We start from the raw sequence: 49,080 nt of genomic DNA on the forward strand, positions 1-49,080 counted from the left end.
CCGGCCGCGCGCCTCGGCCGGGCACCGGGAGGTCGCCCCGCCGCGCACCAGCGCCCGCCCGGCCCGCCGTCCGGCCCCGCCGCGCCGCCCGGCCCCGTCCGGGCCGCGCACCATCAAGCTGGCCGACCCGCGGCGCCGGCTGCGGCTGGTGACGATCTGCCTGCTGCTGGTCTTCGCGATCTTCGCGGGCCGGCTGGTGCAGCTCCAACTGCTGGACTCCGACGCGCTGGCCGCCGCCGCGGGCGCCAACAAGTACGTGCGGGTGACGCTGCCCGCCGAGCGCGGCTCGATCACCGCCGCGGACGGCACCGTGCTGGCCACCTCGGTCGACGCGTACGACATCACCGCCGACCCGACCATGTTCACCCCGGAGGCCACCCACCTGCCGGACGCCCCGGAGCAGGCCGCGGCGCTGCTGGCGCCGATCCTCGGGCAGCCGAAGGAGAAGCTGGCCGAGAAGCTGCACCCGAACAGCAAGAACCCGAAGAGCCAGTACGCGCTGCTGACGGCCCGGCAGTCCCCGGAGACCAAGAACCAGCTCGCCGACCTGAAGTCCTCGCTGGCCAAGCAGGTCGACACCGCGGCCTGCCGGGCCCAGGCCCAACTGCTGAAGAAGCCCGCCGACAAGGGCGGCCGGCAGTTCCTCGACGCGGCCTGCGTGAACCCGCTGGCCGGGCTGTTCTGGGACCAGTCGACCCGGCGCAGCTACCCGGCGAACGGCCTGGCCTCCAACCTGGTCGGCTTCGTCAACGCGGAGGGCGCCGGCAGCGGCGGCCTGGAGCTCCAGTACCAGCAGCAGCTCGCCGGGCAGGACGGGCACTCCACGTACGCCTCGGCGGGCGGCAACCGGGTCGCCACCGCGGGCGGCGCCCGGCAGGACCCGGTCTCCGGCACCGACCTGCGGCTGACCGTGGACCCGGACGTCCAGTGGGCCGCCCAGCGCGCCATCACCGACCAGGTGGCCAACGCCGGGGCGGAGAAGGGCTACGTGATCGTCCAGGACGTGCGGACCGGCCAGGTGCTCGCGATGGCCACCTCGCCCGGCTTCGACCCCAACGACCTGGCCGCGGCCCGCGCCGACCAGCTCGGCAACGCCGCCCTGCAGGACGCGTACGAGCCCGGCTCGACCGCGAAGCTGATGACCATGGCGGCGGTGCTGGACACCGGCAAGGCCGACTGGGACACCCACGTGGAGGTGCCCAACACGCTCCAGCGGGCCGACCGGGTCTTCCACGACGACGTGGACCACGAGACCTGGTACCTGACCCTGGCGGGCGTGCTCGCCAAGTCCTCCAACATCGGCACCATCGAGGCGGCCGAGCACCTGGGCGCCACCCAGGCCGAGTCCAACAAGGTGCTGGCCGACTACCTGGACCGGTTCGGCATCGGCAAGCCCAGCGGCCTGGGCTTCCCCGGCGAGACCCGCGGCATCCTGGCCGAGCCCGAGGACTGGAGCGGCTCGCAGCAGTACACCATCCCGTTCGGCCAGGGCCTCTCGGTGAACGCCCTGCAGGCCACCTCGGTGTTCTCCACCATCGCCAACGGCGGCGTGCGGGTCGCCCCCAGCCTGCTGGCCGGGACGACCGGCCCGGACGGGAAGTTCACCCCGGCACCGGCCGGGGCGCAGAACCGGGTGGTGTCCGAGCAGACCGCGAAGACGCTGACCGAGATGCTGGAGTCCGTCGTCACCGACGAGCAGGGCACCGGCAACACCGCGAAGATCCCGGGGTACCGGGTGGCCGGCAAGACCGGCACCGCGAACCGGGTGGACCCGAAGACCGGCAAGTACTCCGGGTACACCGCCTCCTTCATCGGCTTCGCACCGGCCGACCGGCCCCGGGTGACGGTCTCCTGCGTCATCCAGGACCCGGTCAACGGGCACTTCGGCGGGCAGCTGTGCGGGCCCGTCTTCAAGCAGGTGATGGAGTTCACCCTCAAGACCCTCCAGGTCCCGCCGAGCGGCAGCGAGGCGCCGAACCTGCCCGTCGACTGGAAACCCTGAGATGAGCGACACCCCCCGGCGCGCCCAGCGCCCTGTGAGCAGCGTCACGGAGCAGGCCCGGTTTGGCCCCGGGGGGCGCGGGGCCGATAGCCTTCCGGCCGTGCCGAAACCCGATCAAACCCCCGCGAGCCCACCCCGTCCCAGCCGCACCGCGGCGCTGCCCCTGGCCGGGGCGGCCCGGCTGCTCGGCCTGGCCCCCGTCGAGGGGCCCGAGGTCACCGGCGTCACCCACGACTCCCGGGCGGTGCGGCCCGGCGACGTGTACGTGGCCTTCCCCGGCGCCAACCACCACGGTGCCGCGTTCGCCCCGGCGGCCGCCGCCGCCGGCGCGGTCGCGGTGCTCACCGACGCCGCCGGGGCCGAGCCGGCCGCCGGCACCGGCCTGCCGCTGCTGGTGGTGGACAGTCCGCGCGAGGTGATGGGCGCGCTGGCCGCCGCGGTCTACGGGGCGCCCAGCGAGAGCATGCTGATGATCGGTCTGACCGGCACCAACGGCAAGACCACCACCTCCTACCTGGTCGAGGGCGGCCTGCGCGGGGCCGGCCGGACGGCCGGGGTGATCGGCACCGTCGAGATGCGGGTCGGCGAGGAGCGGGTCAAGTCCGAGCGCACCACCCCCGAGGCCACCGAACTGCACGCCGTGCTCGGCGTGATGCGCGAGGCCGGGGCGGACGCGGTGGTGATGGAGGTCTCCAGCCACGCGCTGGTGTACGGCCGCACCGACGGCGTGGTCTACGACGTCGCGCTGTTCAACAACCTGACGCCGGAGCACCTCGACTTCCACCCCGACATGGAGGACTACTACCGGGCCAAGGCCCGGTTGTTCGAGCCCGGCAAGTCCCGGCACGGCGTGGCCAACCGGGACGACTCCTACGGCCGCCGGCTGGCCGGCGAGGCCCGGATCCCGATGACCACCTTCTCGGCGTCCGGTGACCCGGACGCCGACTGGCGCGCCGTCGACGTCCAGCCCGGCCCGGCCGGCTCCACGTTCCGGGTGGTCGGCCCGAACGGCGAGCGGGCCGACGCCTCGGTGCCGCTGCCCGGCCCGTTCAACGTCTCCAACGCGCTCGGCGCGATCGCCGTGCTGGTCACCGCGGGCGTCGACCTGGACGCGGCGGTGGCCGGGGTGGCCGCCGTTCCCGGGGTGCCCGGCCGGATGGAGAAGGTCGAGGCCGGCCAGGACTACGTCGCCGTGGTCGACTACGCGCACAAGCCGGACGCGCTCAACTCCGTGCTCGCCTCGCTCCGCGAGGTCACCAAGGGCCGGCTGCACGTGGTCGTCGGCTGCGGCGGCGACCGCGACCCGTACAAGCGCGGCCCGATGGGCGCGATCGCCGCCCGGCTCGCCGACACCGCCGTCCTCACCAGCGACAACCCGCGCTCCGAGGACGCGCTGGCGATCCTCGCCACCATGCTGTCCGGCGCCGCCGAGGTGCCCGAGGAGGAGCGCGGCGAGGTGCTCGCCGTCCCGGACCGCGGCGAGGCGATCGCCCTGGCGGTGGCCCGCGCGCACAGCGGCGACACCGTCCTGGTGGCGGGCAAGGGCCACGAGCTGGGCCAGTACGTGAAGGGCGAGGTCCGCCCGTTCGACGACCGCGAGGTCCTGCGGACCGCGATCGAGCAGTTGATGATGGAGGCGCAGCGATGATCAGCCTGACCCTCGCGGAGGCCGCGCAGGCCGTTGGCGGGACGCTCGACGGGGCGGACCCGCAGGCGGTGATCACCGGCGCGGTGGCCACCGACAACCGGCGGATCGAGCCCGGCGGGCTGTTCGTGTGCGTGCTCGGCGAGCGCGTGGACGGCCACGACTTCGCGGCGCGGGCCGTCGCGGACGGCGCCGTCGCAGTGCTCGCCACCCGGCCGGTCGGCGTGCCCGCGATCCTGGTGGACGACGTGGTGGTCGCCCTCGGCCGGCTCGCCCGCGCCGTGGTGGCCCGCTCCGCCGGGGTGCGGATCGTCGGCCTGACCGGCTCGGCCGGCAAGACCTCCACCAAGGACCTGATCGGCCAACTGCTGTCCAAGCACGGTGAGACGGTCTTCCCGGCCGGTTCGCACAACAACGAGATCGGCCACCCGCTGACCGCGCTGCGGATCGCCCCGACCACCCGTCACCTGGTGATGGAGATGGGCGCCCGGCACAAGGGCGACATCGAGTACCTGACCGGCATCACCCCGCCCACCGTCGGACTCGTCCTCAACATCGGCACCGCCCACCTCGGCGAGTTCGGCTCCCGCGAGGCCATCGCCGAGGCCAAGGGCGAGATGGTGGAGGCCCTTTCGGCCGACGGCGTCGCCGTCCTCAACGCCGACGACCCGCTGGTGCGCGCGATGAGCAGCCGCACCAGGGCGAGGGTCGTGCTGTTCGGCGAATCCCCGGACGCGCACATCCGCGCCACGGACGTTCGCCTGGACGCCACCGGGCGGCCACAGTTCACGCTCAGCACCCCGGCCGGTTCCGCACCCGTGCAGCTGCGCCTGTACGGTGAGCACCACGTCTCGAACGCCCTCGCCGCCGCTGCGGTGGCGGTGGAGCTCGGGATGCCCGTCGACCGCGTCGCCGAAGCACTCAGCGAGGCGGGTGCGCTGTCCCGCTGGCGCATGGAGGTGGTCGACCGGGCCGATGGCCTCACCGTCGTCAACGACGCCTACAACGCGAACCCGGAGTCCATGCGGGCCGCGCTGCGGGCCCTCGCGACGATGGCGGGCACCGGCCCGGAGCGCCGCCGCACCTGGGCGGTGCTCGGTGAGATGCGGGAGCTCGGCGAGGACAGCCTCGACGAGCACGACACCATCGGAAGGCTCGCGGTGCGGCTGGACATCACCAAGCTGGTGGCGGTCGGCGGACGCGAGGCGGCCCGGATGGAACTGGGCGCGAGGAACGAAGGTTCGTGGGGTGAGGAGTCGGTGCTGGTGTCCGACGCGGACGCGGCGATCGAGCTGCTGCGCAGTCAGGTGCGGCCGGGGGACGTGGTCCTGGTGAAGGCTTCCCGTTCGGTGGGCCTGGAGAAGGTCGCCGAGGCGCTGCTCGCGGACGGTGCCGCGAAGTGAAGCAGATCCTCTTCTCCGGCATGATCGGCCTGGTGCTGACCCTGCTCGGCACCCCCGCCCTGATCAAGCTGCTCGCCAAGAAGGGCTACGGCCAGTACATCCGGGACGACGGCCCCAAGGCGCACCACAGCAAGAAGGGCACGCCCACGATGGGCGGCATCGCCTTCATCCTGGCCACCCTGATCGCCTACTTCGCGACCAAGGCGATAACGGGCGAAATGCCCACCGCCTCCGGCCTGTTGGTGCTGTTCCTGACCACCGGCCTGGGCCTGGTCGGCTTCCTGGACGACTACATCAAGGTGGTCAAGCGCCGCTCGCTGGGCCTGCGGGCCAAGGCGAAGCTGCTCGGCCAGTCCTTCGTCGCCCTCGCCTTCGCCATCCTGGCCATGCAGTTCAGCGACAGCCGCGGGCTGACCCCGGCCTCCGACCACCTGTCCTTCGTGCAGGACTTCAAGTGGGCGATCGGCCCGGTGCTGTTCGTCATCTGGGCGTACTTCATGATCGCCGCGATGTCGAACGGCGTGAACCTGACCGACGGTCTGGACGGCCTGGCCACCGGCGCCTCGGTGATGGTCTTCGGCGCCTACACCTTCATCGGCCTCTGGGAGCACGGCCAGAACTGCGCCTACGCGATCAAGGCCACCGCCTCCTGCTACGACGTCCGCGACCCGCTGGACCTCGCCGTGGTCGCCGCCGCGCTGATGGGCTCCTGCTTCGGCTTCCTGTGGTGGAACACCTCGCCCGCGAAGATCTTCATGGGCGACACCGGCTCGCTGGCCCTCGGCGGCGCGCTGGCCGGCCTGGCCATCGTCTCCCGCACCGAGCTGCTGCTCGCCATCCTCGGCGGCCTGTTCGTGATCATCACCCTTTCGGTGATCATCCAGGTCGGCTCGTTCCGGATGACCGGCAAGCGCGTTTTCAAGATGGCGCCGCTGCAGCACCACTTCGAGCTCAAGGGCTGGAGCGAAGTCCTGATCGTGGTCCGGTTCTGGATCATCCAGGGCCTGTGCGTCGCCGTCGGACTCGGACTCTTCTACGCGGGATGGGTGACCGGATGAACAACCCGGAGTGGGCCGGACTGCCGGTCGTCGTCGCAGGACTGGGCCTCTCCGGGATCAGCGCCGCCCGGGTCCTGCACGGACTCGGCGCGCGCGTCACCGTCGTCGACGGCGGGGACGGCCCGGGCCTCGCGGCCAAGGCCGCCCCGCTGGTCGAGCAGGGCGTCACCGTCCGCCTCGGCGACGGCGCCACCCTGCCCGCGGGCACCGCGCTGGTCGTCACCTCGCCCGGCTGGGCCCCCGACAGCCCGCTGTTCGCCGCCGCCGACGCGGCCGGCGTCCCGGTCTGGGGCGACGTCGAACTCGCCTGGCGGCTGCGCACCCCGCACCCCGCCACCGGCGAACCGGCCCCCTGGCTGGCCGTCACCGGCACCAACGGCAAGACCACCACCGTCCAGATGCTCGCCTCGATCCTCACCGCGGCCGGCAAGCGCACCGCGGCCGTCGGCAACGTCGGCGTCCCGGTGCTGGACGCCGTGCTGGCCGAGGAGCCGTACGACGTGCTGGCCGTCGAACTCTCCAGCTACCAGCTGCACTGGGCGCCCTCGCTGCGGGTGCACTCCGGCGCGGTGCTCAACCTCGCCCCCGACCACCTCGACTGGCACGGCTCGATGGAGGCGTACGCCGCCGACAAGGGCCGGATCTACCAGGGCAACCGGGTCGCCTGCGTCTACAACCTGGCCGACCCCGCCACCGAGGCGCTGGTCCGCGAGGCCGACGTCGAGGAGGGCTGCCGGGCGGTCGGCTTCGGCCCGGACGCGCCCGCCGTCTCCAACCTCGGCGTGGTCGACGGCCTGCTGGTCGACCGGGCCTTCGTCACCGACCGGGCCAACTCGGCCGCCGAGCTCGGCGCCGTCGCCGACGTGAACCCGCCGGCCCCGCACAACATCACCAACGCGCTGGCCGCCGCCGCGCTGGCCCGCGCCTACGGCGTGGACGCCAAGGCCGTCCGGGACGGGCTGCGCGCCTTCACCCCCGACAAGCACCGGATCGCGCACGTCGCCGAGATCGACGGCGTGACCTACGTGGACGACTCCAAGGCCACCAACACGCACGCCGCCGCCGCCTCGTTGGCCGCGTACCGACCGGTGGTGTGGATCGCCGGCGGCCTCGCCAAGGGCGCCACCTTCGACGAGCTGGTCGCCGCCGCCGCGCCCCGGCTGCGGGCCGCCGTGCTGATCGGCCAGGACCGGCAGCTGATCCGCGAGGCGCTGGAGCGACACGCCCCGCAGGTCCCGGTCGTCGAGCCCGCACCGGGCCAGACTGGCGCCGGGGCGATGGCCGAGGTCGTCGCGGCCGCGGCCGCCGCCGCCGAGAAGGGCGACACCGTCCTGCTGGCGCCCGCCTGCGCCTCGATGGACATGTTCACCAACTACGGTGAGCGCGGCGACCTGTTCGCCGCCGCCGTCCGGGCCCTGCAGCCCTGAGCCGCGCACCACGAGGCCGCGCCCGGGCGGCTCACCGCCCGGGCGCGGCCTCGCCGTCGGAGGACCCGGCGCCTTCCCGTCCGTGACCCGAACCGTGAGGAGCCCGTGGTGCCGACCAGGGAGAAGGAGCCGCCGCAGGGCCTCCAGCTGATCTCGGCGACCACCACCACCTTCAAGTCGGCCGGGCCGGTGGCCCGCTTCCGGGCCGCCCGGGAGCGCTTCGGCTACCTGATGGCCCGCCCGCTGACCCCGTACTACCTGATCCTGGGCGCCTCGCTGCTGCTGGTGGTGCTGGGCCTGGTGATGGTGTTCTCCGCCTCGCAGAGCGTGGTGGTGGAGTACGGCCTGCCGATGACGTTCTTCTTCCGCAAGCAGCTGGTCGCGCTGCTGCTCGGCGGCGCGGTCGCGGTGGTGCTGACCCGGGCCCCGGTGCGGGTGCTGCGCACCGCCGTCTACCCGCTGCTGTTCGGCGTGGTGGGCGCGCTGGTGCTGGTGGCGATCCCCGGCGTGGGCGTGCGGATCAACGGCAACCGGAACTGGATCAGCCTGGGCTTCTTCCAGATCCAGCCGTCCGAGTTCGCCAAGCTCGCGCTGCTGCTGTGGGCGGCCGACCTGCTGGCCCGCAAGCAGCGCACCCACATGCTCGACCAGTGGAAGCACCTGCTGATCCCGCTGGTGCCCGGCACCGTCGTGCTGATGATGCTGATCATGATCGGCGGCGACATGGGCACCACCATGGTGCTGATCGCCATGCTGTTCGGCCTGCTCTGGATGGTCGGCGCCCCGCTGCGGCTGTTCGCCGCCACCCTCGGCATCGCGGTGGTCGCCTGCACCGCGCTGATCATCACGGTGCCGCACCGGCTCGGCCGGCTCGCCTGCGTCGGCGTCACCAAGCCGGACCCGAGCCTGGACTGCTTCCAGGCCCTGCACGGCCTGTACGCCCTGGCCGCGGGCGGACCGTTCGGGTCCGGACTGGGCGCCGGGGTGGAGAAGTGGGGACAGCTGCCGGAGGCCCACACCGACTTCATCTTCGCCGCCACCGGCGAGGAACTCGGACTGGTGGGGACGCTGTCCGTGCTCGCCCTCTTCGCGGCACTAGGCTACGCGGGTATCCGAGTGGCCCTCGGCACCACGGACCCGTTCGTGCGGTACGCGGCGGGCGCCGCCACCACGTGGATCATGGCTCAGGCCGTGGTCAACCTGGGGTCGGCGCTGGGACTCCTGCCCATCGCGGGCGTCCCGCTGCCGCTGTTCTCGTACGGCGGTTCCGCGATGCTGTCGGCCATGTGCGCCATCGGGCTGCTGCTGTGCTTCGCACGCAGCTCCCCGGCGGCGAAGGCAGCGCTGGCTGCCCGGCCCCGCAGATGGCGAAAAGGGGCCAACTCCCGGTTCGGGCCAGTCCTGGACCGGGTGCTGCCAGGTAGGAAAACCACAGCGCGCAAGGCCGCCCGGCCGCCGCGCAGGGAGCGGTGAATTTCGGTGCATGTCGTACTCGCCGGCGGCGGGACCGCCGGTCACATCGAGCCGGCCATGGCGCTCGCGGACGCGCTGCGCAGGCACGACCCGTCCATCGGGATCACCGCCCTCGGCACCGAGCGCGGCCTGGAGACCCGGCTGGTCCCGGAGCGCGGCTACGAGCTGGCGCTGATCCCGGCCGTGCCGCTGCCCCGCAAGCCCACCCCGGAGCTGATCACCGTCCCGGGCCGGCTGCGCGGCACCGTGCGCGCCGCCCAGGAGGTCATCGAGCGGGTCAAGGCGGACGCGGTGGTCGGCTTCGGCGGCTACGTGGCGATGCCCGCCTACCTGGCGGCCAAGCGGGCCGGCGTCCCGATCGTGGTGCACGAGGCCAACGCCCGCCCCGGCCTGGCCAACAAGATCGGCGCCCGCTACAGCGACTTCGTCGCGGTCTCCACCCCGGACTCCAAGCTGCGCGACTCCCGGTACATCGGCATCCCGCTGCGCCGCACCATCGCCACCCTGGACCGCGGCACCGTCCGTCCCGAGGCCCGGCACTACTTCGGCCTCGACCAGCGGCTGCCCACCCTGCTGGTCTCCGGCGGCTCGCAGGGCGCCCGGCGCCTCAACGAGACGGTGCAGGCGATCGCGCCCCGGCTCCAGCAGTACGGCGTGCAGATCCTGCACGCGGTCGGCCCGAAGAACGAGCTGCCGACCATCGACGACATCCCGGGCATGCCGCCGTACCGGGCGCTGCCCTACCTGGACCGGATGGACCTGGCCTACGCGGCGGCCGACATGATGCTCTGCCGGGCCGGCGCGATGACGGTGGCCGAGCTGGCCGCGGTCGGCCTGCCGGCCGCGTTCGTGCCGCTGCCGATCGGCAACGGCGAGCAGCGGCTGAACGCCCAGCCGATGGTGAAGGCGGGCGGCGGCCTGCTGGTCGACGACGCCGAGCTGACCACCGACTGGGTGCTGAAGAACGTGCTGCCGGTGCTCACCGATCCGGCCAAGCTGTGGGAGATGTCGCGCGCGGCCGCCGAGTTCGGCCGCCGGGACGCCGACGACCTGCTGGTGCAGATGGTGTACGAGGCGATCGAGGCCGCCCGCGGCGGCCGGCGCCGTGGCTGACGAGTACGACGAGGAGCTCGGGGAGGACGGCGAACCGGTCCGTCCGCCCCGGCTCCGGCTGTCCCGCCGGGGCGTCGGGGTGCTGGTCGCGCTGGGCGCGCTGGTGCTCGGGGGCCTCGGCTGGACGGTGTTCCTCTCCTCCGCGCTGGACGTCCGCGGGGTGGCCGTCCAGGGCCTGGACTCCGGCAAGCTGACCCGGCAGGACATCGAGGGGGCGCTCGGCGACAGCGCCCGCGGCCCGCTGGCCCGGGTCGACCTGGACGCGGTCCGGGCCGAGGTGGCGAAGGTCCCGCGGGTCGCCTCGGTCGAGGTCTGGCGCGGCTGGCCGCACACCCTGCGGGTGAAGGTGACCGAGCGCCGCCCGGTGGCGGCGATCCAGCGCGACGGCGGCGGCTTCGTCCAGGTCGACGCCGGCGGTGTGGAATTCGCCACGGAACCCGGGCCCCCGCCCGGCGTCCCGGTGGTGGCCCTCGAACTGAGCGGGCCGGCCCAGGACGCGGCGGCCGTCATCGACCGGCCGACCCTGGTCCGCTCGGCGATCACGGTGGCCGCCGGACTGCCGCCGGACGTGGCGAAACAGGCCGGTTCGCTCACGGTCTACTCCTACGACGACATCCGGCTGAAGCTGGCCTCCGGCGCGACCGTCCGCTGGGGGAGCGCCGAGGACACCCCGCGCAAGGCGCAGGTGCTGACCGCACTGCTCGGTCAGAAGGCGTCGAATTACGACGTGAGTGCGCCGGACGCCCCGGCGGTGTCGGGTTGATCCGGTAAGTTCTGTGCCCGGGGGCGGTATTGACGGAGCCACGGCTCCGGTCCGACCCTTGGTGGTCACCCCGGTTTCACCGAGGGGTCGATGATCACATAGGCTCAAAAGAAAAAGGGAAGCTCGGCGTGTTCGTTGAAACACGCGCCGGTTGCGACCTACTGTCCTGTGTCAACGAGCTGTGCTCGACACCGAGGTGACACCGGCACAGCCATAACCCTCAACCTCAAGTTTAGGGTTCGGGTTGGAACCACGTGCTTCCCACCCATCGACATCCGTCGGCCTTCACAATCCAGGGGAGCCGACCCGGAAATTCGAGGCGAGAGGCCCCGACGTGGCAGCACCCCAGAATTACCTCGCGGTCATCAAGGTCGTCGGCATCGGCGGCGGCGGAGTCAACGCCATCAACCGGATGATCGAGGTCGGGCTCAAGGGCGTCGAGTTCATCGCGATCAACACCGACGCCCAGGCGCTGCTGATGAGCGACGCCGACGTGAAGCTCGACGTCGGCCGCGAGCTCACCCGGGGCCTCGGCGCCGGCGCCAACCCCGAGGTCGGCCGGAAGGCCGCCGAGGACCACCGCGAGGAGATCGAGGAGGTCCTCAAGGGGGCCGACATGGTCTTCGTGACGGCCGGCGAGGGCGGCGGCACCGGCACCGGCGGCGCGCCGGTGGTGGCCAACATCGCCCGCTCGCTCGGCGCCCTGACCATCGGCGTGGTCACCCGCCCGTTCACCTTCGAGGGCCGCCGCCGGGCCAACCAGGCCGAGGACGGCATCGCCAGCCTGCGCGAGCAGGTCGACACCCTGATCGTCATCCCGAACGACCGGCTGCTGTCGATCTCCGACCGCCAGGTCTCGGTGCTGGACGCGTTCCGCTCCGCCGACCAGGTGCTGCTCTCCGGTGTGCAGGGCATCACCGACCTGATCACCACCCCCGGCCTGATCAACCTGGACTTCGCCGACGTCAAGTCGGTCATGTCGGACGCCGGTTCGGCGCTGATGGGCATCGGTTCGGCCCGCGGCGAGGACCGGGCCAAGGCCGCCGCGGTGATGGCGATCTCCTCGCCGCTGCTGGAAGCCTCGATCGACGGCGCCCGCGGCGTGCTGCTCTCCATCTCCGGCGGCTCCGACCTCGGCCTGTTCGAGATCAACGAGGCCGCCCAGCTGGTCAGCGAGGCGGCCCACCCGGAGGCGAACATCATCTTCGGCGCGGTCATCGACGACGCGCTCGGCGACGAGGTCCGGGTCACCGTGATCGCCGCCGGGTTCGACGGCGGCCAGCCGCCGGCCATCGTCCGCGAGCCGGTGGTGAAGTCCACCTCCACCGCCTCCGCGGCCCCGGCCGCGGGCTCCGACCGCCCGGCCGGCCGGCCGTCCTACGGCTCGATCGGCTCGGTCACCCGCCCCGAGGAGCCGGCCCGTCCGGCCGAGACCCCGGCTCCGGCCCCGGTCGCGGCCACCGCCCCGCCGGTGCCGCCGCAGGTCCAGCCGGTGCACCGGCCGTACGTCGAGAGCCCCGCCGAGGAGCTCGACGTGCCGGACTTCCTCAAGTGATCCACGCGTTCTCCCGACACGGTGCTCACTTCGCCTCCACCACCCGGTGGGGCGGGGTGAGCACCGCGCCGTACGGGGAGCTCAACCTCGGCGGCGCGGTGGGCGATTCGCCCGAGTTCGTCAAGCAGAACCGTTTCTTCGCGGCCCGGGAACTGGGGCTGGATCCGGCCGATGTGGTCTGGATGAACCAGGTGCACGGCGCCGAGGTCGCGGTGGTCACCGAGCGCCAGCCCGAGGGCACCGCCCCGACCGTCGACGCGGTGGTCACCGACCGTCCGCTCGCCCTCGCCGTGCTGACCGCCGACTGCACCCCCGTGCTGCTGGCCGACCCGGCCGCCGGAGTGGTCGGCGCGGCGCACGCCGGGCGCCCGGGCCTGGCCGCCGGGGTCGTCCCCGCGGTGCTCGACGCGATGCGCGAGCTGGGCGCCCGCCCCGAGCGGACCGTCGCCGCCGTCGGCCCCGCGGTCTGCGGCCGCTGCTACGAGGTGCCGGAGGCGATGCGCGCCGAGGTCGCCGCGCTCGTCCCGGCCGCGCGGGCCGAGACCTCCTGGGGCACCCCCGCGCTGGACGTCCCCGCCGGGGTCGCCGCGCAGCTCGCCGAGGCGGGCGTGCAGGATGTGATCCGATCATCCGTCTGCACCCTCGAATCACCGGACCACTACTCCTACCGCAGGGAGCAGCGGACCGGCCGACTCGCGAGCTACGTCTGGCTGGGGCCCTCACACTCATGACGAACGACATCTACGGTCCGTTCCCGGGCGGGGCGGACTTCTCCGCCGCGCTGACCGAGGGGCGGCGCGCCCGCTACGAGCAGCTCGGCGCCAACCTCGACGTGGTCGAGCGCCGGATCGCCGACGCCTGCGCCGCGGCCGGCCGCCCGCGCGCGGAGGTCACCCTGATCGTGGTGACCAAGACCTACCCGGCCGAGGACACCGCGCTGCTCGCCGGGCTCGGCGTCACCGACGTCGCCGAGAACCGCGACCAGGACGCCGCCCCCAAGGCCGAGCGCTGCGTCGAACTCCCGCTGACCTGGCACTTCGTGGGCCAGTTGCAGACCAACAAGGCCCGCTCGGTGGTCCGTTACTCCGACGTCGTGCACTCGGTGGACCGGGTCCGGCTGGTCGACTCGCTGGCCGCGGCCGTCCGCGCGGCGGAGCGCCCGCCGCTGGGCTGCCTGGTGCAGGTCGCCCTGGACCGGGAGGCCGGGGACGAGGGCGCGCACCGGGCCGGGGTGGCCCCGGCCGAGGTGCTCGCGCTGGCCGAGAAGATCGCCGACACGCCCGGGCTGCGACTGGACGGTGTGATGACCGTCGCACCGCTCGCCGGTCCGTTGGCGGGCGACCCGGCGCGCGCCTTCGCGCGGCTGGCGGAAATCGCAAGCGACGTACGCGCGACCCATCCGGCTGCAACCATGGTCTCGGCAGGGATGAGCGGGGACTTGGAGCAGGCGATCGCCGCCGGAGCGACACATGTACGCGTCGGTACGGCGGTGCTCGGAGTGCGGTCACCGCTCGGGTAACGTCACCGGGTAAGTAGATCAGACTGCAGGACAAAATAGGACAGAACCTAGCAGATGATCAGTCTGCTGGTAAACCGTGGATCGCATCCGAGCGCACACTCCGCGGTCTGACGGACCGTCGGCCTGACAGGTCGTAAGAGGACCACGGCATCCGCAGGGCGACACGGTGGGCGCATGAGCGGAGGAGACAGCAGCATGGCCGGCGCGATGCGCAAGATGGCGGTCTATCTCGGTCTGGTCGAGGACGAGACCTACGACAGCCAGGGGTACGACCCCGACGACGACTACGACGCGGATCCCGAGCCGATCCGCACCGGCCGGACCGAGGACCTCCGTTCCGCGGCCCCCGCTCCCGCCGCACCCGCCCCGCAGCCGGCGCCCGTGGCCCACATCGCGCCCCAGCCGGTGCCCGCCGCGGTCCCGATCCGGCAGGAGCAGCCGCGGATGGCTCCCGTGTCGTCCATCACATCCGAGCGTCACCGCAACCTGGAGAAGAGCGCCCCGGTGATCATGCCCAAGGTCGTCAACGAACGAGAGCCGTACCGCATCACGACGCTGCACCCCAGGACCTACAACGAGGCCCGCACCATCGGGGAACAGTTCCGCGGCGGCACCCCCGTGATCATGAATTTGACCGAGATGGACGACACGGACGCCAAGCGGCTCGTAGACTTCGCCGCTGGACTGGTCTTCGGTCTGCACGGCAGTATCGAGCGCGTGACACAGAAGGTGTTCCTGCTGTCGCCTGCTAACGTCGATGTAACGGCGGAGGACAAGGCTCGGATCGCCGAGGGTGGGTTCTTCAACCAGAGCTGACCCGAACCCACGACCACACGTGTGGGTCTGTTGACAGAGCGTCACTGACGGAACGTCGGCCAGGGAGAGGGAGACGCGATGGGGATCTTCGGTTCGGTGCTCTACTGGGTGCTGACCGTGTTCCTGCTGATCCTGCTCTTCCGACTCGTCATGGACTGGGTGTTCCAGTTCGCCCGTTCATGGCGTCCAGGGAAGACCATGGTCGTGGTGCTGGAGGCCACGTACACTGTCACAGATCCGCCACTCAAGCTTCTTCGGCGTTTCATCCCGCCGTTGCGTCTCGGGGGCGTGGCGCTCGACCTGTCCTTCTTCGTACTGATGATCATTGTGTATGTCCTGATCTCGCTCGTGCAGCGCCTGTCGTTCTGAACGATGCGACAGGATGCCGGTCCGACGATCACGTTGAGGTGAAGAGATGCCATTGACCCCCGAGGACGTTCGGAACAAGCAGTTCACGACCGTCCGGCTGCGCGAAGGCTATGACGAGGACGAGGTCGATGCCTTCCTCGACGAGGTCGAAGCCGAGCTGACCCGCCTGCTGCGCGAGAACGAGGACCTGCGGGCCAAGCTGGCCGCCGCCACGCGTGCCGCCGCGCAGAACCAGGCCAACATGCGCAAGGAGCAGCAGGCCCCGCAGGACGGCGGCCGCTCCGGCGCCCCCGTGCCCGCCGCCATATCCGGCCCGCCGGTGCCCGGCCAGCAGGGCCCCGGTCCGCAGCAGCTCGGCGGCCCGCAGCAGCTCACCGGCCCCCAGCAGGGCATGGGCCAGGGCATGGGCAACCAGCAGGGCATGGGTAACCAGCAGGGCATGGGCAACCAGCCGCTGGGCCTGCCCTCCGGCGCCCCGCAGCTGCCCGCCGGCCCGCAGCAGGGCATGGGCGGCCCGATGGGCAACCCGATGCAGCAGCAGCAGATGGGCCAGACCATGGGCGGCCAGCAGCAGCTGGTCCAGCCGATGGGCGGCCAGATGCTGCAGCCGATGGGCAACCCGATGCAGCAGCAGCAGATGGGCCAGACCATGGGCGGGCAGCCCATGGGCGGCCAGCAGCTGCAGCCGATGGGCAACCAGCTGCAGCCGATGGGCGGCCCGATGGGCAACCCGATGCAGCAGCAGAACCCCGGTGGCGACAGCGCCGCCCGCGTCCTGGCGCTCGCCCAGCAGACCGCGGACCAGGCCATCTCCGAGGCCCGCTCCGAGGCCAACAAGATCGTCGGCGAGGCCCGCAGCCGCGCCGAGGGCCTGGAGCGGGACGCCCGCGCCAAGGCCGACGCCCTGGAGCGGGACGCCCAGGAGAAGCACCGCGTCGCGATGGGCTCGCTGGAGTCCGCCCGCGCCACCCTGGAGCGCAAGGTCGAGGACCTGCGCGCCTTCGAGCGCGAGTACCGGACGCGGCTGAAGTCCTACCTGGAGACCCAGCTGCGCCAGCTGGAGTCGCAGGCGGACGACTCGCTCGCCCCGCCGCGGATCCCGGCCACCGCGTCGCTGCCGCCGGCCGCGTCGTCGATGGCGCCCGCCGGTGCCAGCGCGATGTCCTCCCCGGCGCCGTCCTTCGGCTCCAACCCGTCCTTCGGCGGGAACCAGTCCTTCGGCGGCTCCTCCTTCGGCAGCTCGGCCGGTGCCCCGTCCTTCGGCGGCGCCTCGGCGAGCAGCAACGGGGCGATGGCCCCGGCGGGCATGACCCAGCCGATGGCGGCCGTGCGGCCGCAGCCCCCGCAGCCGATGCAGCAGGCTCCCGCGCCGATGCGGGGCTTCCTGATCGACGAGGACGGCGACAACTAGTCCGCACATGACGAGGGCGCCCCCACGTGACTCCGGTCACGGCGGGGGCGCCCTCGTCATGTGCGGGGGGCGCCGGGTTCGGCGGGCTCAGTCCGGGTAGCAGGTCACGGCCGTCTGCGGGCGGCCCTGTCGGACCAGGGCCAGCTTCCGGTTGTACGTGCGCCGCGGGATGCCGATGAGGGAGCAGAACCTTGAGACGGGCATCTCCGCATCGGTGCGAATCATCTCAAGGTCCGTGAAGGGACCGGGCGCTCGGTGCTGTTCATCCAGGCCCGCAGCTGTACGCGGGCCTCCTGCAACTGGGTCTTCAGGGCGTCGACCTCGGCCTTGAGTTCGGCCTCGCGGGTCCGGGTGCGCTCGGGGCCGTAGGCGCCGGCCAGCCGGTCGCGGCCGCCCTGGATGAACTGCTTCTTCCAGTTGCTGATGCTCTGCTCGGAGAGCCCGTTCTCGCGAGCGGCGGAGGCCATGCTGACATGGCCGGCCAGGATGCTCAGCACGATGCGGAGCTTGTCCTCCACAGGCAGTGCGGGTGGGCGTGCCAATGCTCCCCCTTTCTGAGATTGTCGCTCTGATTCGGGAGTGGTGCACGGGAGTTCCCGGCCCCCGGGGGAGTCCTCCCTCGGGGAAGGCCCCGGCCCACCGTGCTACCGGCGGGCCGGGGCCTGACCTTCCGGGGGCGGGGTCACGCCCCGGCGGCGCCGGCGGTGCTGTGGGATCCGTCCGCGCTCTTGGCGGCCTCCTGGGCCTGGGGCGGGACGGGCGCCGGAGCGGGGTCGGGCAGGGTGAACGCGGCGATGGCGGCGACCACGGTGGCCACGGTGCAGGCGATGTAGACGGCGTGGAAGGCGTCGACGCCCGGGCGGTCGTACGAGGCGAAGATCGCTGCGAGGCCCGCGGTGCCGAGCGCGCCACCGACCTGACGGGAGGTCAGGTTCATGCCGATGCCGGCCGCGAAGCGGTTCGGCGGCAGCGAGGTAGCGGCGATCGAGGAGATCGCGGTGGCCGCGAAGCCGAGGCCGCCGCCGCCCAGGAGACCGGACGGCACCCAGGCCGACCAGAACTTGGGCTCGGTGTCGAAGAAGAAGCTGCTGGCCTGCATCGCGGTGCAGCCGGCGAACATCAGCAGACCGAGGATCACCAGCCAGCGGTGCTTGGTGCCGTCACTGATCCGGCCGGCCACGGTGGAGGTGACCATCGAGGCGAAGGCGCCGACGCTCAGCGCGCCCGCGGCCTGCATGATGCTCCAGTGCCAGACCTGGGTGGCCCAGAGCGGTCCGGCCAGCAGCCAGGCGAACATCGAGACGCCGAAGATCGAGGCGACCACGTTGGTCCGGGCGAAGCGGGTGCTCTTCCACAGGCCGGTGTCGATGGCCGGGGCCTCGTGCTTCTGCGAGCGCAGCAGCGCGACCAGGCAGAGCGCGAGGCCGCAGATCAGCAGGCCGAGGGTGCGGGCGTCGGTCCAGCCCCAGTTCTCGCCCTCGGTCAGGGCGGCGACCACGAAGCCGATGCCGACCGCGAGGGAGACCGTGCCGATCAGGTCGGGGAGCTTGCTGCCGGCCGGCGGCAGGTGCTTGGGCAGGCCGCGCAGGCCGCCGAGCAGGAGCAGCAGGCCGATGGGGCCGTTGATGTAGAACACCGAGCGCCAGCTCAGGTGGTCGACCAGCAGACCGCCGATGACCGGGCCGATCACCGCGGAGAAGCCGGACGCCGCCGACCAGGCGCCGATCGCCTTCATCAGCTGGGGCAGCGGGGTGGCCGCCATGATCAGGCCGAGCGCGGCGGGGATCATGCCGGCGGCCATCGCGCCCTGCACGAAGCGGCCGATGATCAGGGTGGCGGCGTTGGGCGCGGCACCGCAGACCAGCGAGGCGATGGTGAAGCCGACGAGGGAGCCGAGGAAGACCTTGGCGCGGCCGACGGTGTCGGCGAGTCGGCCGACCGGAGTGAGCAGGGCCGCGAACATGACGGCGTATCCGCTGACGACCCAGGTCAGGTTGGCCATCGTGGTGCTCGGGTAGGCCTTGATGATCTCCGGGAACGCGATGTTCACCACCGAGAGATCCAGGAAGGCCATGAACGAGGCGCCTGAGCAGAGGAGCAGGACCAGGCCGGGGTTGACCGCGGCCTGACCCCCCGTCCGCTGAGAAGAGTCCGACATTGCGGATCTACCTTCCTAAGGGCAGGGCGGAGCCCTTGCCGGGGATGGAATGACGCGTGCTGAATCCGGGCCCGCCAGGTAGGATAGGCAGGGTCCTGACGTTTCAAAGACTGCAGGAACGTAAGGTTCCTGTCAATCCGGTTCTCGGTGAGGTGGCCATGGGGAACGCTGTATCCGGGGCGGAAGAGGCTCACCTTTGCCTGAGCTTCCTGGTCCGGCAGGCGTGGTTGAGCATGCGCTCGACGGTCGAGGAGGTGCTCGTCGAGCACCGGCTCTCGGTGCCGCAGTACGCGGCACTGCTGGTACTGGAGGAACAGCCGGGCGTGTCGCTGTCCGATCTGGCGCGCACGGTCGCCTCCACTCGCCAGTCGGCCACCGAGCTGATCGCCGGCATGGAGCGGGACGGACTGGTCGAGCGCCGCAAGCACCCGACCAACGGCCGGACCCACCAGGTGTTCCTGACCGAGCAGGGGCGCACCCTGCTGGAGGTCGCGCGGCCCGCCGTCTGGGCGTGCGAGCGCGGGCTGGAGCAGGGGATGACGGAGGGTCAGCAGGAGGCCGCCCGCACCTGGTTGGCGCACATGGTGGAGGCCGGCAACAGCTGACCCGACCCGCCGGGCGTGATCGCGCCCGGTACGAAGAGCCCGTCCGAGGCCCGGCGGCCGGCCCCCCATCGGGGCCCCGCGGTGGCGGAGGGCGGGCTCGAAGTGTTCCGGGGCCGCGCCGCTGACCTCGGCCGTCCCCGCGGACCCCGGGCCCCGGGTCCGCCCGCCGCCTCCGCCCGCCGCCTCCGCGCGGCCGGCCCGCGCGCCGCCGGCCGCGGATCGCGGGGGCCGCTCCCCACCGGCGTCCGGGGCCCCAACTTTGCCGCTCGGGTGGTTGGGCCATCTTGCCTCGCCCGGGGGTGGGAACTGCGCAGGTGAAAGCATGTTCGATGATCCCCAAGCTTGGGTGGGGCAATAGTTTGCTATTGACTGCTAGTTGTCACCCCAGTAGGTTTCTGCTGCGGCACTTGAACAGTTCATGGAGAAATTCGGGGGAGTTTTCCAAATGCGCGTTCTGGATTGGGCCGATAATCCCTCGGCCGACCGTGGTATCCACTTCTTTCAGAATGACCAGGGCTGGATTTTCCGGCCGTACTCCGAGCTGGCCGGACAGGCCGCCGCAGTGGCGGCCCTCCTCATCGAAGAGGGCGCCGCGCCGGGTGACGTGGTGTCGCTGCTGATCAGCGAGGTGGAGGATTTCGTCCCCGCCTTCCTCGGTGTGATGATGGCGGGGCTGACGCCCTCGCCGATCGCCTCACCGGTCACCTTCCAGGGTGTCGGGCAGTACGCCGTGCACGTCGCCGAGTTGGTCAAGACGGCCGGATCGGCGCTGCTGCTGGCCGATGCGGACCTCGTCGAGGTCGCCGCGCAGGCGGCGCTCGCCGCCGGCCGCGGCCGGGCGGTGGCACTGCCGCCGCTCGCCTCGCTGCCCGCGGCCGAGGTGCTGCGCCGGGCCGAGCCGGAGCTCGCGCTCCTGCAGTTCACCTCCGGTTCCAGCGGCGTTCCGAAGGGCGTGAAAGTCTCGCCGGAGAACCTCGCGGAAAACGTCGCGGCGATTCACGGCTGGCTCGGGATCACTCCGGAGGACTCTGTTTCCTCCTGGTTGCCGATGTATCACGACATGGGTCTCGTCGGAACATTCCTCGGCTCCGTGGTGGCCCAGATCGACCTCTGGCTGCTGACTCCGCTGGAATTCATCCGCTCGCCGCTGCGCTGGCTCGAAACGCACGGTTCATACGGCGCAACAGTCACCACGGCGCCCAACTTTGGCTACGCCTACACGGCCCGGCGGGTCCGTCCGGAGCAGCTGTCCGGAATGGACTTCTCCCGGTGGCGGGTCGCCATGAACGGAGCGGAACGAATTGTTCCGCGGGCGGCCGCCGACTTCGCCGCACTGCTCGGTCCGCAGGGGTTCCGCCCCGAGGTCTTCGCGCCCTGCTACGGCCTGGCCGAGTCCACGCTCGCCGTCACCGGGGTCCGTCCCGGTAGCGGCGCCCGCGCCGTCCGCCTCACCGGCGGCCTGCGCATCGGCGCCCCGGTCACCGTCACCGAGCAGGGCGTCCTCGGCACCGCACTGGAGGAGGACGGGCCCGCCTGGCTCACCAGTTGCGGCGCCCCGGTGCCCGGTGCCACCGTCGAGATCGTCGACGAGGACGGCGGCGCGCTACCCGACGGCGCGTTCGGCGAGATCCGGGTCCGCGGTGCCTCGGTGGCCCTCGGCTACCAGTCGCTGCAGACCGGGGCCTCCGCCAACTTCACGGCGGACGGCCTGCGCACCGGTGACTCCGGCTTCCTGCTCGACGGCGAGCTGTACGTGGTCGGCCGGGTCGGCGACAGCCTCAAGGTCCGCGGCCGCAAGGTGCACGCCGAGGACGTCGAGGCCGCCCTCACCGCCGTGCCCGGCATCCCGGTCGGCCGCTGCGCGGTCGCCCTCGGCGCCGGCGAGGACTCGCTCCACGCCGTCGTCCTGATCGAAGCGGCCGGCGACCAGTGGCTGGAGCCCGCCACCGCCGTCCTGCGCTCGGCCACCGACGAGACCGTCAAGGCCACCGTCCTCCGGGTGCAGCGCGGTGGCATCCCGCGCACCTCCAGCGGCAAGCCGCGTCGGCGGCTGATCTGGCGCCAGTACCAGGACGGCGAGCTCGTCGGCGACCTGCTGCACGGCGAACTCCCCACGGCCGTCGCCTGATTCCCCGCGCCGTCGAGGCGCGTTCCACACGCCACGCGTGCTTTCACCGCCCCTTTGCCCGTCACACCACTCCGTGAGTAATGACCCAGAGAGGCCATCATGTCCGTTCTGACCCTGGGCGATGCCGGTTTCGTCCCGGACATCACCGACGAGGCTCCCGAAGAGACCCCTGCCGAGCGCAGCGGCCGCCTCGCCACCTCCGCCGACCTGTACCGCCGCTGGGAGCGCCAGCAGTGGAGCGTCGCCGAGGTCGCCCCGCGCCGCGACGCCGAGACCTGGCGCGCCCTGCGGCCCTTCTCGAAGGAGCAGCTCCTCGGCTCGCTCGCCGAACTGGAGGTCGGCGAGGTCTGCGTCACCCAGACCCTCGGCTCGCTCACCGACCACCCGCAGACCGAGGACGACCGCATCTACCTGTGCACCCAGATGGCCGACGAGGCCCGGCACGTGCGGTTCTTCCAGACCTACATCCAGGACGCCTGCGGCGTGCCGCTGCACGAGCAGGAAGGCCGCGAGCTGGAGGCCGCCGCCGACTACGCCAACGTCTTCGCCCCCGAACTCACCAAGGTCACCGGCGAGGTGCGGACCGACGGCTCGCCCGAAGCCTGGTACCGCGCGCTGGTCTACTACCACCTGATCACCGAGGGCGTGCTCGCCGCCACGGCGCTGCGCACCACCCGCTTCCTCGCCAAGCGGCTGAACCTCACCGCGCTGGACGAGGGCCTGACCAACGTCACCCGGGACGAGTCCCGGCACGTCTCCTTCGGGCTGCGGGCCGCCACCGACGGCGTCACGGCCGGCTACCGCCAGGTCATCACCGACGCCCACTTCGAGGCCGTCGACATGGCCGCCTGGGTGCTGATCGGCCCGGCCCGGCACAATCCGGCGCCGGCCATCCCGGTCGCGCTGCAGGGCCGCGCCGCCCAGCTCCAGGGCAGCGTCGACATCGGCCGCGAGCGGCTGCTCAAGCAGCTGCGGATCATCGGCCTGCCCGAGCTGACCGAGCGGGCCGACCAGGCCTGGACCGCCGGCATCGACAAGGCGCTCGACGCCTACCAGGAGCGCTGGGACGCGCCGCACCCGATCCGGGCCGCCGCCAGCGCCTGACCACCCGTCAACCCTTCGCAACCCGGAAGAGAGTGCCAAACATCATGAGCGAGACCATCGGCGCACAGGTCCGCAAGCTCGTCGGAGAGATGAGCCCGCTCGGCGCCCGGACCGCGCAGTCCGACGACCGGCTGGTCGAGGACCTCGGCTACGACTCCCTCGCCGTCATCGAGCTGTCCCTGCAGCTGGAGGCCACCTTCGCCCTGCAGCCCATGGCCCAGGGCACGGCCGTCGACATCACCACCGTCGGCGGCATCGAGCGCCTGGTCGAGGAGGCCCTCGGCGCCCCCGCCGACGCCGCCTGACCCACTGCCGCGCGTCCCCGGTGCCCGCAGAGCCGAAGGAACTCCAAGGAAGGGGAGTCGACATGACGAATGACCGTTCGATCGAGGAAGCGGACCCGTACTGCCTGAGCGACGAGGCCGCCGGCAGACTGCTCTCGGGCACCGGATGGCGACGCTTCGCCGTGATGGGCGACAGCTTCGCGGCGGGCGTCGGCGGCCCCTGCGCCGGCTACGCGGACGTCTCCTGGCCCGAGCGGGTCGCCACCGCGCTGCGCGGCGGCGCGCCCGACCTCGCCTACCTCAACACCGGCGTGGTCGGGCTGCGCACCCGCGAGGTCCGCGAGACCCAGCTGGAACGGGTCCTGGAGTTCCGCCCCGACCTGGTCAACGTCGCCGCCGGCGGCAACGACCTGTTCTCCCCGTCCCCCGACCTGGACGCGGCCGAGGAGAACCTGGAGGCCGTCTACGCCGCCCTCACCGGGCAGGGCGCGCACGTCTTCGCCTTCACGGTGTGCGACGTCTTCGAGGCGTTCCCCGAGTTCGCCGAGCTCCGGCTCCTGGTGTCCCGGCTCAACGACCGGATCCGCGCCGTGGCCGCCCGGCACGGCGCCACCCTGGTCGAGATGTGGGACCACCCGGTGCGCACCTCGCCCACCCTGATGAGCGCCGACGGCATGCACTTCTCCATGGAGGGCCACGCCGTGCTGGCCGGCGAGATCATCCGCGCCCTGGCCGAGTCCCGGCAGCCCGTCACCGCGGGGAGGCCGGCATGACCACCGCCGACTACGTGGTCGTCGGCGCCGGTTCGGCCGGCTGCGTGCTGGCCGACCGGCTCAGCGCCGACGGGTCCACCGTGGTGCTGATCGAGGCCGGCGGGCCCGACCGGGCCGCCGAGATCAGCATCCCGGCCGCGTTCCCCAAGCTGTTCGGCAGCGCCTTCGACTGGGCGTACAGCACCACCGAACAGCCCGGCCTCGACGGCCGCCGGATCTTCTTCCCGCGCGGCCGCACCCTCGGCGGGTCCTCCTCGCTGAACGCCCAGATCTGGACCCGCGGCCACCGCGCCGACTTCGACGGCTGGGCCGCCGCGGGGGCCACCGGCTGGGGCTGGGACCGCGTCCTGCCCTACTACCAGCGGGCCGAGGGCCGGGTCGGCGAGAGCGGCCGGGACGGCTACGGCACCGAGGGGCCGATCCCCGTCGACGACCTGCGCGACCCCAGCCCGGCCACCGCCGCCTTCCTCGCCGCCTGCGCCGGGGCCGGGTACCCGGCGGTCGGCGACGGCGAGACCAGCGCCCGCCCGGGCGTCGGACCGGTCCGGGTCACCCAGCGCAACGGCCGCCGCTGGAGCGCCGCCGACGCCTACCTGCGCCCCGCGCAGCAGCGCCCGCAGCTCACCGTGGTCACCGGCGCCCTGGTGCGCCGGGTGCTGCTGGAGGGCCGCCGGGCGGTCGGCGTCGAGGTCAGCGGCCCCGACGGCGTCCAGCAGATCACCGCCCGCCGCGAGGTGGTGCTCAGCGCCGGCGCCGTCGGCAGCCCCCAGCTGCTGCAGCTGTCCGGCATCGGCGACCCGGCCGAGCTCGACCGGCTCGGCATCCCGGTCGAGGTCGCGCTGCCCGCCGTCGGGAAGAACCTCAGCGACCACCTGTACGTGCCGCTCGCCATGAGCGCCCGCCAGGAGATCTCGCCGGGGCTGGACCAGCACGCCGAACAGGCCCTGGAGTACTTCCGGCACCGCCGCGGCCCGCTGAGCTCCAACCTCGCCGAGGCCCTGGTCTTCCTCGCCACCGAGGAAGGGCTGCCCGGACCGGACGTCGAACTCGTCTGGATGCTGGTGCCGTTCCTCGACAGCGGCCGCGGCGAGGCGCAGAACGGCGTCACCCTCGGCGTCGTGCTGCTGCAGCCGGAGGGCCGCGGCAGCGTCCGGCTGCAGTCCGCGGACCCGGCCGTCGCGCCGCTGATCGACCCGGGCTTCCTCGCCGACGCCGACGGCCGCGACCTCGCCACCACCATCGCCGGCGTCAAGGCCGCCCGGCAGCTGCTCGCCCGGCCCGAACTCGACCACGTGGTCGGCCAGCCGCTGCTGGCGGGCCTGCACGAGGCCGATGACCGGGGCCTGGCCGAGCTGGTCCGCCGGCACGCCGAAACCCTCTACCACCCGGTGGGCAGCTGCCGGATGGGTGCGGACGAAACGTCCGTGGTCGACCCGGAACTCCGGGTGCGTGGTACCACCGGCCTCCGGGTCGTCGATGCCTCCGTCATGCCGGTGGTACCACGCGGCCACACCCACGCGCCCACCGTGATGCTCGCCGAGCGGGCCGCCGACCTGATCCGCGGCCTGCCCGAGCCGCCGGCCGTTCGGGGCCGCGCCCTGGCCGGTCGCGCCTGACCACCCACTCCCAGACCGAAGGAAGGCCATGACCGCCAACGCCACCCTGCTCCAGCAGACCCTCACCGCGCTGCTGGACGACGCCGAGCTGACCGCCATCCTCAAGGAGCGCGGCCTGTCCCTGCTGTTCGTCCAGCGCGACCCGGAGACCGTCGCGCTGCTCTCCGGCGACGGTGTCACCTTCGACGAGTTCCCGCAGGACGGCGCCACCCTGCGCTTCGAGCTCAGCGGCGACACCCTCCACAAGCTGCTCACCGGGCAGCTGAGCCTGCCGCGCGCCGCCGCCGCCCGACTGCTGACCGTCAAGGGCCCGGTCACCCGACTCCGCCAGCTCGGCGACGTGCTGCCCCGGGTCGGCGCCGCGTACGCCGCAGTCGCCCGCCAGGCGGCCTGACCGACCCCCTTCTTCGAACACTGACGATTGCGAGTGCTTTCCGTGACCACCGCCTTCGAGCTCAAGAACCCGGCAACCCTTTCCGATCTCGGCGCCCTCAGCGCCGCCGCGATGCCCTCGTTCTTCCAGCTCCCGCCCGACGTCGAGCAACTGCGCGACGAGGCACGCGAGTTCGCCGAGACCGTGGTCAAGCCGCGGCGCCTGGCCAATGACCTCGCCCCGCACGACGAATTCGACTGGGAGATCGTCCGCAAGGGCCACGAGCTGGGCCTGCTGCGGCTCACCATCCCGAAGGAGCTCGGCGGCCGCGGCGTCGGCACGCTCGGCGTCGCCGTCGTGCTGGAGGAGCTGGCCGCGGTCTGCGCCTCCACCGCGCTGATCTTCGGCGCCTCGCTGCTCGGCCAGACCAGCGTGCTGACCTCCGGCGACCCGCACCTGCAGGCCCGCTTCCTGCCCCAGTTCCTCGGTGACGAGCCGGTGCTGGCCTGCAACGCGATCACCGAGGAGGTGGCCGGCTGCGACCTGCTCATCCCGGACAACTCCCCGGTCGCCCAGGAGGTGATGACCGCCCGCCGGGACGGCGACGAGTACGTCCTCAACGGCATCAAGCGGTTCATCACCAACGGCAAGGTCGCCGAGTGGGCCACCGTCTTCGCCAACCTGGAGGGCCACCCGGGCGCCGACGGCCTGACCGCCTTCATCGTGCCGCTGGACACCCCCGGCGTCACCCGCGGCCCGGTCGCCGACAAGATGGGCTACCGCGCCTGCCTCGGCACCACGCTGCTCTTCGAGGACGTCCGGGTGCCGGTCGAGAACATCGCCTTCGGCGAGGGCGGCGGCTGGGGCTTCCTCACCATGCAGTCCAACCAGGCCCGCTCCACCGTCGCCGCCATCTCGGTCGGCGTCGCCCGCGGCGCCTTCGAGATCGCCCACCGCTACGCCGGCGAGCGCGTCCAGGGCGGGCTGCCGCTCTACCAGCACCAGTTCACGGCCCGGAAGCTGGCCGAGATGACCGCCAAGATCGACGCGGCCCGGCTGCTCTACCTGCAGGCCGCCTACCAGGCCGACAACATGCTCCCCGCCCCGACCTACGGCCCCGCCGTCGCGAAGCTGTTCGCCGACCGGATCGCCATCGAGGTCGCCGAGGAGTCGATGTCCATCCTCGGCGCCCGCGGCTACTGCCGGGACTACGACGTCGAGAAGTTCGTCCGCGAGTCCTTCGGCGCGCGGATCTACGAGGGCACCCCCGAGGTGCTCGCCCTGGCCGTCACCAACGCGCTCTACGGCCACCGGGCCTGACCTCCGAGGAGTGACGATGAACGGGACGCAGACCGCGGTTCAAGACCGGTTCGTCGCCGACGTGCGGGCTGTCCACGACCGGATGAACCTGCGCGGCCTCGCCGCCGCAGTCCGTCCCGACGACCTGCTCTACCTGGCCCGCCGCCAGGACGGCCTGGTCGTCCTGGCGGCCCGCCACCAGGGCATCCCGCACCGCTACCTGCTGGGCATCTACGGGTTCCGGCTCGCCCAGTACCTGCGGCTGGGCTTCGCCAGCGAGGAACTCGCCTACCGGCGGGCGCTGTTCACGGAGCCGCACGGCGGGACGGCCGCCAACGAGGTGCACGTCCTCGCCATGGACGAGCGCAGCGGTGCGATCCTGCGCTACGTCTCGCTCGTCGGCGCCCCCGACGGCGCCCCGCAGGACCCGCGGGACGCGGCCCGTCCGCCGTTCCCGTGCGAGCAGGCCCACCGGGTCAACCTGTTCGACCACGTCGAGTTCGACGAGCCGGTCGCCACCAGGGAGATCTGGGAGGTCAAGCGGCTGGTCCACCGCACCCCGCAGGCCGGCGACGACGGCGCCACCAGGCTGCGGGTCACCCTGGAACTGATGCTCGGCTTCTACACCGCACTCGGCCGCATCCGTCCGGCCGTCAAGGTCCTGGTCGGGGACGGCGAGGAGGGCGTGGCCATCCAGCGCACCCTGCGCAGCCTGCGCGAGATCACCGTGCTGGAGGGCACCACCCCCTCGCTGCCCGACGACGACCTGATGTTCCCGCTCTACACCGCGCGCGAGGTGGTCAAGGCGTTCGCCGCCCGCGCCCCACAGGGAGCCGAACTCGACCGGCTCACCGACCGGTTGACCGAGGCACTGGCCCACGAGGACCTGCTGCACGGCTTCCGGTCGATGGTCGGCTCGGTCGGCGGACAACTCAGAAGGGTCGCGATATGACCGAGACGGCAGCTGGCGCCCGCGCCCTCACCGCCGACGACTACTACGCCGAACTCACGGTCCGCAACCGGGGGTTGATCCCCGAGTCGGCGCAACTCGCGCTCGGCAAGGCCCGGGTGCTGATCGCCGGCTGCGGCTCCACCGGCGGCGCCGCGGTCGAACCGCTGGTCCGGCTCGGGGTGCAGGACTTCGTGCTCGCCGAGCCCGGCGAGTACGAGCTCAACAACCTCAACCGCCAGCACGCCCGGCTGGACGACCTCGGCCGGAACAAGGCCGACCGGGCCGCCGGGACGATCCGCGAGGTCAACCCGCACGCCCGGGCCCGGGTGTACGGCACCGGCGTCCAGGACGACAACGTGCGGGAGCTGCTGGACGGCGTGGACGTGGTCATCGACGGCGTCGACGTCACCACGCTGGCCGGCTGGCGCGCCAAGTTCCTGCTGCACCGGGAGGCCGCCCGCCGGGGCGTCCCGGTGGTCTCCGGCTACGACATGTCGGGCACCCAGTTCGTCCGGTACTACGACTACCGGGTCGACCCCGCGCCGCTGGCCGGCCGGGTCACCGAGGAGCACCTCGGCGCCGAGCGGGTCTGGGACCTGCTGCTGCGGATCATCCCCCGCGAGCTGGTCCCCGAGGACCTGGTCCAGGACATCCGGGCCAACGGCGCCGACACCGAGTACAGCATCCCGCAACTCGTCTACACCTCACACCTGTTCGGCGTCCTGGCGGCCCGGTACACGGTGGCGGTGCTGGCCGGCTGGCCGGTGGCCGCCGAAGTCACCGTCGACGTCCACGGGCTCGTCGCGACCGGAACGGCCCCCAAGGAGGAGGAACGATGACCGACCTGATGGAGAAGACCGACCCGCTGGCCCGGCAGACGAAGAAGGCCGCCCAGCTGCTCGTCGCCTCGGCCCGGCACTCCTACGACCCGATGGTCGACATCGACTGGGAGGCCCCCCTGGAGGAGGGCAAGTGGTTCCTGGCCGAGAAGCGCTGCTCGCTGTACGGCACCGAGCTGTGGGACACCCTCAGCCTGGAGCAGAAGATCCTGGTCAGCCGTGAGGAGCTGGCCTCCTCGGTGGCCATGGGCGTGTGGACCGAGCACATCCTGCTGCACCTGGTCTCCCGCTACGTCTACAAGCGCGACGTCTCCACCCCGCAGGTCCAGTTCGCGCTGACCGAGGTGGCCGACGAGGTCCGGCACATGATCATGTTCGCCAAGCTGGTCGAGAAGATCGGCAGCGAGATCTACCCGACGCCGGAGAAGACCCTCAAGAGCGGCCTGGTCCTCAAGACCTTCGCGCCGGTGCCCGCGCTGTGGGCGCTGATCCTGCTCACCGAGGAGTTCTTCGACCGCTTCCAGCGCGAGCAGGCCAACGACGAGACCCTCCAGCCGGTGGTGCGCAGCGTCGCCCGGATCCACGTCGTCGAGGAGGCCCGGCACATCAGCTTCGCCCGCACCGAGCTGGAGCGCTTCGTGCCGACCCTGTCCAGCTTCAAGCTGGACCTGCTGCGCAAGTTCCTGGCGAACGTGGTCAAGAGCATGCGCGAGGGCCGCTACAACCCGCTGATCTACCAGCGGGCCGGCCTGGACCCGAAGGTCGCCATCGCCCAGGCCAAGGCCAGCCCGTACGCCAAGGAGAACGCCGCGTACGGCGCCGAGCGGATCGCCGCGTACTACAAGAAGATCGGCCTGATCGGCGGCTCCTCCGAGAAGGTCTGGCGCGAGGCGGGGTGGATCTCCTGACATGACGGCGCTGACGGTGCACAGTAGTCGTGACGGTCACGACGCGTACGGGGACGATGACGACGCGTACGACGAGGACGCCCACGACGGGGACGCGCACGACGAGGACGGGTACATGGGGGCAGCGGTCCTGGAGATCGACGGGCGCAGCCTGCCGGTCCGGGGCAGGCTGGCGGGCTACTTCCAGCCGCTGGACGGCCGCTACCACTGGTACGGGCGGCTCCAGGCCGACGCCGAGCTGGCCGAGCTGGTCGGCTCGGGCCGCGCGGACGCCGTCCTGCGGACCCCGCACGGGCAGGCCACCGGCACGCTCGGCGACCCGGACCTCTGGCAGCGCTACCGGATCGAGGGCGTCGGTCGGCCGCCGTTCCCCGTCCCGGTGAGCGTCGTGCACCGGATCGACTGAAACCTGCTGCAACGACCCTGGAGCCCGACATGTGTTTCGACCCCGACTCCGCCCCGCCCGTGGAGCACGGTCCCGGCGAGGTCGCCTCGGCCGAGCTGCTCGCCCTGCGTTCCGCCGACGGCACCGAGTTCGCCGCCTTCCGCGCGGTGGGCGAGGCCCCGACCGGCGTCGGCGTGGTGGTCCTCCCCGACGTCCGCGGACTGTACGGCTTCTACCGCGAGCTCGGCCTGCGGTTCGCCGAGCACGGGCACACCGCGCTGGTGGTCGACTACTACGGTCGGACCGCCGGGGTCGACCAGCGCGCGGAGGACTTCCCGTACCAGGAGCACATGCGGCGGCTCACGCCGCGCCAGCTCCACGAGGACCTCAGCGCCGCGATCGCCCACCTCCGCTCGCCGGAGGGCGGCAACTGCCGGGCCGTGTTCACGATCGGCTTCTGCATCGGCGGCCGCCTCGCGGTCCTCGCCTCCATCCGGGACCGCGAGCTGGCCGGCACCATCGGCTACTACTGCTGGCCCGCTCCCGGCCCCGACGGCGCCCCCGGCCCCACCGGCCGCGCCGCGGAGCTCGGGGCCCCGGTGCTCGCCCTGATGGCGGGCGACGACCCGGGGATCCCGCCGCAGCACGTGAAGGAGTTCGAGGAGGCCCTCGCGGCGGCGGGGGTCGACCACGAGGTGGTCACCTACGAAGGCGCGCCGCACAGCTTCTTCGACGTGAAGCAGGGCGACTTCCTCGACGCCTCGGTGGACTCGTGGAACCGCGTGCTGGCCTTCGTCGACCGGGTGGCCGGCCGCTGACGGAGGGACGGGGGGACCGCGCGACCGCTGTGCCGGTCGCGCGGTCCCCCCGTTTCCGGCCCCCGGCCGTCACGCCTTGCGGAGGGTGAACTCCAGGGCGAGGTCCTCGGCGCTGAAGCGCGGGGCGTCGGGGTCGGTGATGGTCAGGCCGATCGTCTCGGCCAGCACCTCGGCGGCGATCAGCGACTGGTGCTCGGTGAGGCCCTCCAGGGTGTCCTGGTCGGTGCTGGCGAGCTGGAGGTGGATCCGGTCGGTGATCTCCAGACCGGAGTTCTTCCGGGCCTCCTGGACCTGCCGGACCGCGTCGCGGGCCACGCCGAGGCGCTTCAGCTCCGGGGTGATCGTCAGGTCGAGGGCGACGGTGGCACCTGACTCGTTGGCGACGGCCCAGCCCTCGCGCGGGGTCTCGGTGATGACCACCTCCTCGGGGGAGAGGGCGACCGTCTCGCCGTTCAGCTCGACCGAGGTGGTGCCGGTGGCGCGCAGCTCGGCGGAGAGCTTCGCGGCGTCGGCGGCGGCCACCGCCTTGGCGACGTCCTGGACGCCCTTGCCGAAACGCTTGCCCAGCGCCCGGAAGTTGGCCTTGGCGGAGGTGTCGACCAGCGAGCCGCCCACCCCGGCGAGGGACTCCAGCTCCAGGACGTTGAGCTCCTCGGAGATCTGCGCCCGCAGGTCGGCGGGGAGCTCCTCCCAGCCCTGGGCGGCGATCAGCGCGCGCAGCAGCGGCTGGCGGTTCTTGACGCCGCTGCCGGCCCGGGTGGCGCGGCCGAGCTCGACCAGGCGGCGCACCAGCGCCACCTGCTTGGCCAGTTCGGGGTCGACCAGGCTCTCGTCGGCGACCGGCCAGCTGCTCAGGTGGACGGAGACCGGGGCGTCCGGGGTGACCGGGACGACCAGGTCCTGCCAGACCCGCTCGGTGATGAACGGGGTGAGCGGGGCCATCAGCCGGGTGACGGTCTCCAGCGCCTCGTGCAGGGTGGCCAGCGCGGCGGCGTCGCCCCGCCAGAAGCGGCGGCGGCCGCGGCGGACGTACCAGTTGGACAGGTCGTCGACGAAGCCGGACAGCAGCTTGCCGGCCCGCTGGGTGTCGTACGCCTCGTAGGCGGCGTCCACCTCGCGCACCAGGGTGTGCAGTTCGGACAGCACCCAGCGGTCGAGCACCGGGCGGTCGGCCGGGGCCGGGTCGTTCGCGGAGGGGGCCCACTCGGCGATCCGGGCGTACACGGCCTGGAAGGAGACGGTGCTCCAGTAGGTGAGGAGGGTCTTGCGGACCACCTCCTGGATGGTGCCGTGGCCGACCCGGCGGGCCGACCAGGGCGAGCCGCCGGCGGCCATGAACCAGCGCACCGCGTCGGCGCCGTGCTCGTCCATCAGCGGGATCGGCTGCAGGATGTTGCCCAGGTGCTTGGACATCTTGCGGCCGTCCTCGGCCAGGATGTGGCCCAGGCAGACGACGTTCTCGTACGAGTTCTTGTCGAACACCAGGGTGCCGACCGCCATCAGCGTGTAGAACCAGCCGCGGGTCTGGTCGATCGCCTCGGAGATGAACTGCGCCGGGTAGCGCCGCTCGAACAGCTCCTTGTTGCGGTACGGGTAGCCGTACTGCGCGAACGGCATCGAGCCCGAGTCGTACCAGGCGTCGATCACCTCGGGCACCCGGACCGCGGTGGTGGAGCACTGCGGGCAGGGGAAGGTGACCTCGTCGATGTACGGGCGGTGCGGGTCCAGGCCGGACTGGTCGGTGCCGGTCAGCTCGGAGAGCTGGGCGAGCGAGCCGACGCAGGTCAGGTGGTCGTCCGCGCAGCGCCAGATCGGCAGCGGGGTGCCCCAGTAGCGGTTGCGGGACAGCGCCCAGTCGATGTTGTTGTTCAGCCAGTCGCCGAAGCGGCCGTGCTTGACCGTCTCCGGGTACCAGTTGGTGGCCTCGTTCTCGCGGATCATCGCGTCCTTGACGGCGGTGGTCCGGATGTACCAGGACGGCTGCGCGTAGTAGAGCAGCGCGGTGTGGCAGCGCCAGCAGTGCGGGTAGCTGTGCTCGTACGGGAGGTGGCGGAACAGCAGGCCGCGGGCCTGCAGGTCGGCGACCAGGGTCTCGTCGGCCTTCTTGAAGAACACCCCGCCGACCAGCGGCACGTCGGGCGCGAAGGTGCCGTCGGTCTCCACCGGGTTGACCACCGGCAGGCCGTAGCGGCGGCAGGTCGCGAGGTCGTCGGCGCCGAACGCGGGCGACTGGTGGACGATGCCGGTGCCGTCCTCGGTGGTGACGTAGTCGGCGGTCAGCACGTAGTGCGCGTCCGGGATCTCTACCAGGTCGAACGGCCGCCGGTAGGCCCAGCGCTCCATCTCGGCGCCGGTGAAGGACTCGCCGGTGGCCTCCCAGCCCTCGCCGAGGGCCTTGGCCAGCAGCGGCTCGGCGACCACCAGGCGCTCGTCGCCGTCGGTGGCGACCACGTAGGTCACCCCGGGGTGGACGGCGGCGGCGGTGTTGGAGACCAGCGTCCACGGGGTGGTGGTCCACACCAGCAGCGCGGCGGTGCCGGCCAGCGGGCCGGAGGTCAGCGGGAAGCGGACGAACACCGAGGGGTCGACCACGGTCTCGTAGCCCTGGGCCAGCTCGTGGTCGGAGAGGCCGGTGCCGCAGCGCGGGCACCAGGGGGCGACCCGGTGGTCCTGGACCAGCAGGCCCTTGTCGAAGATCTGCTGCAGCGACCACCAGACCGACTCGATGTAGGACGGGTCCATGGTGCGGTACGCCTGGTCGAGGTCGACCCAGTAGCCCATCCGCTCGGTCAGCTCGGCGAAGGCGTCGGTGTGCCGGGTCACCGAGTCGCGGCACTTGGCGTTGAACTCGGCGATGCCGTACTTCTCGATGTCCGGCTTGCCGGAGAAGCCCAGCTCCTTCTCCACCGCGAGCTCGACCGGCAGGCCGTGGCAGTCCCAGCCGGCCTTGCGGGCCACGTGGTAGCCCTTCATCGTGCGGTAGCGCGGGAAGACGTCCTTGAAGACCCGGGCCTCGATGTGGTGCGCGCCCGGCATGCCGTTCGCGGTGGGCGGACCCTCGTAGAACACCCACTCGGGGCGGCCCTCGGACTGCTCCAGGCTGCGCTGGAAGACCCGCTCCTCCTGCCAGAACGACAGGATCCGGTGTTCGAGCGCGGGCAGGCTCACCTGCGGGGGAACGGCGTTGTACGTGGGCGACATGGGGCGTCTACCTCCGGCGGATGCGTGGACTGGCTCCGACGGAGGGACGAGACGGCGAGCCGCCCCGCGGTACCACCCTCCTTGACCGCGCGCGCTGCGGCCCTCTCTTTGGGTTTGCGGCCGGTTCTACTGGGCCCCGGAGGGGGCCGTTCTTCCGGCGGCTCCGGGGTGATCTTCCCGCCGCGCACACCCCCGGGCTCACACCGCCCCCGGGTCGCTGCTGGCTGCGTACGTCGGTACTCGTCCCATCTGCGCCTTGCAGGGCCCAGTGTATCGGCCCCCGCAAGCCGTTTCGCGCACCCGCGAGCCGGGGGCCGGGTGGTTAGCCGGGGGCGATCTGGGCACAACCTGTGCAGCGCCGACCCGGCGGCGGCTGCGCGGGTGGGAATCGGGAAGGTGCTTCGGTATGTCCCGTTGTGGGCCGATTCGATGAGGTTTATCGTTCCGGGACCGGCAAGATCGTCGGGAACCGACGCTTCTGATCATTCGTGAATGAGGTCGAAAGCCATGGCTGAGAAGGCGACAGGAACCGTGACCAAGAGGTCGCGCGAGGCCGTGGCCGGCGACCCAGGGGAGGGGACCGTGAGTACTGCGCGGCGAAAGACCGGCACCACCGGACACACCGCGGCGAGCAGCCGCAACCACGTGCCGGCGGGCAGCGGAGCCCGCGGCGGCGCCGAGGCGGTGGACCCGGCCGAGCTGCCGGTCCGCCCCGGGGAGGACCCGTGGACGGCCGAGGAGGTCGCCGAACTGCACGACGAACTGGCCGCCGACATCGTTCGGCTGCGCGCCGAGATCGAAGCCTCCGAGGCCGCCATCGCCGGCCTGATGCGGGACTCCAACGACGGCGCGGGCGACGACCAGGTCGACGCCGGCACCAAGAACATCAACCGGGAGAGCGAGCTCTCGCTCGCCAACAACGCCCGCGACAGCCTCGCCCAGACCGAGCGCGCGCTGGCCCGGCTGGAGGGCACCGGCTTCGGCCTGTGCGAGTCCTGCGGCCAGCCCGTGGGCAAGGCCCGCCTCCAGGCGTTCCCGCGCGCCACCCTCTGCGTCAGCTGCAAGGCCAAGCAGGAACGCCGCTGAGAACGGATGCCGGTCGGCCGGCGCCCGCGGCCCGGGCAATCTCCCGGCCGCGGCGGCCAACGGGGCGGGCGGTGCCGTACCCTCGTCCCCAAGCACGTCGACCGGCATTCCACCCGGCGCATTCCACACGGCAGCGGAGCGGATCATCAGCACGCCAGGTTCCCACCAGACCCAGGACGACGCCGTCCCCACCGCCCGGCCCACCGGGGAGGACGAGCCGGTGAGCCGGTCGGAGTCCGCGCCGGAGCAGCCGGAGCAGCCGGAGCAGCCGGAGGGCGCCGGCGCGACCGCAGCCGAGGGCGCCCGCGTGGTGGTGCGCCGCCGCCGGATCAGCCTGCTGCTGGCCGTCGCGGTGCTCGCCTACCTGATCGACCTCGGCTCCAAGCTGCTGGTGGTCGCCAAGCTGGAGGGCCGCAGCGAGCCGATCGAGGTGATCGGCGACTGGATGACCTTCCAGGTGATCCGCAACGCCGGTGCCGCGTTCGGCATGGGACAGGCCATGACGCTGCTGTTCACCGCGATCGCGGCCGGCGTCATCGTGGTGATCTGGCGGATCGCCCGCCGCCTGTACAGCCTCCCCTGGGCGATCGCGCTGGGCCTGCTGCTCGGCGGCGCGCTCGGCAACCTCACCGACCGGCTGTTCCGCGCCCCCTCGGTGCTGCGCGGGCACGTGGTCGACTTCATCTCGGTCCAGCACTTCGCGGTCTTCAACCTCGCCGACTCGGCGATCGTCTGCGGCGGCATCCTGGTCGTCCTGCTCTCCTTCCGCGGCTCCAACCCGGACGGCACCACGCACGGCGGGCCGGCCCCCAAGGCGGAGCAGAAGGCCGCGGCGGAGACCGGGGAGAGCGGCGAGGGCTGAGCGCTCCGCCTCCCGCAGTCGTACGGGTGCCCGCCGGACTCCAGGTCCGGCGGGCACCCGCGTGTCAGGGGCGCCCCGGCGGGCACAGTGCCGACAAGGACGGGACGGCGGGCCGGGGAGGGCGCGTGGGGTGGGACGGGTTCCTGCTGCTGTGGAGCGGGGCGTGGGGCGCGGTGGCGCTGGTCGGCGCCGCGCGCTCGCTGGCCGGGGTGACGAAGGCGCAGCGGACGGTGCGGCTGGCCGGGCGGATCGAGCGGGTCGGGGAGGTGCGGCACGGCGCCTCGCGGATCGGCGGCATCCCGGTGACCGTCGCCTGGCGGGACCCGGACACCGGCCGGGAGGTCGTCGTCCAGGGGGACGACGGGCGCGGCGAGACGCTCACCGCGGCCTGGGCGGGCCGGGAGATCGGGGTCAGCCACCCCGGGGGCCGGCCCGACGAGCACCGGTTCGCCAACGCCCCCGAGCCGCCCTCGCGCGGGCTGGCGGGCCCGGCCGGCGCGCTGTTCGCCGGGTACGCGGGCCTGGTGGCGCTGGCCGCGATCCGCTGGGCCTGGCCGTGGGCGCTGGTCGGCGGCGCGGGCCCGTGGGCGCTGTCCGGGCTGCTGTACCTGCCGGGGACCGTCCGGGACCGGCGGGGCAAGCGGGCGCGGCTGGCCGCGATGGACGCGGTGCCGGGGCGGATCGTCGCCGTGTTCCGGGACGTCCGGGTCGACGAGGACGACGGCTCGACGATCACCACCCTCACCCCCGTCGTCGCGTTCACCACCCGCGACGGGACCGCCGTCACCGCGCACTGCACCGCGCACCTCGCCGACCCGGGCCGGGCGCGCGGGCGCGAGGTGACGGTGCACCACACGCCGGCGGACCCGGCCGAGTTCACCCTGGACCCGGCGGCGGACCGCCGCTCCTGGGGGTGGGACGTCGCGGTGCACGCCGCCGCCGTGCTGGTGCTGGCGGCGACGGCGGTGGTCGGCGTGGCGCTGCTGGGGTGATGCTCAGGCGGTGAGCAGCCGGGTGGCCTCCTCGGCCAGCTCCGGGCCGAGTCGGCCCCAGCCGTCCTTGTAGCCGTAGACCGCGGCCAGTGTGCGGGCCTCGTAGTCGCCGTTCAGCACCTCGATGTCGTCCGGGGTGATCAGCGCGGGGTGGGCGACGCCGACGGCCGAGGAGACCTTGAGCAGCTCCCGGCGCAGGGTGCGCAGGTAGTGCGCGGCCCGGGTGGCCTTCGAGGCCGGGTCGACGCCGCGGGCCAGCCACGGGTTCTGGGTGGCGATGCCGGTCGGGCAGCGGTCGGTGTGGCACTTCTGGGCCTGGATGCAGCCGATCGACAGCATCGCCTCGCGGGCCACGTTGACCATGTCGGCGCCCAGCGCGAAGGCCACCGCGGCGTTCTCGGGCAGGCCGAGCTTGCCGGAGCCGATGAAGGTCAGCCGGTCGGTCAGGCCCACCTCGGCGAAGGTGCCGTAGACCCGGGAGAAGCCCATCCGGAACGGCAGCGACACCGAGTCGGCGAACATCCGCGGCGCCGCGCCGGTGCCGCCCTCGCCGCCGTCGACGGTCACGAAGTCCACGCCGCGGTCGCCGCGGGCCATCATCGAGGCGAGCTCCCGCCAGAAGCCCAGTTCGCCCACCGCGCTCTTGATCCCGACCGGCAGGCCGGTCTCGGCGGCCAGCAGCTCGACGAAGTCCAGCATCGAGTCGGTGTCGCCGAAGGCGCTGTGCCGGGACGGCGAGGCGCAGTCCTTCCCGGCCGGGATACCGCGGATCTCCGCGATCTCCGGGGTGACCTTCGCGCCCGGCAGCATGCCGCCCAGGCCCGGCTTGGCGCCCTGGGAGAGCTTGATCTCGATCGCCCGGACCGGGGCGGAGGCCACCACCTCCCGGAGCCTGGCCAGGTCGAAGTTCCCGTGCTCGTCGCGGCACCCGAAGTAGGAGGTGCCCAGCTGCAGCACCAGGTCGCCGCCGCCCTCGCGGTGGTACGGGGACAGGCCGCCCTCGCCGGTGTTGTGCAGCGCCCCGGCCTGCGCGGCGCCCTCGTTCAGGGCGGCGATCGCGGCGCCGGAGAGCGAGCCGAAGCTCATCGCGGAGACGTTGACCACGCTGCCCGGCCGGAACGCCCGCGCGCGCCCGCGCGGGCCGCCCAGCACCTTCGCCGAGGGCAGCGGGGCGGCCGGGTCGTGCAGGTCGGGCAGCGGGCCGGCGAAGGTGCGCTGCTTCAGGTAGGCGTGGCCCTGGACGTGCGCGACGTCGACCTCGGTGCCGAAGCCGAAGTAGTTGTTCTCCTCCTTGGCGGAGGCGTAGATCCAGCTGCGCTGGTCCCGGCTGAACGGGCGCTCCTCCTCGTTGGAGGTCACGATGTACTGCCGCAGCTCCGGGCCGATCCGCTCCAGCAGGTAGCGGGCGTGCCCGGCCACCGGGAAGTTGCGCAGCAGCGCGTGCCGCTTCTGCAGCAGGTCGCGGGCCGCGAGCGCGGCCACCGCGGCCGCGGCGGCGGTGCCTATCGTGCGGGCCTTCATGGGTCCGTCCCCCCTCGCTGCGGCCCCGTCGCCGTCGACCGGGCCGTCTGTGGTGGTGCGGCTCCGATGCTAGGCGGTGCCCGCGGCGGCCCGGGGACGGGGTGCGGGCGGGCCCCGGGGCGGGGCGCGCGGGCTTCCGGACGGGGTGCGGACGGTGGCCGGGGCGGGCCCCGGTGGGGCGGGGGGCCGGTGCGGGTCGGGCATACTCGGGTGGGTGAGTATCGCAGCGCAGACCCGTAGCCTCCCCGTACCCGACGGCCTGGAGGGCGAGCGGCTGGACGCCGCCCTGGCCCGGATGTTCGGGTTCTCCCGCACCAAGGCCGCCGAACTCGCCGCCGAGGGCAAGGTCTCCCTGGACGGCGCGGTCGCCGGGAAGTCGGACCGGGTCACCGCCGGCTCCTGGCTGGAGGTCGAGATCCCGGCCCCCGCGGCGCCGGTGCAGGTCGTCGCCGAGGCGGTCGAGGGCATGCGGATCATCCACGACGACGACCACGTCGTCGTCATCGACAAGCCGGTCGGCGTGGCCGCGCACCCCAGCCCCGGCTGGACCGGCCCGACCGTGATCGGCGGTCTGGCCGCCGCCGGGTACCGGATCTCCACCTCCGGCGCGGCCGAGCGCCAGGGCGTCGTGCACCGGCTGGACGTCGGCACCTCCGGGATCATGGTGGTCGCCAAGTCCGAGCGGGCCTACACCGACCTGAAGCGGCAGTTCCACGACCGGGTCACCGAGAAGAAGTACAACGCGCTGGTCCAGGGCCACCCCGACCCGCTGTCCGGCACCGTGGACGCGCCGATCGGCCGCCACCCCAGCAGCGACTGGAAGTGGGCCGTCACCCGCGACGGCAAGCCCTCCGTCACGCACTACGACCTGATCGAGGCGTACCGGGCCGCGTCCCTGCTCGACATCAAGCTGGAGACCGGCCGCACCCACCAGATCCGGGTGCACATGTCCGCGCTGCGGCACCCCTGCGTCGGCGACCTCACCTACGGCGCCGACCCGACGCTGGCCAAGCGGCTGGGCCTGACCCGGCAGTGGCTGCACGCCGTCTCGCTCGGCTTCGAGCACCCGGAGGACGGGCGCTGGGTGGAGTTCACCTCCGCCTACCCCGAGGACCTGCAGCACGCACTGGACGTCATCGCGAAGGAGAGCTGAGATGGGGGCTTCGATCCGGGTGGTCGAAGGGGACGCGGACATGGCGCTGGCGCGCGGCGTCCGGCACGAGGTGTTCGTGGTCGAGCAGCACGTGCCGCCGGAGCTGGAGTACGACGAGTACGACGAGACCTCCGCGCACCTGCTGGCCGTCGGGCCGGACGGGGCGGCGCTGGGCACCGCCCGGCTGATCTCCGGCGCCGAGGCGCTGGCGATGACCGGCGGCACCGAGGGCCGGGTGCTGCTCGGCCGGCTCGCCGTGGTCGCCGCCGCCCGCGGGACCGGTCTCGGCGCGCGACTGGTGCGCGCCGTCGAGGAGTTGGGCCGCGAGCGGGGCGCCCGCGAGGTGGAGCTGCACGCGCAGGTGCAGGCGCTCGGCTTCTACGAGCGGCTCGGGTACGCGGCCGAGGGGCCGGTGTACGACGACGCCGGGATCCCGCACCGGACGATGACGCGGGTGCTGTAGCGGCAGGACGGCCCTGCCGCGCGCTCAGTCGGTGCGCACGCGCGGCAGGGACTCCGGGTGGTGGTCGCGCAGGTACGCCAACAGGTGCTCGCGGGCGGCGAGTTTGAGGGCGGCGGTGGCGTCCGGGTCGCGGGCGGTCATCGCGGCGCGGACCACCACGGTGGACGGGGTGGTGTCGGAGACGGTGAGGGACCAGTCCCGGCCGTCCCAGAGGCCGCTGCCGGCGAGGTAGCGCCCCAGCTCGGCGCGGAGCGCGTCGACCGGGGTGCGGTGGTCGAGGTGCAGCAGCAGCCAGCCGAGCAGGCCGGGGTCGCGGCGGGTCCAGTTCTCGTACGGCTTGGAGACGAAGTAGGAGACCGGGACGACCAGCCGGCGCTCGTCCCACAGGCGCAGCACCAGGTAGGAGAGGGTGATCTCCTCGACGGTGCCCTGCTGGCCGTCCAGCACGACGGTGTCGCCGATCCGCACGGTGTCGCTGAAGGCGATCTGCAGCCCGGCGAAGAAGTTGCCCAGGGCGGACTGGGCGGCGATGCCCGCGACGATGCCGATGATGCCCGCGGAGGCGAGCAGGCTGGCGCCGACGGTGCGCATCGCGTCGAAGGTCAGCAGCAGCGCGCCGCCGGTGACCACCCAGACCACGGCGGAGCCGACCCGGCGGACCAGGCCGAGCTGGGTGCGCACCCGCCGCACCCGGGAGGCGTCCTCGGTGACCGTCTCGTAGCGGCTGAAGGCGGCCTCGATGACGGCGGCCAGCACCCGGACGGTCAGCCAGCCGAGCGAGCCGATCAGCACCAGCAGCACGCCGTGCCGGACCGCGTCGTCGTCGCTGTGGAAGATCCGGCGCACCGGCTGGGCGGCCAGCAGCAGCGCGGACAGCAGCACCAGTTGGAGCGGGACGCGGCAGCGGCGCAGCTGCGCCCAGACCGGGGCGTCGGGGTGGCGGTCGGCGAGGCGCTGGAGGACCTGGTCGACCAGCCAGCCGGCGAACAGGGTGGCGAAGACGGCGGTGAGCAGGCTGGCGAGCGGCCAGAACACGGGTCACCTCGGTGGCGTCCGGTGGTGGGGGATTCGCACCCTACCGTGGGGGATCGCACCGGTTCGGGAACCCGCGCGGGGGGCGGGGCGTTGCGCGGGTGCGGTCCGGGGCGGCCTGACGGCTTCCTTACCGGCCGCCCGGTTAGGATCACCTGCCATGGGCTTCGGTGGGGCGTGGCGCGGGTGGTGGACCAGGCGCAGGGCGGTGCTGGCCGGCGCGGTGGCGGCCGCGCTGCTGGTCGGCGGCGGATCGGTCGCGCTGGCCGGGCAGCCGGAGGCGGTGCACCGCGAGGACCGCTTCCTGGAGATGCCCGAGGTCGCGGGCAGCGCCGACAGCGTCCGGATCGACACCTCGTTCTTCACCGCGGGCGGCTCCGGGCGCCGCCCGGCGGTGCTGCTGGCCCACGGCTTCGGCGGGTCGAAGGACGAACTGCGCCCGCGCGCCGAGGAGTTGGCCCGGCAGGGGTACGCGGTGCTGACCTGGTCGGCGCGCGGCTTCGGGAAGTCCACCGGGCAGATCGGCCTGAACCAGCCCGAGCGCGAGGTCGCGGACGTCTCCCGGCTGCTGGACTGGCTGGCGCAGCGCCCCGAGGTGCAGCTCGACGCCCCCGGCGACCCGAAGGTCGGCGTCACCGGCGCCTCGTACGGCGGGGCGGTGTCGCTGCTGGCCGCCGGGTACGACGGCCGGATCGACGCGATCGCCCCGCAGATCACCTGGTTCGACCTGGCGGACGCGCTGTTCCCGCAGGCCGTGCGGGGGAGTTCGGCCGCCGACGGGGTGTTCAAGAAGCTGTGGGCCGGGATCTTCTTCACCACCGGCTCCTCCTCCGGCCTGTCCGCGGGGCTGGCCGCCGGCTCCTCCACGGGTGCGGGCGCGGACTCCGGGGACGGCCCGGTGGGCTGCGGGCGGTTCCGGGCGGAGCTGTGCGAGATGTACGACCGGGTCGCGGCGGCCGGGCGGCCGGACGCGGACGCGGTGAAACTGCTGGAGCACTCCAGCCCCTCCGCCGTCGCGGACCGGATCAAGGTGCCGACGCTCGTCGTCCAGGGCCAGCAGGACTCGCTGTTCCCGCTCGACCAGGGCGACCGGATCGCCGCGGCCGTCGCCGCGAACGGCGCGCCCGTCGCGGTCGACTGGTTCGGCGCCGGCCACGACGGCGGCCAGGAGACCAGCACCCGCGCGGACGCCCGGATCACCGCCTGGTTCGACCACTACCTCAAGGGCGACGGCACCGGCACCGGCCCCGCGTTCCGGGTCACCCGCACCGGCGGCGTCGACTCCACCGGCTTCCAGGCGGTGCTGCGCGGCGCGGACGCCGACGCCTACCCCGGCCTGGACGGCACGGCGCGGCGCGAGGTCGCCCTGACCGGCCGCGAGCAGCGGATCGCCAACCCGCCCGGCGGGTCGCCGCCGAACATCTCGACGCTGCCCGGCATTGGCGCGCTCTCCCAGCTGTCCACGCTCGGCGCCGGCCTGTCCATCGACTTCCCCGGCCAGTACGCCTCCTTCGACTCGGCGCCGCTGACCGCCTCCCTGGACCTGACCGGCGCCTCCGCCGTGTCGGTGCGGGTCGCCGCGGACACCCCCGAGGCCGTGCTGTTCGCCAAGCTGTACGACGTCGCCCCCGACGGCAAGCAGACCCTGCCGCAGCAGCTCGTCGCGCCGCTGCGGGTGACCGGCGCGGACGCGCCCGGCGGCCGGACGGTGCGGATCGCGCTGCCCGCCGTGGAGCACCAGTTCCCGGCCGGGCACCGGCTGCGCCTGGTGCTCGCCAGCACCGACCTGGCGTACGCCTCGCCCGCGCAGCCCGCCACGTACACCGTCGCCGCCGACGGGCCGCTGACCGTGCCCACGGTGCCCGGACTGCGCACCGAGTCCGCGCCGGTGCCGGACCGGACCTGGGTGCTGCCGCTGGTCGCGCTGGCCGCCGCCGCACTGCTGGTGTTCGCCCGGCGGCGGCGGGACGCCGCCCCCGCGCCGGACCCGGAGCTGGCGGACGTGCCGCTGGTGATCACCGGACTGTCGAAGAAGTACAAGGGCTCGACCGACCGGTACGCGGTGCGCGAGCTGTCGTTCCGGGTCGAGCGCGGGCAGGTGCTCGGGCTGCTCGGCCCCAACGGCGCCGGCAAGACCACCACGCTGCGGATGCTGATGGGCCTGATCCGCCCCGACGCGGGCGGGATCCGGGTCTTCGGCCAGGCGATCCGGCCGGGCGCGCCGGTGCTCTCCCGGGTCGGCGCGTTCGTCGAGGGCGCGGGCTTCCTGCCGCACCTGTCCGGCCGGGCCAACCTGGAGTCGTACTGGGCCGCCACCGGGCGCCCCGTCGAGGACGCGCACTTCGCCGAGGCACTGGAGATCGCCGGCCTCGGCGAGGCCCTCGAACGCGCCGTCCGCACCTACTCGCAGGGCATGCGGCAGCGCCTGGCCATCGCCCAGGCCATGCTCGGCCTGCCCGACCTGCTGATCCTGGACGAACCCACCAACGGGCTCGACCCGCCGCAGATCCGCGAGATGCGGGAGGTGATGGTCCGGTACGCCGCCGCCGGGCGCACCGTCATCGTCTCCAGCCACCTGCTCGCCGAGGTCGAGCAGTCCTGCACCCACCTGGTGGTGATGGAACGCGGACAGCTGGTGGTCGCCGGGCCCACCACGGAGATCACCGGCGCGGGCGAACAGCTGCTGGTCTCCGTCGAGGACGGCTTCGAGGGCGCCGACGCGGTCGCCGGGAAACTGGCCGGACTGGCCGGCATCGCCTCCGCCGAGGCGGTGGACGCCGGACTGCTGGTGCGCCTGGACGGCCTGCCCGCGAGCCGGCTGACCGCCGAACTGGTGCGCCTGGGCGTGCCGGTGACCGGCATCGGCCCGCAGCGCCGACTGGAGGACGCCTTCCTGTCCCTGATCCGAGGAGCGGCATGAGCGGCACGAGCGGCACGAGCGGGACCGCGATCGGCCCGGCGGGCGAGAGCGCCGCACCCGGCTACCGGCCCGGCCGGACGCTGCCGCTGCGGGTCGAGGCGATGCGCCAACTGCGCCGCCGCCGCACCCTGGTGGTCGGCGGGGTGCTGGCCGCGCTGCCGTTCGTCCTGCTGGCCGCGTTCCAGCTGGGCGGCACGCCCGGGCGGGAGAACCGCACCACGTTCATCGAGCTGGCGACCTCCTCCGGGGTCAACTTCGCCACCACGATGCTGTTCGTCGGCACCGGCTTCCTGCTGGTCATCCCGGTCGCGCTGTTCTCCGGCGACACGGTCGCCTCCGAGGCGAGCTGGTCCTCGCTGCGCTACCTGCTGGCCGCGCCGGTGCCCCGGGCCCGGCTGCTGGTGCGCAAGTTCACCGTGGCGATGGCCTTCTCGGCCGCCGCGGTGGTGCTGCTGCCCGCGGTCGGACTGGTGGTCGGCACCGCCGCGTACGGCTGGGGCGACCTGAAGCTGCCCACCGGGGCGAGCCTGACCGCCACCGAGGCGCTGCCCCGGCTGGGGATCGCCGTGCTGTACGTGTTCCTCGCCGAGATCGTGATCGGCGCGCTGGCGTTCTGGCTCTCCACGGCCACCGACGCCCCGCTCGGCGCGGTCGGCGGCGCGGTCTTCGCCTCCATCATCACGGGCGTGCTGGACGCCGTCACCGCGCTCGGCTCGCTGCGCGAGTGGCTGCCCGCGCACTGGCAGTACGCCTGGGCGGACGCGCTCCAACCACGGCTGGAGTGGGGCGGCATGGTGCAGGGCGTGGTGCTGTCGCTGTCGTACGCGGTGGTGCTGCTGGCGCTGGCGTTCCGCGGCTTCGCGGCGAAGGACGTGGTGTCCTGAGGGGCCGGTCCGCTCCGGGGCTCAGCGGGCGCCGTCGCGGACCAGCAGCAGGTCGAGGTCCAGGGCGTGCGCCCGGGACGTCCAGACCGGCAGGTGCTCGGTGAGGAACCAGGACGCCTCCTCCAGGTCGTCCTCGTCCAGCGCCTCGACGCCCTGCTCGTGCACCGACTCGGAGGCCAGCGCGGCCAGCTCGACCAGCAGGTCGCCGGTGTCGGCGCGGGCGGCGAGGGTCGGGTACGGCCACGGCCAGTCGTCGGTGGCACCGGCCGGGAACGGCCAGGGGCGCGACCACAGCGCGGTGAGGGCCGGGAGTTCGAGGGCGGTGAAGACCTCCGTCAGCTCGTCCCAGTGCCGGCCGGGGACGGAGACCGCGCCCAGCGGGGTGCCGAAGGCCCCGGCCAGGGCCGGGAGCAGGGCGGTGTAGCGGGAGTCCTGGTCGGGGCGCAGCCGGCCGGAGAGCAGCTCGGCGAGCGCGGCGGAGGGCGGCACGCCGGGGAGGGCGCGGTCGCCCGAGCCGGGCAGGCGCAGCAGGGCGGCGGCGTCCACCGCGAAGGCGGAGAAGTACTGTTCGGCCATGCCCGCATTCTGCCCCGGAAGGGGGACAACGCCCCTACGCGGGAGGAGGATTCGGGAAGGGAATTGACCGTGCGGGACCGTGCGGGACCGTAGGGACCCTTGGGGGGTGGCCGGGGGGTGGCCGTTGGCGGGTGGGGCGTCGGGGCGGGGCGTCAGGAGAAGCGGAAGAGCTGGGACTTGTCGCCCGGGTTGCAGGTGTTGACGGTGAGGGTGCTGCCGCTGCCGTTGTCGGTCAGGCAGCCCTGCGGGCCGTAGCCGAACTTGAGCTGGAAGTTGCCGGAACCGGCGTCGGCCAGGTACCAGCTGATCATGTCGCCGAAGGAACCGCTGTCCGCGAGTTCGGCGATGCTGGGGCTGGTCGCGTAGCGGGCGCCCAGGTTGATGCCGCTGTCGGCCTTGCAGGCGGTGAAGGTGGTCGCGCCGTTGGTGACGGACTTGACCCAGCCGTAGGAGGTGTGGCCGCCGGAGACCACGGGGACGCCCGCGCTGACGGCGTCGGAGCCGAGGCCGAGGGCGCGGCCGCTGCCGGTGTTGACCAGCTTCCCCCAGCCGGCGCCGCCGCAGCCCGGGGCCGGGCCGGACGGGGTGGTGGGGGTGCTGGGGGCGGTGGTGGTCTGCTGGGGCGGCTTGGGGGTGCTGCCGCCGTTCGCACCGCTGCCGGAGCCGCCGCCCGAGCCACCGGAGCCGCCCGAACCGCCGGAGCCGCCTGAGCCGCCGCCCGAGGCGGTCGAGGAGCCGCTGCCCGTTCCGCTGCCGTTGCCGGAGGAACCGGCGGAGGTGCCGGGGGCGCTCCCGCCGCCCCGGCCGCCGCCGTCGTCGGTGCCGGAGCCCTGCGGGGGGTCGGTGTTCGGCGGGGCGGGATCGCCGGACGGGTCGGTGCCGGGGGAGGGGGACGGCGACGGGGCGGGAGCGGGCTGCGCGGTGCCGGCGGAGGAGGCGGACGGGCCGGTGGCCGGGGCGGAGCCGCCGGGGGACCGGGTGCCGTCGGCCGTGCGGTGGGACTCCCGCTCCTGCCAGGGCAGCAGATCGAACTGCTGGGCGGTCACCCCGCCGCCGGTGACCAGCACCACGGGCAGGACCAGGGTGGCCAGGCGGCGGCGCCCGGAACGCTTCTTCGTGGCCGCGGCCGGGGCCGGGGCCGCGGCGGGTTCGGGCGCGGGGGCGGGGACGGGGGCGGGCGCGGGGGCGGGGACGGCCGGGGGCTCCTCGACGGCCTCGGGTCCGCTGAGCACCGTGCCGAGCCCGGCCGGGGTGGACATCGCCTGCCGGGCGGCGACGGCCATCGCCGCCGCGTCCGGGTAGCGCTCCGCGGGCTCCTTGGCGAGCGCTCTGGCGACCACCGCCCGCACCGGGCCGGGCACGCCCTCCGGCAGGTCGGGGACCGGCTCGCGGACGTGCTTGAGCACCACTTCGAGCGGCGTCCCGCCGGTGAACGGCACCGCGCCGGCCAGCAGTTCGTACAGCACCACGCCGACCGAGTAGAGGTCGGAGGCGGCCGAGGCGTCCTTGCCCTCGGCGCGTTCGGGGGCCATGTACAGGGCGGTGCCGATCACCGCGTGGGAGGTGGTGATCCGGCTGTCGGCCAGCGAGCGGGCGATGCCGAAGTCGGTGACGGTGACCCGCCCGTCCGCGTCGATCATCAGGTTGGACGGCTTGATGTCCCGGTGCACGATGCCCTGCCGGTGCGCGGCGTGCAGCGCGTCCAGCACCTGGGCGGCGACGTCCAGCGCGCGGTCGGTCGGCAGGGGGTCGCGGCCGCGGGCCCGGTCGAGGGGCTTGCCGGAGAGCAGCTCCATCACGATGTACGCGGTCCTGGCGTCCGGATCGGTGCCGTCCTCGCCGTAGTCGTGGATGTGCACCACACCGCGGTGGTTCATCGCCGCCAGCACCGTCGCCTCGCGGCGGAACCGGGCGGCGAAGACCTCGTCCTCCATCAGCGCCGGAAGGACGATCTTCACCGCGACCTGGCGGCCCAGCACCTGGTCCTCGGCCCGCCAGACCTCGCCCATCGCGCCGCTGCCGAGCCGCTCGGAGAGCGCGTACCGGCCCCCGAGGACCGTCCCCCGACCCCACATGTCCCGCATCCCCCGAGCATGTCGTACGACTTCTCCGCAGTGATTCTGGCCGTTCGAACGCGCAGGGGGAAGCCGGTGCCGCCCCCCGCCCTGCCCGACCGCCGAGACTCTACACCCGTTGCCTGGTGCAACTGGCTTGTGGAGGAACGGAGATGAGGCAGGGTCAGGGGCGGGCCGGTTCCGGTCAGCGGCGCAGGCGGGCGTCGGTGGCCAGCGAGTCGACCAGGGCCTCGACGCTGGTGGGCGGGAGGCCGCGGGAGACGAACCAGGCGCCGACGTTGCGCACGTCGCGCTCCAGGAAGGAGAGGCCGCGCGGGTTGGCCACCACGTCGACGATCTGCGGCACGTCGATGATCACCAGGCGGCCGCGGTGCACCAGGATGTTGTAGGCCGAGAGGTCTCCGTGCGCGTAGCCGTCGTAGGCCAGCAGGGCGAGGCTGCGGCCCAGCTGCGCCCACAGGTCGTCGATGTCGGCCTCCTCGGCGCGGAGTTGGGCCAGCCGGGGTGCGGCCGCGCCGTTCTCGTCGCCGACGAACTCCATCAGGATCTCGGTGCCGGTGATCTGCACCGGGTACGGCACGGCGACGCCCGCCGACCAGAGCCGGCACAGCGCGCCGAACTCGGCCGCCGCCCACTGGCCGGCGATCGCCTCCTTGCCGAAGGCGGTGCGCTTGGCCATCGCCCGGGTGACCCGGGACTCCTTGTGCTGGCGGCCCTCCAGGTAGCCGGAGTCCCGGTGGAACATCCGGTGCTGGGCGTCCCGGTACCGCTTGGCGGCCATCAGGGTGCGGCGGGTGGTGCCGGGGACGGAGCGCTCCAGCAGGAAGACGTCCGCCTCCTTGCCGGTCTTCACGATGCCCAACTCGGTGTCGACCGCCGCGAGTTCGGTGACGACCCAGTCGGGGCGCGGCTCGGGGCCCTTCTCGGTCGGGGTGGACTGGTCCCACGTCGACCAGCGGTCGCCGGTGGCGGGGCCGTCGGTCACGGGGGCGGGGTACTGCTGCTCGTCGGCGTCGGCGTCGGTGTCGGCGTCGGTGCCGAGGGCGGTGTCGGCGAAGTAGTCGTACTCGGGCTGGGAGTCGTCGAAGCGGTCGGCCCGGCGGCCGCGACGGGAAGCACCCTTGGGGCGGATGCGGGAGAAGGAATCGTTGTCGGCAAAGCGCTCGCGCACTGCGGTGGCTCCTGGGGAGTGGCCCACCGGGGCGCGGAGTGACGCGCTGTCAGCCGGTGGGGCGAAGACGGGGGGAGGCGTATGGCGCGCACACGAAGGCGCACCGCGTCACGGCGGCAACCATCGGTCTGCACCTCCTCTCGTCGGGCCCGCGGGCGCACGGCGGCGCGGCGGGACGGTTGCCACCTTAGGCGTGGGGGTGAACGCGGCGCAAAGGGTTTTTCGGGGGCGGTTGATTCGGGGTGGGGAGGGTGCGGCTGGGTGGGTGGCCGGGCGCGCAGTTCCCCGCGCCCCTGACGGGGCGAGGAGGGAGAGCGGGGGAGGGGTGGAGAGAAGGAGGGGGAGAGG

General features: G+C 73.2%; 42 protein-coding genes. 34 read left to right on the forward strand and 8 right to left on the reverse strand.

The window, feature by feature from the left end:
- The 14 genes from ABD345_RS31445 to ABD345_RS31510 form a co-directional block, all read left to right on the forward strand.
- Positions 1-2,002, forward strand: a 2,002-nt coding sequence (locus tag ABD345_RS31445) for a peptidoglycan D,D-transpeptidase FtsI family protein (RefSeq protein ID WP_344557110.1), incomplete at its 5' end; no start/stop codon positions are given.
- 100 nt (positions 2,003-2,102) lie between these two features.
- Positions 2,103-3,650 (forward strand): UDP-N-acetylmuramoyl-L-alanyl-D-glutamate--2,6-diaminopimelate ligase, encoded by a 1,548-nt coding sequence (locus tag ABD345_RS31450; RefSeq protein ID WP_425556902.1) that lies wholly within the window; start codon positions 2,103-2,105, stop codon positions 3,648-3,650.
- Complete coding sequence (locus ABD345_RS31455; protein ID WP_344557111.1) at positions 3,647-5,050, forward strand: UDP-N-acetylmuramoyl-tripeptide--D-alanyl-D-alanine ligase; 1,404 nt, start codon at positions 3,647-3,649, stop codon at positions 5,048-5,050. Before ABD345_RS31450 ends, ABD345_RS31455 begins: the two co-directional genes overlap by 4 nt.
- Positions 5,047-6,108 (forward strand): phospho-N-acetylmuramoyl-pentapeptide-transferase, encoded by a 1,062-nt coding sequence (gene mraY / locus ABD345_RS31460; RefSeq protein ID WP_344557112.1) that lies wholly within the window; start codon positions 5,047-5,049, stop codon positions 6,106-6,108. Before ABD345_RS31455 ends, mraY begins: the two co-directional genes overlap by 4 nt.
- Positions 6,105-7,535 carry a UDP-N-acetylmuramoyl-L-alanine--D-glutamate ligase gene (gene murD, locus ABD345_RS31465; RefSeq protein ID WP_344557170.1) on the forward strand — a complete coding sequence of 477 codons (1,431 nt, stop codon included), beginning with the start codon at positions 6,105-6,107 and terminating at the stop codon, positions 7,533-7,535. The genes mraY and murD overlap by 4 nt, the downstream gene beginning before the upstream one ends.
- Before the next feature lie 105 nt (positions 7,536-7,640).
- Entirely contained in the window at positions 7,641-9,008 is a 1,368-nt protein-coding gene (gene ftsW, locus ABD345_RS31470) for a putative lipid II flippase FtsW (RefSeq protein WP_425556903.1), read from the forward strand.
- Positions 9,009-9,014: 6 nt separating this feature from the next.
- Entirely contained in the window at positions 9,015-10,121 is a 1,107-nt protein-coding gene (gene murG, locus ABD345_RS31475; protein ID WP_344557113.1) for an undecaprenyldiphospho-muramoylpentapeptide beta-N-acetylglucosaminyltransferase, read from the forward strand.
- Complete coding sequence (locus tag ABD345_RS31480; RefSeq protein ID WP_344557114.1) at positions 10,114-10,884, forward strand: cell division protein FtsQ/DivIB; 771 nt, start codon at positions 10,114-10,116, stop codon at positions 10,882-10,884. The genes murG and ABD345_RS31480 overlap by 8 nt, the downstream gene beginning before the upstream one ends.
- 334 nt (positions 10,885-11,218) lie before the next feature.
- Complete coding sequence (gene ftsZ / locus ABD345_RS31485) at positions 11,219-12,439, forward strand: cell division protein FtsZ (protein WP_344557115.1); 1,221 nt, start codon at positions 11,219-11,221, stop codon at positions 12,437-12,439.
- The gene (pgeF, locus tag ABD345_RS31490) at positions 12,436-13,170 is read left to right on the forward strand and encodes a peptidoglycan editing factor PgeF (RefSeq protein ID WP_344557116.1); all 735 of its coding nucleotides are present in this window, start codon (positions 12,436-12,438) and stop codon (positions 13,168-13,170) included. Before ftsZ ends, pgeF begins: the two co-directional genes overlap by 4 nt.
- Entirely contained in the window at positions 13,167-13,958 is a 792-nt protein-coding gene (locus ABD345_RS31495) for a YggS family pyridoxal phosphate-dependent enzyme (RefSeq protein ID WP_344557117.1), read from the forward strand. Before pgeF ends, ABD345_RS31495 begins: the two co-directional genes overlap by 4 nt.
- Before the next feature lie 195 nt (positions 13,959-14,153).
- Entirely contained in the window at positions 14,154-14,774 is a 621-nt protein-coding gene (locus tag ABD345_RS31500; protein WP_033256015.1) for a cell division protein SepF, read from the forward strand.
- Positions 14,775-14,852: 78 nt separating this feature from the next.
- Positions 14,853-15,143 carry a YggT family protein gene (locus ABD345_RS31505; RefSeq protein ID WP_014135258.1) on the forward strand — a complete coding sequence of 97 codons (291 nt, stop codon included), beginning with the start codon at positions 14,853-14,855 and terminating at the stop codon, positions 15,141-15,143.
- A 46-nt stretch (positions 15,144-15,189) separates the two neighbouring features.
- The gene (locus ABD345_RS31510) at positions 15,190-16,554 is read left to right on the forward strand and encodes a DivIVA domain-containing protein (protein ID WP_344557119.1); all 1,365 of its coding nucleotides are present in this window, start codon (positions 15,190-15,192) and stop codon (positions 16,552-16,554) included.
- A 221-nt stretch (positions 16,555-16,775) separates the two neighbouring features.
- On the opposite strand, the gene ABD345_RS31515 is transcribed toward ABD345_RS31510, so the two are convergent.
- Positions 16,776-17,072: a helix-turn-helix domain-containing protein gene (locus tag ABD345_RS31515; RefSeq protein ID WP_344557120.1), complete on the reverse strand. Its 297-nt coding sequence runs from the start codon at positions 17,070-17,072 to the stop codon at positions 16,776-16,778.
- Positions 17,073-17,236: 164 nt separating this feature from the next.
- A complete protein-coding gene (locus ABD345_RS31520; protein ID WP_344557121.1) occupies positions 17,237-18,712 on the reverse strand; it encodes a DHA2 family efflux MFS transporter permease subunit in 1,476 nt (491 codons plus the stop codon).
- Between the two features lie 233 nt (positions 18,713-18,945).
- Between ABD345_RS31520 and ABD345_RS31525 the strand changes: the two genes are divergently transcribed.
- The 13 genes from ABD345_RS31525 (at position 18,946) to ABD345_RS31585 (ending at position 30,796) form a co-directional block, all read left to right on the forward strand.
- Positions 18,946-19,317 carry a MarR family winged helix-turn-helix transcriptional regulator gene (locus tag ABD345_RS31525; RefSeq protein WP_344557122.1) on the forward strand — a complete coding sequence of 124 codons (372 nt, stop codon included), beginning with the start codon at positions 18,946-18,948 and terminating at the stop codon, positions 19,315-19,317.
- 445 nt (positions 19,318-19,762) lie between these two features.
- Complete coding sequence (locus tag ABD345_RS31530; protein ID WP_344557123.1) at positions 19,763-21,445, forward strand: AMP-binding protein; 1,683 nt, start codon at positions 19,763-19,765, stop codon at positions 21,443-21,445.
- Between the two features lie 99 nt (positions 21,446-21,544).
- On the forward strand, positions 21,545-22,549 hold the full coding sequence (locus ABD345_RS31535; RefSeq protein WP_344557124.1) for a ribonucleotide-diphosphate reductase subunit beta: 1,005 nt from the start codon (positions 21,545-21,547) through the stop codon (positions 22,547-22,549).
- A 44-nt stretch (positions 22,550-22,593) separates the two neighbouring features.
- Positions 22,594-22,854 (forward strand): acyl carrier protein, encoded by a 261-nt coding sequence (locus tag ABD345_RS31540; protein ID WP_344557126.1) that lies wholly within the window; start codon positions 22,594-22,596, stop codon positions 22,852-22,854.
- A gap of 62 nt (positions 22,855-22,916) precedes the next feature.
- Positions 22,917-23,606, forward strand: a complete 690-nt coding sequence (locus tag ABD345_RS31545) for an SGNH/GDSL hydrolase family protein (protein WP_344557128.1) — start codon at positions 22,917-22,919, stop codon at positions 23,604-23,606.
- Positions 23,603-25,222, forward strand: coding sequence for a GMC family oxidoreductase (locus tag ABD345_RS31550; protein ID WP_344557130.1), 1,620 nt, complete (start codon positions 23,603-23,605; stop codon positions 25,220-25,222). The genes ABD345_RS31545 and ABD345_RS31550 overlap by 4 nt, the downstream gene beginning before the upstream one ends.
- 28 nt (positions 25,223-25,250) lie before the next feature.
- The gene (locus ABD345_RS31555; protein ID WP_344557132.1) at positions 25,251-25,616 is read left to right on the forward strand and encodes a hypothetical protein; all 366 of its coding nucleotides are present in this window, start codon (positions 25,251-25,253) and stop codon (positions 25,614-25,616) included.
- Positions 25,617-25,658: 42 nt separating this feature from the next.
- Positions 25,659-26,915: an acyl-CoA dehydrogenase family protein gene (locus tag ABD345_RS31560; protein WP_344557134.1), complete on the forward strand. Its 1,257-nt coding sequence runs from the start codon at positions 25,659-25,661 to the stop codon at positions 26,913-26,915.
- Between the two features lie 16 nt (positions 26,916-26,931).
- On the forward strand, positions 26,932-27,846 hold the full coding sequence (locus ABD345_RS31565) for a hypothetical protein (protein WP_344557136.1): 915 nt from the start codon (positions 26,932-26,934) through the stop codon (positions 27,844-27,846).
- Entirely contained in the window at positions 27,843-28,685 is an 843-nt protein-coding gene (locus ABD345_RS31570; protein ID WP_344557138.1) for a HesA/MoeB/ThiF family protein, read from the forward strand. The genes ABD345_RS31565 and ABD345_RS31570 overlap by 4 nt, the downstream gene beginning before the upstream one ends.
- Positions 28,682-29,593 carry an AurF N-oxygenase family protein gene (locus ABD345_RS31575; RefSeq protein ID WP_344557139.1) on the forward strand — a complete coding sequence of 304 codons (912 nt, stop codon included), beginning with the start codon at positions 28,682-28,684 and terminating at the stop codon, positions 29,591-29,593. Before ABD345_RS31570 ends, ABD345_RS31575 begins: the two co-directional genes overlap by 4 nt.
- A gap of 1 nt (position 29,594) precedes the next feature.
- Positions 29,595-29,999, forward strand: a complete 405-nt coding sequence (locus tag ABD345_RS31580; protein WP_344557140.1) for a DUF4873 domain-containing protein — start codon at positions 29,595-29,597, stop codon at positions 29,997-29,999.
- A 29-nt stretch (positions 30,000-30,028) separates the two neighbouring features.
- Complete coding sequence (locus ABD345_RS31585; protein ID WP_344557142.1) at positions 30,029-30,796, forward strand: dienelactone hydrolase family protein; 768 nt, start codon at positions 30,029-30,031, stop codon at positions 30,794-30,796.
- A 69-nt stretch (positions 30,797-30,865) separates the two neighbouring features.
- On the opposite strand, the gene ileS is transcribed toward ABD345_RS31585, so the two are convergent.
- On the reverse strand, positions 30,866-33,997 hold the full coding sequence (gene ileS / locus ABD345_RS31590; protein ID WP_344557146.1) for an isoleucine--tRNA ligase: 3,132 nt from the start codon (positions 33,995-33,997) through the stop codon (positions 30,866-30,868).
- Positions 33,998-34,579: 582 nt separating this feature from the next.
- On the opposite strand from ileS, the gene ABD345_RS31595 reads away from it, so the two are divergent.
- From ABD345_RS31595 to ABD345_RS31605, 3 genes are all read left to right on the forward strand, one after another.
- Positions 34,580-35,083: a TraR/DksA family transcriptional regulator gene (locus ABD345_RS31595; RefSeq protein ID WP_344557148.1), complete on the forward strand. Its 504-nt coding sequence runs from the start codon at positions 34,580-34,582 to the stop codon at positions 35,081-35,083.
- Between the two features lie 220 nt (positions 35,084-35,303).
- The gene (lspA, locus tag ABD345_RS31600) at positions 35,304-35,945 is read left to right on the forward strand and encodes a signal peptidase II (RefSeq protein WP_344557150.1); all 642 of its coding nucleotides are present in this window, start codon (positions 35,304-35,306) and stop codon (positions 35,943-35,945) included.
- Positions 35,946-36,070: 125 nt separating this feature from the next.
- Positions 36,071-36,937, forward strand: a complete 867-nt coding sequence (locus ABD345_RS31605) for a DUF3592 domain-containing protein (protein ID WP_344557152.1) — start codon at positions 36,071-36,073, stop codon at positions 36,935-36,937.
- Positions 36,938-36,940: 3 nt separating this feature from the next.
- Here the strand turns inward: ABD345_RS31605 and ABD345_RS31610 are convergent, their stop codons facing one another.
- The gene (locus ABD345_RS31610; protein WP_344557154.1) at positions 36,941-38,458 is read right to left on the reverse strand and encodes an FMN-binding glutamate synthase family protein; all 1,518 of its coding nucleotides are present in this window, start codon (positions 38,456-38,458) and stop codon (positions 36,941-36,943) included.
- Positions 38,459-38,672: 214 nt separating this feature from the next.
- Here ABD345_RS31610 and ABD345_RS31615 point away from each other — a divergent pair, with 214 nt between their 5' ends.
- The gene (locus ABD345_RS31615; protein ID WP_344557156.1) at positions 38,673-39,611 is read left to right on the forward strand and encodes an RluA family pseudouridine synthase; all 939 of its coding nucleotides are present in this window, start codon (positions 38,673-38,675) and stop codon (positions 39,609-39,611) included.
- Position 39,612: 1 nt separating this feature from the next.
- On the forward strand, positions 39,613-40,074 hold the full coding sequence (locus ABD345_RS31620; protein WP_344557158.1) for a GNAT family N-acetyltransferase: 462 nt from the start codon (positions 39,613-39,615) through the stop codon (positions 40,072-40,074).
- Between the two features lie 24 nt (positions 40,075-40,098).
- Here ABD345_RS31620 and ABD345_RS31625 read toward each other — a convergent pair whose 3' ends face one another.
- Positions 40,099-41,109: a mechanosensitive ion channel family protein gene (locus ABD345_RS31625; protein WP_344557160.1), complete on the reverse strand. Its 1,011-nt coding sequence runs from the start codon at positions 41,107-41,109 to the stop codon at positions 40,099-40,101.
- A 157-nt stretch (positions 41,110-41,266) separates the two neighbouring features.
- Between ABD345_RS31625 and ABD345_RS31630 the strand changes: the two genes are divergently transcribed.
- Both ABD345_RS31630 and ABD345_RS31635 read left to right on the forward strand, forming a co-directional pair.
- Positions 41,267-44,026 (forward strand): alpha/beta fold hydrolase, encoded by a 2,760-nt coding sequence (locus ABD345_RS31630; RefSeq protein WP_344557162.1) that lies wholly within the window; start codon positions 41,267-41,269, stop codon positions 44,024-44,026.
- Positions 44,023-44,910, forward strand: a complete 888-nt coding sequence (locus ABD345_RS31635; protein ID WP_344557164.1) for an ABC transporter permease — start codon at positions 44,023-44,025, stop codon at positions 44,908-44,910. The genes ABD345_RS31630 and ABD345_RS31635 overlap by 4 nt, the downstream gene beginning before the upstream one ends.
- Positions 44,911-44,931: 21 nt before the next feature.
- Here ABD345_RS31635 and ABD345_RS31640 read toward each other — a convergent pair whose 3' ends face one another.
- From ABD345_RS31640 to ABD345_RS31650, 3 genes are all read right to left on the reverse strand, one after another.
- Positions 44,932-45,486: a hypothetical protein gene (locus tag ABD345_RS31640; protein WP_344557166.1), complete on the reverse strand. Its 555-nt coding sequence runs from the start codon at positions 45,484-45,486 to the stop codon at positions 44,932-44,934.
- A gap of 152 nt (positions 45,487-45,638) precedes the next feature.
- A complete protein-coding gene (locus ABD345_RS31645; protein WP_344557167.1) occupies positions 45,639-47,570 on the reverse strand; it encodes a serine/threonine-protein kinase in 1,932 nt (643 codons plus the stop codon).
- A 175-nt stretch (positions 47,571-47,745) separates the two neighbouring features.
- Positions 47,746-48,732, reverse strand: a complete 987-nt coding sequence (locus ABD345_RS31650; protein WP_344557168.1) for a serine protein kinase RIO — start codon at positions 48,730-48,732, stop codon at positions 47,746-47,748.
- Positions 48,733-49,080: the final 348 nt, after the last annotated feature.

It is taken from the genome of Kitasatospora saccharophila (assembly GCF_039529925.1).
Taxonomy (GTDB): Bacteria; Actinomycetota; Actinomycetes; order Streptomycetales; family Streptomycetaceae; genus Kitasatospora; species Kitasatospora saccharophila.

What these genes read in the sequence shown, in the direction of transcription:
- ABD345_RS31455 (WP_344557111.1), top strand. Translation starts at nt 3,647, where the DNA reads ATGATCAGCCTGACCCTCGCGGAGGCCGCGCAGGCCGTTGGCGGGACG.
- murD (WP_344557170.1), top strand. Translation starts at nt 6,105, where the DNA reads ATGAACAACCCGGAGTGGGCCGGACTGCCGGTCGTCGTCGCAGGACTG.
- ABD345_RS31495 (WP_344557117.1), top strand. Translation starts at nt 13,167, where the DNA reads ATGACGAACGACATCTACGGTCCGTTCCCGGGCGGGGCGGACTTCTCC.
- ABD345_RS31500 (WP_033256015.1), top strand. Translation starts at nt 14,154, where the DNA reads ATGGCCGGCGCGATGCGCAAGATGGCGGTCTATCTCGGTCTGGTCGAG.
- ABD345_RS31505 (WP_014135258.1), top strand. Translation starts at nt 14,853, where the DNA reads ATGGGGATCTTCGGTTCGGTGCTCTACTGGGTGCTGACCGTGTTCCTG.
- ABD345_RS31510 (WP_344557119.1), top strand. Translation starts at nt 15,190, where the DNA reads ATGCCATTGACCCCCGAGGACGTTCGGAACAAGCAGTTCACGACCGTC.
- ABD345_RS31520 (WP_344557121.1), bottom strand. Translation starts at nt 18,712, where the DNA reads ATGTCGGACTCTTCTCAGCGGACGGGGGGTCAGGCCGCGGTCAACCCC.
- ABD345_RS31525 (WP_344557122.1), top strand. Translation starts at nt 18,946, where the DNA reads ATGCGCTCGACGGTCGAGGAGGTGCTCGTCGAGCACCGGCTCTCGGTG.
- ABD345_RS31530 (WP_344557123.1), top strand. Translation starts at nt 19,763, where the DNA reads ATGCGCGTTCTGGATTGGGCCGATAATCCCTCGGCCGACCGTGGTATC.
- ABD345_RS31535 (WP_344557124.1), top strand. Translation starts at nt 21,545, where the DNA reads ATGTCCGTTCTGACCCTGGGCGATGCCGGTTTCGTCCCGGACATCACC.
- ABD345_RS31540 (WP_344557126.1), top strand. Translation starts at nt 22,594, where the DNA reads ATGAGCGAGACCATCGGCGCACAGGTCCGCAAGCTCGTCGGAGAGATG.
- ABD345_RS31545 (WP_344557128.1), top strand. Translation starts at nt 22,917, where the DNA reads ATGACGAATGACCGTTCGATCGAGGAAGCGGACCCGTACTGCCTGAGC.
- ABD345_RS31550 (WP_344557130.1), top strand. Translation starts at nt 23,603, where the DNA reads ATGACCACCGCCGACTACGTGGTCGTCGGCGCCGGTTCGGCCGGCTGC.
- ABD345_RS31555 (WP_344557132.1), top strand. Translation starts at nt 25,251, where the DNA reads ATGACCGCCAACGCCACCCTGCTCCAGCAGACCCTCACCGCGCTGCTG.
- ABD345_RS31565 (WP_344557136.1), top strand. Translation starts at nt 26,932, where the DNA reads ATGAACGGGACGCAGACCGCGGTTCAAGACCGGTTCGTCGCCGACGTG.
- ABD345_RS31570 (WP_344557138.1), top strand. Translation starts at nt 27,843, where the DNA reads ATGACCGAGACGGCAGCTGGCGCCCGCGCCCTCACCGCCGACGACTAC.
- ABD345_RS31575 (WP_344557139.1), top strand. Translation starts at nt 28,682, where the DNA reads ATGACCGACCTGATGGAGAAGACCGACCCGCTGGCCCGGCAGACGAAG.
- ABD345_RS31580 (WP_344557140.1), top strand. Translation starts at nt 29,595, where the DNA reads ATGACGGCGCTGACGGTGCACAGTAGTCGTGACGGTCACGACGCGTAC.
- ABD345_RS31585 (WP_344557142.1), top strand. Translation starts at nt 30,029, where the DNA reads ATGTGTTTCGACCCCGACTCCGCCCCGCCCGTGGAGCACGGTCCCGGC.
- ileS (WP_344557146.1), bottom strand. Translation starts at nt 33,997, where the DNA reads ATGTCGCCCACGTACAACGCCGTTCCCCCGCAGGTGAGCCTGCCCGCG.
- ABD345_RS31610 (WP_344557154.1), bottom strand. Translation starts at nt 38,458, where the DNA reads ATGAAGGCCCGCACGATAGGCACCGCCGCCGCGGCCGCGGTGGCCGCG.
- ABD345_RS31620 (WP_344557158.1), top strand. Translation starts at nt 39,613, where the DNA reads ATGGGGGCTTCGATCCGGGTGGTCGAAGGGGACGCGGACATGGCGCTG.
- ABD345_RS31630 (WP_344557162.1), top strand. Translation starts at nt 41,267, where the DNA reads ATGGGCTTCGGTGGGGCGTGGCGCGGGTGGTGGACCAGGCGCAGGGCG.
- ABD345_RS31635 (WP_344557164.1), top strand. Translation starts at nt 44,023, where the DNA reads ATGAGCGGCACGAGCGGCACGAGCGGGACCGCGATCGGCCCGGCGGGC.
- ABD345_RS31640 (WP_344557166.1), bottom strand. Translation starts at nt 45,486, where the DNA reads ATGGCCGAACAGTACTTCTCCGCCTTCGCGGTGGACGCCGCCGCCCTG.
- ABD345_RS31645 (WP_344557167.1), bottom strand. Translation starts at nt 47,570, where the DNA reads ATGCGGGACATGTGGGGTCGGGGGACGGTCCTCGGGGGCCGGTACGCG.